General features: G+C 66.9%; 58 protein-coding genes (2 of these 58 only partly in view). 23 read left to right on the top strand and 35 right to left on the bottom strand.

What is annotated here, in order from left to right; genetic code table 11:
- Together B9C43_RS33110 and ftsY are read right to left on the bottom strand one after the other, a co-directional pair.
- Positions 1-1,778 carry the 5' portion of an FG-GAP-like repeat-containing protein gene (locus B9C43_RS33110; RefSeq protein ID WP_143446761.1) on the bottom strand. 1,732 nt of this gene lie to the left of the window's left edge, so the window shows 1,778 of its 3,510 coding nt (coding positions 1-1,778); its start codon is at positions 1,776-1,778; the stop codon falls past the left edge of the window.
- A 153-nt stretch (positions 1,779-1,931) separates the two neighbouring features.
- Positions 1,932-3,209 carry a signal recognition particle-docking protein FtsY gene (gene ftsY / locus B9C43_RS33105; protein ID WP_084430716.1) on the bottom strand — a complete coding sequence of 426 codons (1,278 nt, stop codon included), beginning with the start codon at positions 3,207-3,209 and terminating at the stop codon, positions 1,932-1,934.
- Between the two features lie 121 nt (positions 3,210-3,330).
- Here ftsY and B9C43_RS58810 point away from each other — a divergent pair, with 121 nt between their 5' ends.
- The 3 genes from B9C43_RS58810 to B9C43_RS33090 all read left to right on the top strand — a co-directional run bounded on the left by B9C43_RS58810 (position 3,331) and on the right by B9C43_RS33090 (position 7,067).
- Positions 3,331-4,800: an anhydro-N-acetylmuramic acid kinase gene (locus tag B9C43_RS58810; RefSeq protein WP_235038988.1), complete on the top strand. Its 1,470-nt coding sequence runs from the start codon at positions 3,331-3,333 to the stop codon at positions 4,798-4,800.
- Positions 4,787-6,364, top strand: coding sequence for a sodium:solute symporter (locus B9C43_RS33095; protein ID WP_084430715.1), 1,578 nt, complete (start codon positions 4,787-4,789; stop codon positions 6,362-6,364). The genes B9C43_RS58810 and B9C43_RS33095 overlap by 14 nt, the downstream gene beginning before the upstream one ends.
- A gap of 61 nt (positions 6,365-6,425) precedes the next feature.
- Positions 6,426-7,067, top strand: a complete 642-nt coding sequence (locus B9C43_RS33090) for a TetR/AcrR family transcriptional regulator (protein WP_084430714.1) — start codon at positions 6,426-6,428, stop codon at positions 7,065-7,067.
- Here the strand turns inward: B9C43_RS33090 and B9C43_RS33085 are convergent.
- Positions 7,051-7,743, bottom strand: a complete 693-nt coding sequence (locus B9C43_RS33085) for a YceI family protein (RefSeq protein WP_033392579.1) — start codon at positions 7,741-7,743, stop codon at positions 7,051-7,053. The genes B9C43_RS33090 and B9C43_RS33085 overlap by 17 nt on opposite strands.
- Before the next feature lie 149 nt (positions 7,744-7,892).
- Here B9C43_RS33085 and B9C43_RS33080 point away from each other — a divergent pair, with 149 nt between their 5' ends.
- Together B9C43_RS33080 and B9C43_RS33075 are read left to right on the top strand one after the other, a co-directional pair.
- Positions 7,893-9,068, top strand: coding sequence for a YncE family protein (locus tag B9C43_RS33080; protein WP_051897579.1), 1,176 nt, complete (start codon positions 7,893-7,895; stop codon positions 9,066-9,068).
- A 52-nt stretch (positions 9,069-9,120) separates the two neighbouring features.
- Positions 9,121-10,254, top strand: a complete 1,134-nt coding sequence (locus tag B9C43_RS33075; RefSeq protein WP_084430712.1) for an RsbRD N-terminal domain-containing protein — start codon at positions 9,121-9,123, stop codon at positions 10,252-10,254.
- Here B9C43_RS33075 and B9C43_RS33070 read toward each other — a convergent pair.
- The 4 genes from B9C43_RS33070 to B9C43_RS33055 form a co-directional block, all read right to left on the bottom strand.
- Complete coding sequence (locus tag B9C43_RS33070) at positions 10,222-11,130, bottom strand: GNAT family N-acetyltransferase (protein WP_160096846.1); 909 nt, start codon at positions 11,128-11,130, stop codon at positions 10,222-10,224. The genes B9C43_RS33075 and B9C43_RS33070 overlap by 33 nt on opposite strands.
- Before the next feature lie 148 nt (positions 11,131-11,278).
- A complete protein-coding gene (locus B9C43_RS33065) occupies positions 11,279-12,406 on the bottom strand; it encodes an alpha/beta hydrolase family protein (RefSeq protein WP_143446760.1) in 1,128 nt (375 codons plus the stop codon).
- A 213-nt stretch (positions 12,407-12,619) separates the two neighbouring features.
- Positions 12,620-14,080, bottom strand: coding sequence for a hypothetical protein (locus B9C43_RS33060; protein WP_084430709.1), 1,461 nt, complete (start codon positions 14,078-14,080; stop codon positions 12,620-12,622).
- Positions 14,081-14,162: 82 nt separating this feature from the next.
- Positions 14,163-15,158: a patatin-like phospholipase family protein gene (locus B9C43_RS33055; protein WP_143446759.1), complete on the bottom strand. Its 996-nt coding sequence runs from the start codon at positions 15,156-15,158 to the stop codon at positions 14,163-14,165.
- Positions 15,159-15,182: 24 nt separating this feature from the next.
- On the opposite strand from B9C43_RS33055, the gene B9C43_RS33050 reads away from it, so the two are divergent.
- A complete protein-coding gene (locus tag B9C43_RS33050; protein WP_084430810.1) occupies positions 15,183-15,620 on the top strand; it encodes a GNAT family N-acetyltransferase in 438 nt (145 codons plus the stop codon).
- Between the two features lie 69 nt (positions 15,621-15,689).
- The gene (locus tag B9C43_RS33045; protein ID WP_084430708.1) at positions 15,690-16,832 is read left to right on the top strand and encodes a serine hydrolase domain-containing protein; all 1,143 of its coding nucleotides are present in this window, start codon (positions 15,690-15,692) and stop codon (positions 16,830-16,832) included.
- On the opposite strand, the gene B9C43_RS33040 is transcribed toward B9C43_RS33045, so the two are convergent.
- Positions 16,829-19,561 carry an AfsR/SARP family transcriptional regulator gene (locus tag B9C43_RS33040; RefSeq protein WP_084430707.1) on the bottom strand — a complete coding sequence of 911 codons (2,733 nt, stop codon included), beginning with the start codon at positions 19,559-19,561 and terminating at the stop codon, positions 16,829-16,831. The two genes, B9C43_RS33045 and B9C43_RS33040, sit on opposite strands and share 4 nt — an antisense overlap.
- 392 nt (positions 19,562-19,953) lie before the next feature.
- Between B9C43_RS33040 and B9C43_RS33035 the strand changes: the two genes are divergently transcribed.
- The 3 genes from B9C43_RS33035 to B9C43_RS33025 are packed head-to-tail and all read left to right on the top strand — an operon-like array spanning position 19,954 to position 21,405.
- Entirely contained in the window at positions 19,954-20,385 is a 432-nt protein-coding gene (locus tag B9C43_RS33035; protein ID WP_084430706.1) for an SRPBCC domain-containing protein, read from the top strand.
- A complete protein-coding gene (locus B9C43_RS33030) occupies positions 20,375-20,704 on the top strand; it encodes an ArsR/SmtB family transcription factor (protein WP_084430705.1) in 330 nt (109 codons plus the stop codon). Before B9C43_RS33035 ends, B9C43_RS33030 begins: the two co-directional genes overlap by 11 nt.
- Positions 20,705-20,733: 29 nt before the next feature.
- Positions 20,734-21,405: a DUF899 domain-containing protein gene (locus B9C43_RS33025; RefSeq protein WP_033380280.1), complete on the top strand. Its 672-nt coding sequence runs from the start codon at positions 20,734-20,736 to the stop codon at positions 21,403-21,405.
- Positions 21,406-21,408: 3 nt separating this feature from the next.
- On the opposite strand, the gene smc is transcribed toward B9C43_RS33025, so the two are convergent.
- From smc to B9C43_RS33010, 3 genes are all read right to left on the bottom strand, one after another.
- Entirely contained in the window at positions 21,409-24,990 is a 3,582-nt protein-coding gene (gene smc / locus B9C43_RS33020; protein ID WP_084430704.1) for a chromosome segregation protein SMC, read from the bottom strand.
- A gap of 131 nt (positions 24,991-25,121) precedes the next feature.
- Positions 25,122-25,802, bottom strand: coding sequence for an anti-sigma factor family protein (locus tag B9C43_RS33015; protein WP_084430703.1), 681 nt, complete (start codon positions 25,800-25,802; stop codon positions 25,122-25,124).
- On the bottom strand, positions 25,799-26,317 hold the full coding sequence (locus tag B9C43_RS33010) for a sigma-70 family RNA polymerase sigma factor (RefSeq protein ID WP_051894790.1): 519 nt from the start codon (positions 26,315-26,317) through the stop codon (positions 25,799-25,801). The genes B9C43_RS33015 and B9C43_RS33010 overlap by 4 nt, the downstream gene beginning before the upstream one ends.
- 105 nt (positions 26,318-26,422) lie before the next feature.
- On the opposite strand from B9C43_RS33010, the gene B9C43_RS59690 reads away from it, so the two are divergent.
- The gene (locus B9C43_RS59690) at positions 26,423-26,557 is read left to right on the top strand and encodes a hypothetical protein (protein WP_260478798.1); all 135 of its coding nucleotides are present in this window, start codon (positions 26,423-26,425) and stop codon (positions 26,555-26,557) included.
- On the opposite strand, the gene B9C43_RS33005 is transcribed toward B9C43_RS59690, so the two are convergent.
- The 3 genes from B9C43_RS33005 to B9C43_RS58805 form a co-directional block, all read right to left on the bottom strand.
- Complete coding sequence (locus tag B9C43_RS33005; protein WP_033380283.1) at positions 26,558-26,851, bottom strand: acylphosphatase; 294 nt, start codon at positions 26,849-26,851, stop codon at positions 26,558-26,560.
- Between the two features lie 202 nt (positions 26,852-27,053).
- Positions 27,054-27,527, bottom strand: a complete 474-nt coding sequence (locus tag B9C43_RS33000) for a hypothetical protein (protein ID WP_084430702.1) — start codon at positions 27,525-27,527, stop codon at positions 27,054-27,056.
- Positions 27,528-27,752: 225 nt separating this feature from the next.
- Positions 27,753-28,133 (bottom strand): hypothetical protein, encoded by a 381-nt coding sequence (locus tag B9C43_RS58805; protein ID WP_235039010.1) that lies wholly within the window; start codon positions 28,131-28,133, stop codon positions 27,753-27,755.
- Here B9C43_RS58805 and B9C43_RS58800 point away from each other — a divergent pair.
- A complete protein-coding gene (locus B9C43_RS58800) occupies positions 28,063-28,383 on the top strand; it encodes a CAP domain-containing protein (protein WP_235039007.1) in 321 nt (106 codons plus the stop codon). The genes B9C43_RS58805 and B9C43_RS58800 overlap by 71 nt on opposite strands.
- A gap of 177 nt (positions 28,384-28,560) precedes the next feature.
- Here the strand turns inward: B9C43_RS58800 and B9C43_RS32990 are convergent, their stop codons facing one another.
- Complete coding sequence (locus tag B9C43_RS32990; protein ID WP_235038987.1) at positions 28,561-28,887, bottom strand: hypothetical protein; 327 nt, start codon at positions 28,885-28,887, stop codon at positions 28,561-28,563.
- 273 nt (positions 28,888-29,160) lie between these two features.
- Between B9C43_RS32990 and B9C43_RS32985 the strand changes: the two genes are divergently transcribed.
- Positions 29,161-29,925: an alpha/beta fold hydrolase gene (locus B9C43_RS32985; RefSeq protein WP_084430699.1), complete on the top strand. Its 765-nt coding sequence runs from the start codon at positions 29,161-29,163 to the stop codon at positions 29,923-29,925.
- 16 nt (positions 29,926-29,941) lie between these two features.
- Positions 29,942-30,688, top strand: coding sequence for a hypothetical protein (locus B9C43_RS32980; RefSeq protein ID WP_084430698.1), 747 nt, complete (start codon positions 29,942-29,944; stop codon positions 30,686-30,688).
- 2 nt (positions 30,689-30,690) lie between these two features.
- Here B9C43_RS32980 and B9C43_RS32975 read toward each other — a convergent pair whose 3' ends face one another.
- From B9C43_RS32975 to B9C43_RS32945, 8 genes are all read right to left on the bottom strand, one after another.
- Positions 30,691-31,377, bottom strand: coding sequence for a response regulator (locus tag B9C43_RS32975; protein WP_033380290.1), 687 nt, complete (start codon positions 31,375-31,377; stop codon positions 30,691-30,693).
- On the bottom strand, positions 31,374-33,920 hold the full coding sequence (locus B9C43_RS32970) for a sensor histidine kinase (RefSeq protein ID WP_084430809.1): 2,547 nt from the start codon (positions 33,918-33,920) through the stop codon (positions 31,374-31,376). Before B9C43_RS32970 ends, B9C43_RS32975 begins: the two co-directional genes overlap by 4 nt.
- A gap of 26 nt (positions 33,921-33,946) precedes the next feature.
- The gene (locus B9C43_RS32965; RefSeq protein ID WP_084430697.1) at positions 33,947-34,540 is read right to left on the bottom strand and encodes a potassium-transporting ATPase subunit C; all 594 of its coding nucleotides are present in this window, start codon (positions 34,538-34,540) and stop codon (positions 33,947-33,949) included.
- A gap of 3 nt (positions 34,541-34,543) precedes the next feature.
- Positions 34,544-36,625: a potassium-transporting ATPase subunit KdpB gene (gene kdpB / locus B9C43_RS32960; protein ID WP_084430696.1), complete on the bottom strand. Its 2,082-nt coding sequence runs from the start codon at positions 36,623-36,625 to the stop codon at positions 34,544-34,546.
- A complete protein-coding gene (kdpA, locus tag B9C43_RS32955; RefSeq protein ID WP_084430695.1) occupies positions 36,622-38,280 on the bottom strand; it encodes a potassium-transporting ATPase subunit KdpA in 1,659 nt (552 codons plus the stop codon). Before kdpA ends, kdpB begins: the two co-directional genes overlap by 4 nt.
- On the bottom strand, positions 38,280-38,381 hold the full coding sequence (gene kdpF / locus B9C43_RS32950; protein WP_033380295.1) for a K(+)-transporting ATPase subunit F: 102 nt from the start codon (positions 38,379-38,381) through the stop codon (positions 38,280-38,282). Before kdpF ends, kdpA begins: the two co-directional genes overlap by 1 nt.
- Positions 38,378-38,524 (bottom strand): hypothetical protein, encoded by a 147-nt coding sequence (locus tag B9C43_RS56945; protein WP_160096844.1) that lies wholly within the window; start codon positions 38,522-38,524, stop codon positions 38,378-38,380. Before B9C43_RS56945 ends, kdpF begins: the two co-directional genes overlap by 4 nt.
- A gap of 212 nt (positions 38,525-38,736) precedes the next feature.
- Positions 38,737-39,570 carry a helix-turn-helix transcriptional regulator gene (locus tag B9C43_RS32945; protein WP_084430694.1) on the bottom strand — a complete coding sequence of 278 codons (834 nt, stop codon included), beginning with the start codon at positions 39,568-39,570 and terminating at the stop codon, positions 38,737-38,739.
- Between the two features lie 128 nt (positions 39,571-39,698).
- Between B9C43_RS32945 and B9C43_RS32940 the strand changes: the two genes are divergently transcribed.
- The 6 genes from B9C43_RS32940 to B9C43_RS32915 all read left to right on the top strand — a co-directional run bounded on the left by B9C43_RS32940 (position 39,699) and on the right by B9C43_RS32915 (position 45,863).
- Complete coding sequence (locus B9C43_RS32940; RefSeq protein WP_143446758.1) at positions 39,699-41,027, top strand: lactonase family protein; 1,329 nt, start codon at positions 39,699-39,701, stop codon at positions 41,025-41,027.
- Positions 41,028-41,073: 46 nt separating this feature from the next.
- Positions 41,074-41,724 (top strand): alpha/beta fold hydrolase, encoded by a 651-nt coding sequence (locus B9C43_RS32935; RefSeq protein WP_084430692.1) that lies wholly within the window; start codon positions 41,074-41,076, stop codon positions 41,722-41,724.
- Between the two features lie 55 nt (positions 41,725-41,779).
- Entirely contained in the window at positions 41,780-43,558 is a 1,779-nt protein-coding gene (gene asnB / locus B9C43_RS32930) for an asparagine synthase (glutamine-hydrolyzing) (RefSeq protein ID WP_084430691.1), read from the top strand.
- Between the two features lie 5 nt (positions 43,559-43,563).
- On the top strand, positions 43,564-43,995 hold the full coding sequence (locus tag B9C43_RS32925) for a MarR family winged helix-turn-helix transcriptional regulator (protein ID WP_200825799.1): 432 nt from the start codon (positions 43,564-43,566) through the stop codon (positions 43,993-43,995).
- 76 nt (positions 43,996-44,071) lie between these two features.
- Positions 44,072-45,079: a multicopper oxidase domain-containing protein gene (locus B9C43_RS32920; protein ID WP_084430689.1), complete on the top strand. Its 1,008-nt coding sequence runs from the start codon at positions 44,072-44,074 to the stop codon at positions 45,077-45,079.
- A gap of 1 nt (position 45,080) precedes the next feature.
- Positions 45,081-45,863 carry a multicopper oxidase domain-containing protein gene (locus B9C43_RS32915; protein WP_084430688.1) on the top strand — a complete coding sequence of 261 codons (783 nt, stop codon included), beginning with the start codon at positions 45,081-45,083 and terminating at the stop codon, positions 45,861-45,863.
- Here the strand turns inward: B9C43_RS32915 and mutM are convergent, their stop codons facing one another.
- The 6 genes from mutM to B9C43_RS32885 form a co-directional block, all read right to left on the bottom strand.
- A complete protein-coding gene (gene mutM / locus B9C43_RS32910) occupies positions 45,864-46,721 on the bottom strand; it encodes a bifunctional DNA-formamidopyrimidine glycosylase/DNA-(apurinic or apyrimidinic site) lyase (RefSeq protein WP_033380298.1) in 858 nt (285 codons plus the stop codon).
- Positions 46,714-47,460, bottom strand: coding sequence for a ribonuclease III (rnc, locus tag B9C43_RS32905; protein ID WP_084430687.1), 747 nt, complete (start codon positions 47,458-47,460; stop codon positions 46,714-46,716). Before rnc ends, mutM begins: the two co-directional genes overlap by 8 nt.
- 26 nt (positions 47,461-47,486) lie before the next feature.
- Entirely contained in the window at positions 47,487-47,669 is a 183-nt protein-coding gene (gene rpmF, locus B9C43_RS32900) for a 50S ribosomal protein L32 (protein ID WP_054294974.1), read from the bottom strand.
- Positions 47,670-47,671: 2 nt separating this feature from the next.
- Positions 47,672-48,262, bottom strand: a complete 591-nt coding sequence (locus tag B9C43_RS32895) for a YceD family protein (protein WP_084430686.1) — start codon at positions 48,260-48,262, stop codon at positions 47,672-47,674.
- Between the two features lie 87 nt (positions 48,263-48,349).
- Entirely contained in the window at positions 48,350-49,114 is a 765-nt protein-coding gene (locus tag B9C43_RS32890) for a flotillin family protein (RefSeq protein ID WP_084430685.1), read from the bottom strand.
- An 86-nt stretch (positions 49,115-49,200) separates the two neighbouring features.
- The gene (locus B9C43_RS32885) at positions 49,201-49,608 is read right to left on the bottom strand and encodes a guanyl-specific ribonuclease (RefSeq protein WP_084430684.1); all 408 of its coding nucleotides are present in this window, start codon (positions 49,606-49,608) and stop codon (positions 49,201-49,203) included.
- A gap of 55 nt (positions 49,609-49,663) precedes the next feature.
- Between B9C43_RS32885 and B9C43_RS32880 the strand changes: the two genes are divergently transcribed.
- The gene (locus B9C43_RS32880; RefSeq protein WP_200825806.1) at positions 49,664-50,104 is read left to right on the top strand and encodes a GNAT family N-acetyltransferase; all 441 of its coding nucleotides are present in this window, start codon (positions 49,664-49,666) and stop codon (positions 50,102-50,104) included.
- On the opposite strand, the gene merB is transcribed toward B9C43_RS32880, so the two are convergent.
- From merB to B9C43_RS32860, 5 genes are all read right to left on the bottom strand, one after another.
- Entirely contained in the window at positions 50,094-50,741 is a 648-nt protein-coding gene (gene merB / locus B9C43_RS32875) for an organomercurial lyase (RefSeq protein ID WP_084430682.1), read from the bottom strand. The two genes, B9C43_RS32880 and merB, sit on opposite strands and share 11 nt — an antisense overlap.
- Before the next feature lie 2 nt (positions 50,742-50,743).
- Entirely contained in the window at positions 50,744-50,923 is a 180-nt protein-coding gene (locus B9C43_RS55885; protein WP_160096842.1) for a hypothetical protein, read from the bottom strand.
- An 80-nt stretch (positions 50,924-51,003) separates the two neighbouring features.
- Positions 51,004-51,486: a pantetheine-phosphate adenylyltransferase gene (gene coaD, locus B9C43_RS32870; protein WP_033380304.1), complete on the bottom strand. Its 483-nt coding sequence runs from the start codon at positions 51,484-51,486 to the stop codon at positions 51,004-51,006.
- Between the two features lie 52 nt (positions 51,487-51,538).
- Complete coding sequence (gene rsmD, locus B9C43_RS32865) at positions 51,539-52,081, bottom strand: 16S rRNA (guanine(966)-N(2))-methyltransferase RsmD (RefSeq protein WP_143446756.1); 543 nt, start codon at positions 52,079-52,081, stop codon at positions 51,539-51,541.
- 12 nt (positions 52,082-52,093) lie between these two features.
- Complete coding sequence (locus B9C43_RS32860; RefSeq protein ID WP_084430680.1) at positions 52,094-52,816, bottom strand: SDR family NAD(P)-dependent oxidoreductase; 723 nt, start codon at positions 52,814-52,816, stop codon at positions 52,094-52,096.
- Between the two features lie 153 nt (positions 52,817-52,969).
- Here B9C43_RS32860 and B9C43_RS32855 point away from each other — a divergent pair, with 153 nt between their 5' ends.
- Positions 52,970-55,060, top strand: coding sequence for a HelD family protein (locus B9C43_RS32855; RefSeq protein ID WP_084430679.1), 2,091 nt, complete (start codon positions 52,970-52,972; stop codon positions 55,058-55,060).
- 198 nt (positions 55,061-55,258) lie between these two features.
- Here the strand turns inward: B9C43_RS32855 and B9C43_RS32850 are convergent, their stop codons facing one another.
- On the bottom strand, positions 55,259-55,555 hold the full coding sequence (locus B9C43_RS32850) for a DUF2087 domain-containing protein (protein WP_235038986.1): 297 nt from the start codon (positions 55,553-55,555) through the stop codon (positions 55,259-55,261).
- 220 nt (positions 55,556-55,775) lie between these two features.
- Between B9C43_RS32850 and B9C43_RS32845 the strand changes: the two genes are divergently transcribed.
- On the top strand, positions 55,776-56,706 hold the 5' portion of the coding sequence (locus B9C43_RS32845) for a DUF4872 domain-containing protein (protein ID WP_084430677.1). Its footprint extends 92 nt past the window's final position; the window shows 931 of its 1,023 coding nt (coding positions 1-931); the start codon lies at positions 55,776-55,778; its stop codon lies beyond the right edge, outside the window.

The raw sequence follows: 56,706 nt of genomic DNA, 5'->3' as shown, positions 1-56,706 counted from the left end.
CCGACCGACCGGACCGGCGTGTTGTCCGGGAAGTCCGTGGACGAGATCGTCGGCGGCACTGGACGGGTCCGGTCCACCGTGAAGTAGCAGCGCGGCGAATCAGGTCCCGCGACAAGCGAGTCCAGGATGCGGGCGCGGTAGTTGTACACCTTGGTCGGCTGGTTGTCCGGCAGGACTCCGGCGGGCACGGACGACCACGAGAACGCACCACCGGACCGGAACAACGGTGTGTCCTGGCTGTGTACGAGCGTGTCGCCGTCGAGGATCTCCAGTCGTCCCTTGACGTTGTCACCGTCCGGATCGGACGCGATCGCCGAGAACGTCGGGGAGGCGGTGTTCAGTGCGATCGGTGCCGCGGCCGTGCCGCACGAAGTCGGTGGGACGGTCGTGAAGTTGGTCGGCACGCGCGGCTTGTTGTTGTACTCGACCACGAGCCGGGCGGTGTTCTGGTAGAACTTCTTCCACTGCAGCCTTGTGGTCTCGTTCGGCGCCCGCAAGCCGAAGGTCAGCGTGCCGGTCTTGGCGTTCGCCGTGTTCTGCACCAACGTCGTCAGCGCCGCCGAGCCGAACTCCATCGGGACGTCCGGTTGTGCCGTACCGCAACCGCCCGCCTCGTTGGCGTGGGCGGACCGGCTGTCCAGTTTGGCCAGCCACCACTTCTTGTCGGTGCTCGTCTCCGTGGTGGTGTTCCACGTGATCTTGGTGCCCGCCTCGATCCCCTTGGTCTGGTACAGGTCCACCGGCTGTGAGGCGCAGTCGCCGGAGTGGTCGAGGGTGATCGCGAACCAGCTGTTCAACACCTGCGCACCGGCGATCGGGGCCGTGTTGACCTGGAAGAACGACCGGTGCAGGCCGTTGGGCGACGAGAACGTCTGCAGGCCGACCCGTGCGGTGTCCCGGTCTGTGCTCCAGTACTCGGTGTTCGGGGAGTAGGAGTCCACCGAGACCCAACGGTTCTGCGTACCGCTGTAGGACGGGTCGATGTACAGCGGGAAGTTGGTGTCCGGTGACGTGAGCATCTCGGCGTCGGGCACGATGGTCAGCTCGCCGTCGTCGACGCGCAGGCCCATCGGGTGGTGCTCGACCTCCTGCTCCACCGCGGATCGGGCGGCGGCAGGCGTGTCCCACATCGTCGGTGTGCCCGACTCGAAGACCGCGTTCCCGCTCTCGTCGACGGCCAAGGTCTTGCCGTTCTCGCCCGCCTTGATCCGCAGGCCGGACGTGGCGAACTTGATCTCCCGCAGTGCCGGGTTCGCCGCGGCCTCGGCGTTGTGCACGACCAGGACCTGGGAGAACCCTTCGACATCGGCCGTCACACGCAGGTCGACGCCCGGCAGCACCTCCCGGTAGGTGGCCGTGGCACCGTCCAGCTCGGGCGAAGGCAACGCGCGGGGCCAGGACAACGCAAGCGTTTTCCCGTCCCGTTCCAACGCCGCCAGCGGGCTGTTCCCGCCGCCGGACAGCCGCACCTTCATCGGCGTGACCTTGGGCCGTACCGAGCCGTCGGCGTCACGCACCAAGGTCGTGTCCACCGGGGCCCAGCCTTCCGGTGTGCGCGCACGGAACGGCCGGACGAACTGCTCAAGAGTCCTGGTACCGGACGGGTTGGCGAACACCCGGGTCGTCTCGGAGCCCAGTTCGGGCAGCTCAATAGGAACTCCCTGCCCGGAAACACCGGGAGGGCTGGATTCCTGCTCGGCAGAGGCCTGTGGCGCGCCGGCCACCAGAACGCATGCCAAAGCGCACGCCAGAAAGCGTGCGGATCTTCGCGATGTCAAGCCATGTCCCCTTCAGCAACGAAGGCGGGGACTCGCAGCGGCACCCCCCACAGGAACCGTTGTAGCCCAGGCCTTACATCCCCGCGCGCGAATCCTCGCAAACGCAGGTCAAAGTGGACATAGTTCTTGCAACGACCGGCAGTGTCGCGTGAATTACCCCAGCAAAGCGTCGACAAACGCGCCCGGCTCGAACGGCGCCAGGTCGTCGGCGCCTTCACCGAGGCCGACCAGCTTGACCGGCACGCCGAGTTCCCGCTGGACCTGGAAGACGATGCCGCCCTTGGCGGTGCCGTCCAGTTTCGTGAGCACGATCCCGGTCACGTCGACGACCTCGGAGAACACCCGGGCCTGGGTGAGCCCGTTCTGACCAGTCGTCGCGTCCAGCACCAGCAGCACCTCGTCGATCTTGGCCTGCTTTTCCACCACGCGCTTGACCTTGCCCAGCTCGTCCATCAGGCCGGTCTTGGTGTGCAGCCGGCCCGCGGTGTCGACAAGGACCGCGTCCACGCCGGTGTCGGTTCCACGCTTGACCGCGTCGAAAGCGACCGCGGCCGGGTCGGCGCCTTCCTTGCCACGCACGACCTCGGCACCAACGCGGCTTGCCCACGTGGCGAGCTGCTCGGCGGCTGCCGCGCGGAACGTGTCAGCGGCGCCCAGCAAGACGGTACGACCGTCGGCCACGAGAACGCGCGCGAGCTTGCCGGTCGTCGTCGTCTTGCCGGTGCCGTTGACGCCTGCGACCAGGACGACCGCGGGCTTGGATTCGTGCGGGAGTGCGCGCACCGAGCGGTCCATCTCCGGGTGCAGGGCCTCGACGAGCACGGAACGCAGGACCGCGCGGGCCTCTTCGGCGTTGCGGACGCCACGAGACGTCATTTCTGCGCGGAGCTTCGAGATGATCTCCGCGGTGGTCGCCGCGCCCAGGTCGGCGAGTAGCAGCGTGTCCTCGACGTCGGTCCACGAGTCCTCGTCCAGGTCACCCGCGCCCAGCAGGCCGAGCAGGCTCTGCCCGAAGGTCGAGCGGGACCGCGCCAGCTTGCCGCGCAGCCGCTCGAGACGACCCGCGGTCGGCTCGATCTCGTCGAGCTGCGGCTTCTCCTCCACCGCCACGGAATCAGGCAGCGGAATGTCGACTATGTCGCGTTTCTCGGAATCCCGCGGCACCGAGGCGTCGTCGCCGACGCCCGGCTGGCCGTCGACCTCGGTCCGATCCTCCACCGGGTGCACCGGCGGCTCAACGGTAGTGCTGCCGCCGCCGGACGACAGGCTGATGCCGCTGCCCGCCTGGTACTTCGGCCTGTCCTCGACCGGCTTCTTCTCGGTGTCGGTCAGGCTCACCCGGCGGCGCTTGGCCAGTACCAGCCCGGTGACCACGGCCACGGCGATCAGGACCAGGACGACCGCGAGGATCACGATGAGTTCGGTGGACACCCCGCCATCCTCGCATCCATAGCTTCGACAAGCTTCAACGGCTTTTAACTCGTTTAGGTCAAGAATTCACCGAAAGTCTTGCCATATCCCGATGTGTGGAATACACCACACGTTCATGGAGGTGTGCAGGGTTCTCGGGCTGATCTCGGGTACGTCGGTGGACGCCATCGACGCGGCACTGGCCGAGTTGCGTCTCACCGGTGACGTCATCGAACTGGCTCCCGGCGGACACACCGAAGTCGGCTACCCGCCGGACCTGCGAGACGAACTACTGGCCGCCGGTTCCTGCAATCCCGAGCAGATGTGCAGACTCGACACGCGGATCGGACAATCCTTCGCCAATGCCGCTGCGACAGCCATCCGCGAGCTCGGCCAGGCCGACGTGATCGCATCCCTCGGGCAGACCGTCTACCACTGGGTGGAAGACGGTATTTGCCGCGGAACCCTCCAGCTGGGGCAACCCGCGTGGATCGCGGAAAAGACCGGGCTGCCGGTGATCTCGGACCTACGGGCCCGCGATGTCGCCGCAGGCGGGCACGGCGCGCCGCTCGCCGGACTGTTCGACCGGTTGTGGCTGCAGGACGACGTTGCACTGAACATCGGCGGGATCGCGAACATCACCCTGCCCAGCGACAACTTTGATCGGGTTGGAACCTTCCCCGGCACGCGGGCGTTGAGCGATGGAAGCGAGCGCGCGCGGGGGCACATGCGCAATGCAGACGAGCGCGCGCGGGCTGGGTACGACAGTGGCGCCCGGAACCAGGCCACGGACGACGACGGCTCCCGCAACCAGGCCACGGACAACAGCGGCGGCCGCAACCAGGCCACGGGCGACACCGACCCCCGCAACCGGGCGGCGTTCGACACCGGACCCCACAACCAGGCCACGGACAACAGCGACCTTCACAACCGGGCCATGGGCAACACCGGACCCCACAATCAGGCCACGGGCAACACCGGACCCCGCAACCGGGCGGCGTTCGACACTGGTCCTGGCAACGCACTGCTGGACGCGGCCGCGGAAATGCTGACAGGCCAACGTTTCGACAAGGGCGGGGCCCTCGCGCTGGCGGGCACGGTCCGCAAGGACCTGCTCGACCTGCTGCTGGAAGACCCCTACTACCGCCTCCCCGCGCCGAAGTCGACCGGCAAGGAACACTTCAACATCGGCTACCTGAAAGCCGCACTGGCCCAGGTTCCCGAGGTCACCGGTCCGGACCTGATGGCAACGCTCGTCGAACTGACCGCCGTCACGATCGCCGACGCCTGTGCCGGGCACCGCGTCGTCGCGTCGGGCGGCGGGGTACGCAACCCTGCGCTGATGGCCGCACTTGCTCGCCACTTGGACATCGTGACCAGTGATGCACTGGGAATTCCGAGTGACGCCAAGGAGGCCTACCTCACCGCCCTGCTCGGTTTTCTGACGTGGCACGGAATTGCGGCCGATCCGCGGACCGGCGCCGACGGACCGCGCTTGCTCGGCAGCATCACGCCGGGCCGCGACCCGCTGCGCATGCCCGCCCCTGCGACAACCACCGTGAGGCAATTGCGAGTCGTAGCAACACTGGGAGGGTCTCTTGCGCGTTCTTGACCTGCTCATCATCGCGATCTTCTTAGTCGGCATGCCGCTGCTGGGTGTCCTGATCGGCGGCAGGCAGAAGTCGTCGGACGACTACTTCGTCGGAGAGTCCAAGATCCGATGGTGGGTCGTGTGCCTGTCGGTGGTCTCGGCGGAGACGTCCACCCTGACAGTGCTGAGTGTGCCGACCGTGGCCTACCTCGCGGCGCCCGGCGCGGGCGGGATGACGTTCTTGTCACTCGCCTTGGGTTACGTGATCGGCCGCATCGTCGTGTCGTACGTACTGCTGCCCAAGTACATCGCCGGTGATCTGGTGACGGCGTACGCCTTCCTGGGCAAGCGGTTCGGCTCCGGGATCCAGAGCACGGCGTCGGTGACGTTCCTGTTCACCCGGTTGCTCGCGGACGGCCTGCGGCTGTTCGCCACCGCGATCCCGATCAAGGTGGTGCTGGCCAGCCTCGGCCTGCCGGACGTGAACTACTGGTGGATCGTGGCGGCGCTGGGTTTCGCGATGGTCGTCTACAGCTACTTCGGCGGTGTGCGCGCGGTCGTCTGGGTCGACGCGATCCAGATGCTCTGGTACATCCTCGGCGCAGCAGCGGTGATCATCGTGCTGGCGGACCGGTTGCCGGAGGGTTGGCTGGGCCGGGCGGCCGACGCGAACAAGTTCCAGCTGTTCGACTTCTCCTCGCCGATCCTGAGCAACCAGTACGCGTTGATCACCGCGGTGATCGGCGGCGCGGTGCTGTCGATGTCCTCGCACGGTGCCGACCAGTTGATCGTGCAGCGGCTGATGGCCACCCGGGACGTCAAAGCCAGCCAGAAGGCGCTGATCGGCAGCGGGATCGTGGTGTTCCTGCAGTTCGCGCTGTTCCTGTTCATCGGCGTGATGCTGTGGGCGTTCTACAACGGCGCGTCGCCGACACAGGCACTCGGGCTGAACAACAACGACGAACTGTTCGCCAGTTTCATCGTGAACGAACTGCCGACCGGTCTGTCCGGTTTCGTGCTCGCCGGGATCCTCGCAGCGGCACTGAGTTCGTCGCTGGGCGCACTGGCGTCATCGACCGTGACCGACATATATCAGAAAGTAGTGCGGCGCAAGCTGACCGACGCGGAGATCTTCCGGCAGGGTCGCATTTGGACAGTCATATGGGCGGTGATCCTCGTCGTGGTCGCCGGGCTGTTCGCGACGTTCTTCCGGCGCGGCGAGCCGATCGTCGAACAGGGCCTGTCCATCGCGGGCTTCACCTCCGGCGCACTGCTCGGCGCGTTCCTGCTCGGCCTGATCTTCCGCAGGGCCAGGCAATTGGACGCGATCGTGGCGTTCCTGACGACCGTCGTGGTGGTGGCGTTCGTGATCCTCGGGCTGAAGTTCACCAAGGCGACGGGCGAGTTCCTCGCGGTGGACTTCGGCAAGCCGACCGCGACGTCGGTGAGCCTCGCCTACCCGTGGTACCCGGTGCTCGGCGTGGTGATCACGCTCCTGGTCGGCGGGCTGCTTTCGTTGCGGCACCGCGCACCCACAACTCCGCCGGACACCGAACAACCCGAGACTGCGGTCAAGGCCGCATAACGTGCACCCCCTCCCAAGGGTGAAGGAGTCTATTGTGGGAGCACCTTTGGGAGGGGACGGCATGACCGGCACCACGCGTGCACCGCGCAGGCACTACGGCGGAAGGTCGGACGCGCAACGGCGAGCCGAACGCCACGAACGTCTGATGGAGGCCGGCCTCGAACTGTTCGGCTCGGAAGGCTACGCCGCCACGTCGATCGAGCGGCTGTGCGCGACGGCGAGTGTGTCCACCCGGAACTTCTACGAGGAGTTCCCCGGCCGGGAGGCGCTGCTGGTCGCGTTGCACGACCGCATCACCCAACGGGCAATGGAGAACGCCCTCGCGGCCCTCGCGGGCTGTGAGGAGGATCCGCTGCGCGCCCGGGTCGGCAAGATGGTGCGGGCGTACATCAACACCACCTCGAGCGATCCGAAGTGGACACGCCTGGCGTACGTCGAGGTCGTCGGCGTCTCACCGGCGGTCGAACAGCACAGGCTGCGCTGGCGGGAACGCATCATCGAGTTCCTCGTCGGCGAGGCCAACCGGGCCGTCGACCGTGGCGAAGCGACGCCGCGCGACTTCCACCTGACGGCGGTCGCGTTCATCGGCGCGGTCAACGAACTCGTGTACTACTGGTCGATGCACAACCGAAGCAGACCGCTGGACGACCTGTGCGACGAGGTCACCCGGTTGGCGGTCGCCGCGATCACGGCGCCTTCTTGAGGTTCAGCAGGATCTCGATCAGTCCGTTGTCCTCGATGTCGATGCCCGGGACGCCGGGATCCGGAATGCTGTAGTCGGCGAACACCACCGGGATGCTCGTCTGGACCTGGATCGTGTCGCCGGTGCGGACGACGCTCAGCTCCGGCTGAACCGGTTTGCTCACACCGCGCAAGGTGAGCTGGCCGGCGGCTTTGACAGTCACCTTCTGCCCGGCGGCTGGTACGGATCCGAAGTCGACCGGCCCCTGCAAAGCGAAGGTCGACGTCGGGAACTGGGACACCGACATGATGTTGTCGCGGAACTGCGCGTCCCGTCCGCTCTTGTCGGTCGCCACGGACCCCATGTCCACCGTGACCGTGCCGCTGGTGATCTGGGTACCGCTGAGCGCGACCGTGCCAGTCACCTTGCCCGTCCGGCCGACCGCTGTGGTGTTCTGGCCGAACAAGATCTCCTTCACCCGGTACCCCGCCTGCGACCCCTCCGACACCGTCCACGTCCCGTCGACCGGTACGGCGTCCCCACCGCCTTGCTGCTGGCCTTCCCTAAGGGCCAGCTCCTGGGCAGGGGGCTCGGAGAGCACGTTGATGTAGAACCACGGACCACCGACGAACGCCAGCAGTCCCAGCGCGATCGCGCCGATCAGCCACGCTTTCCAGTGCCTTTTGAATCTGCCCATGCCGGTACTACGCCGCTCAGTCCGACAAGGTTCATTGGCGGTTGCCGACAGTCTCACGGCCATCCGTTGGCTTGACCGGCCTTGGCTCCCGGTCACGCCGCAAAACAGACTTGTCACCCGGAGTGAACCCTCGATGGAGAGGAGACTCGATGCGCTCCAAGCGGCTGGCGGCTGCCGCCGTGGGTGTTCTCGTCGCGCTGGCCGGTGTCGTCCCGGCGACCGCGCAGGCCCAGCAGCTCAGGGACGTCGTGCTGGTCGGCAACGCGCAGGCGGGGACGGTCAGCTTCCTCGACGGCCACACGTTCCAGGTCATCGGCACCCTCAACGCCATCCCCGACCTCGAACAGCGGCTCGCCGCGATGAACCCGATCGAACGGATCGGGTACGAGACGGTGAACTCGATCCAGGGGTACAAGAAGTTCGTCGACGACCTCGCCTTGTCACCGGACGGGACGACGTTGTACGTCTCCCGCGGCAACCTGGCCGACGTGGTCGCGTACGACGTGGCGAGCAAGCGCCAGCTTTGGCGGACCAAGGTGGAGGGCTTCAAGGCCGACCACGCCGCGATCTCGGCGGACGGCAGCAAGTTCATCGTCTCCGCGCTGAGCGTGGAGAAGGCGCACGTGTTCGACACCAGGACCGGTGCGATCACCGCGACCTTCCCGACCGGCACCTACCCGCACGCCAACGACTACTCGCCGGACGGCAAGACGCTGTACAACTCCAGCATCGGCACCACGTCGTTGATCAAGGCCTTCAACTGGGCCAAGGGCAAGCGCCAGCTGACCGCCGTCGACCCGACGAACTGGACAGTCAAGCGCACCTACCAGTTCGAGTACGGCATCCGGCCCGCACTGTTCATGCCGGACAACAAGACGATGTACGCGCAGCTGTCCTACCTCAACGGCCTGGTCGAGTACGACCTGCAGGCCGGGCGGATCGTGCGGACCGTCCAACTGCCGTACAGCCAGAAGGCCGCGGCGATGGACCCGAACGACTACCCGCAGAACTCCGCGCACCACGGTATGGCGTACTCCGGTGACCGGATCTGCGCGGCGGGCACGATCGACGACTACACGGTCATCCTCGACCGGCCGGGTCTGAGCGCGAAGGGATACGTGCACTATCCGACCGACAGCCTGCCGTACTGGACGACGACAAGCGTCGACGGCAAGCACTGCCTGGTGTCGTTGAGCAACCGGAATGCCATCTCTGTTATCGATTACGCAACTGCCAAAGAGGTGGCATCGATCCCGGTTGGGCACTTCCCGCAGCGTGAGCGGCTCGGCGTGCTCAGTGCGGCGGCTGTCGCGTCATTTGGCTGATCTGTCCTTCTCGCAATACCTTCACCGATGAAGGTTTTGCGAGGAGGCAAGGATGCCTGCTGGTCGGACGAGACTTCGTCGGCTGCTGGAACAGATGCGTGCCGAACCGGACACCGTCGAAGGCGTGACGTCGGCGGCCAGGGCCAAGTCGGCTCTGGTCGCCGCGCTGCCGCAACAGGACGTCCAGCGGCACATCGCGGCGCTGATGGCGGCCGTGTCGTCGGCGTACATCGACGGCGTCGAGCTCGGCGACAGCATCCACGTGGCCGACCGGCTCGCTGAGGACCGTGCGCTGCAGGGCATCCCGTTGGCCTCGCTGCTGGAGGGCTTCCAGGCGGGCAGGCACTACGTGATGACCCAGATCTTCGAGCGGACCGCCAACACCGACGTCGAACCGGACGAGGTCTTCGCCTGCCTGATGGAGCTGGACGCACTGGCCAACGAGATGCAGAACCGGCTTGTCCAGGTGTACCGGGAGACCGAGCTGAGCTTGACCAGGACGACGCACGCGGTACGGCTGCAGGCGTTGCGCAGCTTGCTCCACAACGGACCGACGGGCAATGTCGCCGCGGTCGGGCTCGATCCCCGCAAGAAGTACCACTGCATCATCGCCGACGTCAGCGCGCCGCGGGAGGCCCGTGCCTTCGAAGCCGCGCTGACGACCGCCGATGGCTTGTGCGGCATGGTGGACGGCTATCTGTGCGCGGTCAGCGGGCGACTGCCGGAGCGGAAATTCGAGATCTTGCTCGTGGCCGCGCCCGCTGTCCCCGCGGCGGACCTCGCCGGCGCTTACCGCCTGTGCCAGACGGCTCTGGCCTCAGCGCGCCGACGGAACTTGCGAGGTCTGCAGCACCTGACGTCGCTTGCTTTGCCGCTCAGCGTGGACACTCACCCGGCATTGGGGCGGATGCTCGCCACGGAACACCTGGTCGGCCTGGACCCGGACGACGAGTTCCACCAGCTGCTGGCCAAGACGGCGTTGACTTATCTAGAACATGGCGGCCGTACCGATCTGGTGGCCGGTGCCCTGCACGTGCACCCGAACACGGTCAAGCACCGACTTCGCCGGATGGCCGAGCTGACTTCGTTCGACCCGACGCCGAACGGCAACGGTTCGCTCGCGCACTCGTTGCGGTGGTGGTGGGCATTGCAGTCATGGCTTTCGCCGGTAGGAGACAAGCACTAGCTCGACCTGGAACCCGAGGCCGGTGAACATCCCCGCCGAGGCGTGGTTTTCGACACTCACGACGGCGCCAGCCTGCGGCTTGGCGCCGTTCTCGGCGTCCAGCTCGCGCACCAGGCCCTTGACGACGCGTCTGCCGACACCGACACAGCGCATGTCGGGTTCGACGGCCACGAAGTCGACGTAGTGCTCGGCCTCCTGCGTATAGCCCGCGGCGAACCCGGCGAGCTTGCCGTCGGCTTGCCTGAGCGCGACAACCGTGTGCTTGCCGTACAACAGCTGGTCGGCAGTGCTGCTGGTGTCCGGGAAACAACGGTCGAACAGCGCTGTGAACTGGGCGTTCATGCTGCCGTCGGACGGTAGTCGTTCGACCGCCTCGGTGTCCTGGGTCAGCATGCACCGCAGGTCGGCGCCGGTCAAAGTGAATATCCGAGTCGGGGTCTCCCGTTGGAAGCCGTGCCGCTTGGCGAACTCGGCGAGCTCCCGGTGCTCGGTGTGGGCGTACAGATTCAGGTCCTGGATGGTTCGCATGTGAGGCAGCTGCAACGCGGCCTCGTAGAGCATGTCGGCGGTTTTGTGCCATGCCTGCGGGGTCGCTGGATGGCCGGTGGGCACGTCGATGTGCGGGCCGTACAGCCAGGCCCTGCCCACTTCGGTGTTCACGTCGGTGCTCAGCACGCCACAGATCGCTCCGCTGGACCTGATGGCCAGCAGGGCGCCTTCATGCCACTCGGGTTGGACGCCGGCCAGCTCGTCAGCGATTTCCGCTTCGGTGTACCCGAAGAAACCGATGTGGTGCGCGGGATCGGCCTGCAGCCGCGCGATGAGCGACACGACGGCCGGCAGATCGGCCCGCGTAGCCGGACGGATCTTTGTCATGACTGAAATCCTGAACGCTCGAACGGCTGTGCGCATCTGGTTTAACGCCCATCGGTGAACACGCGTTCAATTATTGCCGTCCGAGCCCAGGAAAACGCGGTTGAGCTGGCCCTTCAGTGCACGGTCACGGTGGCGACCGTGCCGCAGGTCACCTGATGAACGAGACGTCCGGGTGACGCGGCGACGATCCGGTCAGCAACGGCTGCGGCCGCCCCTTGAGGTGTTGATCAAAGAACGCGGTGATGTACGCCCGCTGGGCGTCGATCGCCCTGGCCGGGTCCACGGTGCCGAGGAAGCCGGTGTGATCGCCGCCCAGTTGAGGCAGCAGCCACTGCGCGTCCGTGAACGTGTAGTGCCTGCCCGCGGGCACGTTCAGGTCCAGCAACCAACCGGTGGACGCCTGCCAGAACCTCTGCCAGTCCGGTTCGGACAGATGGGTGCGCGGCTTTCCATACAGCGGCGGCATTTGCGGCGACGACGCAGCGCCCATGAACATGAACGGCCGGTCCACGCCCAGCTCAGGACGGTTGTAGCCGAAGGAGAACCAGCCGTCCATGTTGATCCCCGCGTCGACCCGGCGGTCCACCTGCATGACACGGGACGCGGTCACCCCGCCACCGGAATGACCGACCATGCCGACCCTGGACAGGTCGAGCATCTTCAGCCCGCCGAGGCTGTCCAGCACGAACCGGACGTCGTGCTCCCGCGCGTCCATCAGCCGCTGCTTGGCCTTCTCGATCTCGGCCGGGTCCTCGTAGGGCAGGTCGAAGGCCTTGTCGGTCTTGACTTGCCCGCCGGGGAACGCGATCGCGGTCTCGTAGGTGTGGTCGACCGTGACCACCGCGTACCCACGGCTGGCCAGTTCCTCAGCCAGGATCGTGCCCATCGTGCGGGAATTGCCGACGCCTGGCGAGTACAGCACCACCGGGAACCTTCCCGGCAGGGCCGGTGCGTTGACGTAGGAGTGGGTCCGGACGCTCCCCCAATCCGTCCGGACCCCGATCGGTGGCTCGGTCTCGTAGTGCTTGGCCAATGCGGGCGCGACATAGGGCGCACGGCGGCCAATGGGCAACGCCGGGTACCACACGCTGACCATCACTTGCCTGGTCTCAGTGGGGAACCACGGGTCGGCGCGGCCGTGTTGCACCAGGTGCAGCTCGGTCACGCCGACCGGGCTTCTTCCCGTGGGCTTGGGCAACTCCAGGGTCGCCGCGTGCGCGGAGACGTTGCCGCCGAGCAGGAACAGGACCGCAAGGACAATCACGATCTTTCGCATGTACGCAGCCTGCCGGGCCGGCAGGCCGCGCACATCAGGCTGTGGATTGTCAGCCCTGGGTATGACTCAGCTCAGCTGCGCCCCGCCGTGTCCACCACTCGAGCACCATGAAATTCCACTTCCGGCACCATGAAATGCCCGACAGGTGCCGCAATGGACATTTCAGTGTGCCGGAGTGTGTGTATCGGTGTGCTGCAATGGTGGACACGAGCTTCAGGCCGCCAACAGTTCCGTCAGGGCTGATTTGATCTCATTGTCCGGTTCGATCGCCGCGGCCGCACGGACAGCGGGTAGTGCGTCGGCGGGCAAACTGTCCCTCGGCCAGGCTTTCAGGGCCCGGACCGCGGCGATCCTGTTGCGTATCAACCGATTGGACAGTGCGGTCTTGACCAAAGGCCAGCTGCGCACGTCCTCGCGCTCGACCACGAGACCCAGGGCCCGGTCTGCCTGGAACTCCGGGCCGAAGCCGTGCTCCAACGCCGGTCCGGTCACCAGATCTTCCAACGGAAGCAAGCGCTCGGCGGTCTTGACTGCGTCTTCCGCGTCCCTGAACCAGATCCACAGGCCCCACTCGCACGGGTACCGCTCCAGCCACGCGGCGATCCGGTCGGCGGTCTTCAGCCCGATTTGCTTGGCAGGCCAGAGCGCGTCGGTGAACGTGTCCAGGTCCGCGGAGTCCAGCGCGCGCCGGACGACGCCGATCCACGCCAGGTCGGTCAGCAGCTGTTCGCACCTGCCGTCCTCGAGGTACTGGTCAAGCTGCAGAACTGCACGGATCCGGGACACCGAAGGCCGGTGGCGGACCACCGCGAGGTACCGGTCGATCATCGCGTGACCTTCCGGGTAACTCCTGATGTCCTTGGCCGGGCCGCCGACATCGGACAACGCGGCCAGGATGTCCCCGGCAGCGTCAAGCACTTCGTCGTCTACTTCGGACTCCGTCAGCGCGTCGGCCAGACCGCCTGTGGTGGCGGCGATGTACGCCAGGTACTCGTTCATCACCCCGTTGCGGAAGCCCTCCCGCAGCAACCAGGCCTTGATCTCGGGATCCGTTGTGCCTTCGAGCCGTTCGACGGCCTGGATGCGGCCCCACGCCCGCACACGCCGTGCCAGTTCGAAGATCGCCATGTCGCGGTCGGACTGCGTCCGGCCAAGTGCGACAACGGCGTACAACGCGAGATCTTCCATGGATCCCAGTAACAGCAGCAGTTCCCGGTCGCGCTCGTCGCCGGTCAGACCGATCAGCACGATCCCGGTCGCGACCGCGTCGCGCCGAGTGCCGTACTCGGCCAGCCATCGGCCGACCTCCCGGACTCGATCACGGTCCGCGCCGAGCAGCCGATCGGTGAGCGGGTCGGCGATCGTCAACGTGTCATGCTCGGCTATCAAGTCATGAAGCCGTTGAACCGCAACAAGATCCGGCGGTGACTCGACGATCGCGCTGATCGCTTCGGCGATCTTGACCGCGGCTTGGGTGCCGTCGTTGACCGCGAAGTGATGTGTCCGGATGCCGTCGTGGACGGATCCCGACATCACGGGTGGGGATTCCTCGTCCGGTAGCGGGTATCCGCCGTCCGGCCACGGGCCGGGACCGTGCGCGGCCGCCAAAGCCAGCGCGTGCGCGAAGAAAGTATGCCTGTCGTCGACTGCCCCTGGCAGTCGCCACTGGCTCATCGGATGGGGCGGAAGCCGCCCTTCAGCTCGATCACGCCGACAAGAATGCCGTAAACGAACCGAACCGCGCAAGCCCTGCCGATCACCGGTATACAGTCAGCCTCGGTACGACGTAGACATCCTTGCCCTCCAAGGCGACGTGCAACGCGCGGTAGGCCGACCGAGCACCTTGCAGCAGGACACCGAAGTTGGATTCATGCCGTCTGACCTCCGGCGTGCCCGGCATGGGCGCCACGTCGAGCACGGCCGGGTCCGCTTCGGGCTGCAGCCTGCTCCTCGTGAGGTAGGGCCGGTCCTCCTCGATGTACACGCCCAACGCCTCGATGTACCCCGAACCCAGGCCGGGCGCGAGCCGGTCGAGGTACTTCGCGATCATCCTGTTGGACAAGGAGTTCTTGCGTTGAACCGACGTCATCGGCCTGGTGCTCAACGACAGGATGTGCGTGCACCCGTCAGATCGGGCTGTCCGGAACGGGTGCCTTTGCAGCACAGAGCCGTCCACTGCACATCTGCCCCGAAACGGCGTGGTTCCCTTGGTAGCCAACGGTAACCATGCGCTCGCCCGTAACGTCTCCTTGAGGTCGTCGGGTGAATGGAAGTCGGAGACATCGACCATCTTCATCGCGTCGACGTCGGTGACCATCACGTGCAGGCGCTGCGGTGACGTGATCACCTTCTGGTAGGCCAAGGGTTTCCTGGCCACGAAAACCTCGTCGAAGAGGTAGTCGAGGTTCATCGGCGCGCGACCGCGCAGGACCCGCCCGAAATCGACGAATTCCCGCGTCGTCAGGTCGTCGTAGTAAATGGAAAGCGGGAACCAGGTGTCCCGCAGGATGAAGTACGTGCCGTTCATGGCACCGGAAGAACTCGTGTACACCTCGTCGAACGCATCGGAGTACCCGAGTTCCTCAAGTGCGACAAGCATGCCCGCCGACACGATGCCGCGCAGCCCTCCGCCCTCAATGGCGAGACCGACTTTGTACGGATCCTCCCGCCTGCCGGGCAACGAGCGATTTGCCCGCCTCGCGTGGAGGATCTCCCGAACCGGATGTCCTTCACTCCAGATCCGATCAGCCACACAACCAGCGTAAACTTCCAGACCATGACTGTGCGACCAGCAAATGGCGCAGACGCGCCGCGAATTTCCGCACTGCTGGCCGAACTCGGCTATCCGGGCAACAACCCGGACAGTGTCCACAAGCGACTGGAAATCTGGACGAATCACCCACGTAGCACAGTCCTTGTCGCACAACGCGATGGTCTTGTGGCTGGAGTGATAGCCGTGACCGCGATGCCGGTGCTGGAACGCGACGGCTGGCAGGGCAGGATTGTCGCGCTGGTGACAGCGCAATCCGCCCGGGGCAACGGCATCGGCCGCGAACTGACGGAAGCCGCCGAGCACTTCGCCCGGGAAAACGGCTGCGGCCGAATGGAAGTGACCAGCTCCAACCACCGGGATGCCGCACACGCCTTTTACCGCACACTCGGCTACGACAATTGGGCGGATCGCTCCGGCCGTTTCATCAAGAACCTGATCTAGTCGGCCACCGGTCTGCATGAGCTGCGGGATAGGCTACGCGGACCGTGCTGCCGTCAGGAGGGACCTCGGGTGATCAACGGGCAGACTGCGCCGGGATTCGAGGGGGTCCGCGACGCGTTCGCGGCGAACTTCACAGCCGGCGCTGAAGTTGGCGCGGCCGTCAGCGTGTATCTCCACGGCCAGCCGGTCGTCGATCTGTGGGGCGGGATCGCCGACCCGGACACCGAACGGCCATGGGAGCGGGACACGCTCCAGGTCGTTTTCTCCACCACCAAGGCCGCGACAGCCGCGTGCTTGCTGCTGCTCGTCGAGCGCGGAGAGGTGGATCTGGACGCGCCGGTGGCCGACTACTGGCCGGAATTCGCTGCCGCGGGCAAGGATCGGCTACCGGTCCGGTGGCTGCTGACCCACCAAGCCGGACTCGCGGCTTTGGACAAGCCGGTGGCGCGCGACGAAGCGTTGTCCTGGCACCCGATGGCCGAAGCACTTGCCGCACAACAACCTCTCTGGGAGCCGGGCACTGACCACGGCTATCACGCGCTGACGTTCGGCTGGCTCGTCGGCGAGGTGGTCCGCCGGGTTTCCGGGCGCAGCCTCGGCGGCTTCTTCCGTGCCGAGATCGCCGAACCGCTGGACCTTGACTTCCACATCGGTGTGCCTGCGGCTGAACAGCACCGCGTCAGCAAACTCGTCATGCCACCGCCGAACTTCGACCCGCTCCCGGACGATCTTCCCGAACCGATCCGGCAACTCGCGGAGGCATTCGCCGATCCGACCTCGTTGACCCGACGGGCATACGCCTGCGTCGAGCCCGCGTTCGACCACAACGATCCCGACGAGCAGACCGCTGAAATCCCGGCCACCAACGGCATTTGCACGGCACGCGCACTCGCCCGGTTCTATGCGGGGCTGATCGGTGACGGCCACCGGATTCTCTCGCCCGAGACCATCCGGCAGGCCACCACTCAGCACGTCGGCGGCCCTGACCTCGTCACTCGCTTGCCGTTCCACGTCGGTCTCGGTTTCGGCCTGCCCACGCCCGACGCCGCCTGGTACTCGCCCAGCGCGTTCGGCTTCTCCGGCCTCGGTGGCTCGCTCGGATACGCCGACCCGGAAACCGGGATCGCCTTCGGCTACGTCATGAACAACGTCAGAAGCAGCCCAGCCGCGGAAGAACCGGCGACCAACCTCATCAAGGCCCTGCCAGGCTAGCCGAGACGTGCACGAATGGTGTCCGCCTGCGCGTCACCCAGCTCGTCGAAGATGGTCATGGCTTCCTGCCACCGGATCCGCGCCGAAGCGCTTTCCCCGTCGGCGTCGAGCGTCTGCGCCAGATTGGCCAACATCCGAGCAGCCGTGCGTTGATCGCCCAGTGCCTGGCTCACCGCGAGAGCCTCTTCGTAGCTCCGCACGGCTTGCTTGTGATTTCCGGCGTCGTGGTGGATGTCGCCGAGCGTGCCGAGGGTGAACTGCAGGCCCCGTTGGTCGCCGGTGTCCTGCTGGATGCTCAACGCCTGTTCCAGATGACCGATCGCGTTGGACGGCCGGTCGAGCCTGCGGTAGGTGTCGCCGAGGTTGTTCAGGCAGATGCCTTCGCCTTGGCGGTCTCCGGTTTCGCGGAACAGCAGCAGTCCCCGGTGGAAGCAGTCCGCGGCCGCGGTGAGGCGTTCGAGGTAGACGTAGACGACACCTAGGTTGTTGAGGTTCCAGGCTTGTCCGCGCCGGTCGTCGACTTCCTCCAAGATCGCTTGCGCTTTCTGGTGGCAGTCGATGGCGGTGGTGAACTGGCGCAGATCGCTGTACGCCACGCCGAGTCCGAGCCAGATGATGCCTTCGCCGCGCCGTTCGCCCAGCGATCGGGTCGCGTCCAGCGCGATCTGGAAGGTGGCGATCCAGTCGTCCCAGTGGCTGCGCCGGTAGTAGAAGCTGAGCAGCACCCACGCCAGCTGCCACGCGACTTCGGGAAGCCCGTCCTCGGCGGCGGCCTTGACCACAGCCCGCAACGTGCCGCGTTCGGACTCGTACCAGGCCAGGGCTTCGTCGTGGCCCGCGAACTGCGGGACCACGCTGTGTTCCGGCAGCGGATGCAGGTCGAACGTCCGGCCTCGATGCGGGTCGAACACATTACGGGCCGACTCGGCCGCGTACAGATACCAGGTGTACAGCCGGTGCACCGGCTGCCCAGTCTCGTTGGCCTGCGCGAGATCGCGGGCATAAGGGCGGACTAGGTCGTGGAACCGGTAGCGACGCGGGGTGATCTGCTGCACGAGGTGTTCGTCCAGCATGGCTTCCAGGTGGAATTCGGCTTCCTCCGGCGTGCACTGGGCGAGCGCGGCCACCGACTCGGCGGTGAAGTCGTCACCGGGATGCAGCCCGAGCAACCGGAACATCCGCTGTTGCGGCTGCGGCAAACCCTGGTAGGACATGGTGAACAGGGCGTGCATCTCGCGCGTGCCCGGCGCGAGTTGGTCCAGTCTGCGTTCCGCGGTTTCCAGCCGTGTGGCCAGGTCCTTGACGGTCCACATCGGACGCTTCCGGAGCCGCCGTGCGGCGAGGGACAGCGCGATCGGCAGCCGTCCGCACAGGGCAGTCGTCCGTGCCGCGGCCTGCGGCTCGGCCTCGACGCGATCGTCGCCTGCGATCAAGGACAACAGAGTGATCGCGTCGGTCTCCGGCAGGACATCCAACGGAACCCCGCGCGCGCCAACCAGTCCGGCCAGGTTACGACGGCTGGTGACCAGCACCAGGCTGCCCTTGGTACCGGGCAACAGCGGCCTGATCTGCTCCTCGGACGCGGCGTTGTCCAACAGCACCAGCGCGCGTTTGTCGGCCAGCCGGGACCGGTAGAGCGCGGCGCGGGACTCGAGTTCCTGCGGGATCTGCTGACCGGGAACGCCGAGCAGGCGCAGGAAGTGCTCAAGCACGGCGGCAGGAGAGATCGGCGGCCGATCCGCGTCGAACCCGCGCAGGTCGGTCCACAGCTGGATCTCGTCGAAACGCCCGGCGTCGACCAGTTGGTGGGCGAAGTGCACGGCGAGGCGCGTCTTGCCGACGCCCGGCATTCCGTGAATCACCGCCACTGTCAAAGCCGTGCGCGAAGCGGGCTCGGCCAGTGCGTGCAAGGTTCGCAGTTCGGCCTGGCGTCCGGTGAACTCCGCGATGTCCATCGGCAGCTGTCGCCACGCACTGATCTCCGTGTCCTGTGGCTGTTCGCCCGCGAGGATCTCCTGCTGCACGCGCTGGAGTCGCGCACCCGGCTCAAGGCCCAGCTCCGTCACCAGGTGGCGCCGGGCGTCGGCGAACGCGTCCAACGCCTCCGCCTGCCTGCCCGCCCGGTGCAGCGCCACCATCAGTTGCGCCCACAGTTCTTCCCGCAGCGGATGCTCAGCGAGCAACGTGCGGAGGTCGCTGACGGCCGCCTCCGGACGGCCCAGTTCGACCAGCGCGTGGGCGTACCGCTCGGCGATGGTCAGCCGCAGGTCCTCCAACCGCGCGATCTCCGCCCGCAGCACCGGCCCGGGCGTCAACCCGGCCAACGGCTGCCCGCGCCACAAGCTCAACGCCCGCTCGAAGTGCTCGGCCGCTGAGCCGAAGTCGCTGTCCCGCCAAGCCTGATCTCCGGTGCGCGCCAGCTGCCGGAAGGTCTCCAGGTCCAGCTCGCCCGGTTCGACCGTGATCAAATAACCGCCCGGGCGGGTAACGAGTCGATTCTCGCCCGCGGCGGTGAAAACACGCCTCAGCCCAGCGACGTACGTACGAAGGTTGGACTCCGGCGCCACTGGCGGCTTCTCCCACACCGCCTCGGCCAGGTAGCCGACATTCGCCGACGAGTTCGCCCGCATCAGCAATGCGGCAAGCACTGTCCGCTGTCGCTGTCCGCCCAACACGACGGCCTCGCCAGCGTGCCATGCCTCAAGCGGCCCCAGGAGTCGAAACTCCACGCCGTTGTCCCCTCATCGGTCACTCTCTTTGGTCCATCGTCCCGTAGCGGACTCGATCACCCAACCTCCGCCCGGCGGATTCCATGCGCGTTCTGTGCGGGATCTGTGCGTGACGTCTGGCACAGTCCGGCGCCCCGCTGGGACGAGGTGTGCGGGCACTGTGCGGATTCTGTGCGCGTGACACACCAAAGTGGTCTCGACGCCACAGACACTGGGGGTTGTCCCGGTGCGGTCCCCGCACCGGGACAGCGTGTCTGTAAACGCCATACGGAGGGAGCACGGAGCTTGCTCAGCGTCGACCGTGATTGGTAATTCGACCCGACCCAGTTGACGCAACCAACCGGTTGCCATAATGTGGCAACCGTTCGGTTGCTACTAACTGGGAGGTTGCCATGGGGTTCCCTGATCGCATCGAGCGGACCCTGGAAGTCGCACATCCGCCGGAAAAGGTGTGGGCCGCGCTCACCACAGCCGAAGGGCTCGGCACCTGGTTCGGCAACGACGCGACGATCGACCTGCGCCCTGGCGGAGCGGCGCGGATGACATGGACGGGCGGGCACACCGCCGACATGCGCGTCGAGCGGGTGGAGAAACCCACGGTGTTCGGGTTCACCTGGAAGATCGAAGGGCTGCCGGAGAACGACCCGCGCCGCACCTACGTCGAGTTCACACTTGAACCGATCAGTACGGGCACGCGCCTCACCGTGGTCGAGACCGGCTTCGCTCAGCTGCCGGACGACCACTACGGCAAGGTTTACGACGGCCACACCGAGGGCTGGGCCAGCGAACTGGGTGAACTGGTCGACTACCTCGATGCCGCCTGACCACGAGGCGATCGCCGAACAGGTCTTCGTCGCCCTCGCCGACCCGAGTCGCCGGGCCATCCTCGCGGCACTGGCCTCGCGCGGCCCGGCCACCGCGACCGATCTGGCCGGCTGGCTGCCCATCACGCGGCAGGCGATCGCCAAACACCTGACTCTGCTGACCGAAGCCGGCTTGGTGACCGCCGAGCCGGGCGAGCGGCGCCGAGTCCGCTACCGGGTGCACTCCGCGCCGATGCAAGTGGCACAACAGTTCCTGGCCGCGTTGGCCCGGGACTGGGACGGGCCGCTGAACGCGTTGAAGGACCACCTCGACCGCTGAGAAATTGACGCTGAAAGGCTGATACAGCAATGCGAACACCCTCGATCGTGACACCAGACGAGTGGGAAGCCGCCCGCGAACGGCTGCTGGTGAAAGAGAAGGAGCTGACCCGCGCCCGCGACGCACTGGCTGCCCAGCGCAGGCGGATGCCGTGGCAGGCGGTGGAAAAGAAGTACGAGTTCGACGGGCCGAACGGGAAGGCAAGCCTGCTCGACCTGTTCGAGGGATACCGGCAGCTGGTCGTCTACCGCGCTTTCTTCGAGCCAGGCGTGCACGGCTGGCCCGACCACGGATGCGTCGGCTGTTCCCTGATGGCCGACCAGGTCGCCGACGTCACGCACCTGAAGGCTCGTGACACGGCGTTCGCCTACGCCTCCCGCGCGCCCCAGCCGGACATCGAACGCCTGAAGGCGCGGATGGGTTGGAAGATGCCGTGGTACACGATCACTGACGAGTTCGACGCCGACTTCGGTGTGGACGAGTACCACGGCACCAACGCGTTCATCCGCGAAGGCGACCAGGTGTACCGCACCTACTTCATCAACAACCGCGGCGACGAAGCGTTGGGCAGCACCTGGAGCTACCTCGACATGACCGCACTCGGGCGGCAGGAGCAATGGGAGGACTCACCGGAGGGATACCCGCAAACCCCGCCGTACCAGTGGTGGAACTGGCACGACGCGTACGAGCACGCCAAGTAGACGTCAGTCTTTGTTGGTCAGGCGCTGCGAGATCACCTGAGTGACACCGTCGCCGCGCATGCTCACGCCGTACAGTGCGTCGGCGATCTCCATCGTCGGCTTCTGGTGGGTGATGATGATCAGCTGTGAGTTCGCCTTGAGCTCCTGCATCAGCCCGATCAACCGGCGCATGTTCGTGTCGTCCAGCGCCGCCTCGACCTCGTCCATCACGTAGAAGGGCGACGGGCGGGCGCGGAAGATCGCCACCAGCATCGCCACCGCCACCAGTGACTTCTCGCCACCGGACAGCAGGGACAGCCGCTTGATCTTCTTGCCGGGTGGGCGGGCTTCGACGTCCACACCGGTGGTCAGCATGTCGTCCGGGTCGGTCAGCAGCATGCGCCCTTCCCCACCGGGGAACAGCGTGTTGAACACGATCTCGAACTCGCGGGCGACGTCCTCGTAAGCCGACGTGAAGACCTCGAGGATCTTGTCGTCGACCTCCTTGACCACCGTGAGCAGGTCGCGGCGGGTCGCCTTGAGGTCTTCCAGCTGGGTGGACAGGAACTTGTAGCGCTCCTCCAGCGCCGCGAACTCCTCCAGCGCCAGCGGGTTCACCTTGCCCAGCAGTGCCAGGTCGCGCTCGGCCTTCTTGGCCCGGCGCTGTTGGGCGTCACGGTCGTAGGGCGTCGACGGCGGGCGGGTGACGTCCTCGCCGCGTTCCTTCGCCGCTTCGTACTCGGCGAGCTCGTTGGCCGGTGGCGGGATCATGCGGTCCGGGCCGTACTCAAGGACCAGGTCGTCCAGGCCCATGCCGAAGTCGTCCGCGATCTTGGTTTCCAGCTGCTCGATGCGCAGCCGCTGCTCCGCGCGCAGGACCTCGTCACGGTGGACGGCGTCGGTCAGCTTTTCCAGCTCCGTCGACAGTTCACGCACCCGGCCGCGGATGTCCAGCAGCGCGGCTTCGCGTTGGGTCCGGCGGGACGCGACCTCGTCGCGCTGGGCGGCCGCACGCTGCAACGACAGCTCGATCCGCTCGATCGCGAGCTCACCGCCCTCGACCACGGCGTCGGCAACGCGCTTGCCGCGTGCCCGAGCCTGACGGACGCGCTCGTGACGCTCGCGGGCTTCGCGCTCTTGACGGGCTGCGCGGCGGAGCCCTTCGGCCTTGCCCGCGACTGCCCGCGCCCGTTCTTCCGCGGTACGCAGGGCCAGGCGGGAGTCCATTTCGGTTTGCCGCGCGGTGTTCAACTGGGCGACCGCTTCGTCGCGCACCCGCGAGTCCGGTTCGTCGTCCATCGGCTGCTCTTGCGCGCCGACCAGGCGTTCCTCCAGTTCGGCCAGCTTCGAGAGCTGCTCTTCCCTGGTCTGCTCGACCTTGGCGCGCTGGTTGCGGATCCGCTCGACCTCGGCCATGGCGGTATTCGCTGCCTGGCGCATCCGGGCGATTCGCTCGCCGGATCGCGCCTTGCGGACCTTGACCTCGCTCAACGCTTCCTTGGTCGCGTTCACCTCGTTGCGCCGGGCCTCTTGCTCGGCACGCGCACCAGCAAGCGCCCCAACGGTTTCCGCCAGCGTGTGCTCATACGAGGTCAGCTTGTCGTTCGCCTCGTCAACCGCCGCTTGTACCTCGATCACGCTCTCGCTGCGGCCCGAGCCACCGACGGCCCAGTCCGCGCCGAGCAGGTCACCATCCGTCGTGACCGCACGCAAAGACGGTTGCGCCGCAATGATTTGCCGGGCGACCACAAGGTCCGAAACGACAACGACTCGGTCGAGGGCGCGCTCCAAGGCCGGGCGCAACGCTTCCGGGCACCGCACCAAGTCGACAGCCCACCGAGCACCGCCGGGGAGATACGGCCAGGTCGAGCGGTCCACAGTGGACTGGCCACCGCCGATCACGATCCCCGCCCGCCCGGCATCGTTGTCCCGCAACAGCGACAACGCCGTCAGCGCGTCATCCCCGCCCGCGACGGCCACCGCGTCGGCGATCGGGCCGAGAGCCGCGGCCAAGGCGACTTCGGCACCGGGCTCGACGGTCAGCAACGCCGCGACCGAGCCGAGCAGACCGGGCAGCCGATGCCCGGCGGCCAGCAGCGCACCGGCGCCGTCCTTACGGCTCAGGCCAAGGGAAAGAGCGTCCACGCGGGCACGCCACGAGGCGATCTCCCGCTCGGCCGCGCGCTCGGCGGCGACCAGTTCGTTGACCCTCGCCTTGGCCTGCTCGGACGCGGCGACTGCCTGCTCGTGGCGGCTGTGCAGCGACTCGTCGTCGGATTCCTCGACGCCTGTCTCCAGCTCGGTCTCGGCCAGTTCGACGGCCGCGGCCTCGGCGCGCTCCTCGGCTTCCGCCAAAGTCGTGGACAACCGCTCGATTTCCTCGGCGGTCGCACCGTTCTTACTGCGCAGCGCTTCGACCTGACCGGCGAGCCGCGCCAAGCCTTCCCTGCGGTCGGCGATCGCCCGGACCGCGGCGATGTGCGCTTTTTCCGCCGCGGCGACGGCGTTCTCCAGCTCGGATCGCCGGGCCAATGCCTCCGACAGCGCTTCCCTGGCGACCTCGACGCCTTCGGCGAGCTCGACCTCCAGCTCGGCGGCCTCCTCGGCCTCGGCCTCGAGCACCTCGGGGTCCTTGCCCTGGTTCTCCCGTGCACCCTCGTCGGAAAGGTGCCGCGCGCGTTCGGCAGCCAACCGGACCGTTCCACGCAGCCGCTCGGCCAACGCCGACAGCCGGTACCAGGCGTCCTGTGCGGCGTTCAGCGCCGGAGCGTCCTCGGCGAGGCTGGCCTCGATCTCGTTCTGCTCGGCCTGGGCGAACTGCAGCGCCCGCTCGGTCTCGCCGCGCTTGGCGCGTGCGGTGGCCTCGTCGGCTTCTTCCTTGGCGAGTTCGTGCCGCGCGCTGACCAGGTCGTCGGCTATCAACCGCAGCCGCGCGTCGCGCAGGTCCATCTGCACGATCTGGGCCCGCCGGGCGATCTCGGCCTGCTTGCCCAGAGGTTTGAGCTGACGCCGCAGCTCGGCGGTCAAGTCCGTCAGCCGGGTCAGGTTGGCCTGCATCGCGTCGAGCTTGCGCAGCGCCTTTTCCTTGCGCCTGCGGTGCTTGAGCACACCGGCGGCCTCTTCGATGAAGGCCCGGCGGCCTTCCGGCTTGGACTCGAGGATCGCGCCGAGCTGGCCCTGGCCGACGATGACGTGCATCTCCCGGCCGATACCGGAGTCCGACAGCAGTTCCTGGATGTCCATCAGGCGGCAGCTGTTGCCGTTGATCTCGTACTCGCTGGCGCCGTCACGGAAGATCCGGCGGGTGATCGAGACCTCGGAGTACTCGATCGGCAGTGCCCCGTCGTTGTTGTCGATGGTCAGCGTGACCTCGGCGCGGCCGAGCGGCTGACGGCCGCCCGCACCGGCGAAGATGACGTCCTCCATCTTGCCGCCACGCAGCGACTTCGCGCCCTGCTCACCCATCACCCAGCTCAGCGCGTCGAGCACGTTCGACTTGCCGGACCCGTTGGGCCCGACGACACAGGTGATCCCTGGTTCGAAGCGCAGCGTCGTCGCTGAGGCGAAGGACTTGAAGCCCTTCAGCGTCAGGCTCTTGAGGTGCACGTAACGGTCGACCTCTCGCTGGGTACTGGCACGTCTATCCGCCCGAGGGTACCCGGGCACGCTGCGCGAACCGCGCAGGCGGGCTCCCCGCGTCGGGGGATACCCCGTCAGAGCTGGCCGGACACCCGCGATTACGGCGACTGCATACCGACGAGCACCCCGCCGCCCGCGACGACCTCGACCCGGTCGATGTCCTTGAGCTTGATCGAGCTGCTCCCGGGGATCGCGTCGACCTCGCGGTAGTAGCCCGCGGTCCACTTGCCCGCGACTTCCTGGCTGCCGTCGCGGCCGTAAACGACCAGGTGGCAGATCTTGCGGCCGGACGGGACGTCCTGCATCGACACCTTTACCTCTGTGCCCCACGCGCGGTTGGTCAGATCGACCCGCCCGTGCACGCCCGTCGTCGGGTCCACGGCGGTCCACGTCACCTGCGTGGCCGTGGTGTCGGTGCCGCCCGTCGGCCGGAACACGAAGATGCCGCCGATCGCGAGCAGGACCACGGCTGCCGCCGCGGCCAGCGTCACGCCGCGCCTGCGCCACCAGCTCACCTTGGGTTCGGGCGCGGGCTCGGGCAGCGGTTCGACCACCGGCGCGACCAGCTCGACCGGCCACGGCTCGGTGTCCAGCAGCTGGATCGCTTCGAAGTCCTCAGGGGTGACGCGCTGGAGCAGTCCGGGGATCGGGGCGAGCCGGAGCATCTCGGCCGTGCAGGTCGGGCACGTCTCGAGATGCCGTTCGAACGCGGGCCGGTCGGCCGGGTCGAGCGCGCCAAGCAAGTAGGCGCCGAGCGAGACGGTATGGCGGCAGGTCATGGCCCGGTCACCCCCCGTTCCTCCAGTGCGTCGCGTAACGCGCGCAGCGCGTAGAACGACCGCGATTTGACCGTACCCGGCGGGATGCCGAGCACTGATGCCGCTTCGGCCACCGTGCGCCTGCGGAAGAACAGCTCGCCGATCACCGCGCGGTGTTCCTTGCTCAACGCGCGCATGGCCTCGGCGATCTGCCAGCTCTGCAGCACCCGGTCGAAGTCGTCATCGGTGTGCGGGAGGTCCTGCGCCGGCATCGGCACCTCGGTGACCCGCGCACCTGCTCGACGGTAGCCGGACACGATCAGGTTGCGGGTCACCGTGTACAACCACGGCCCGGCCTGATCGACACTCAACGTGTCGGAATTGCGCCACGCGCGCAACAACGTCTCCTGGACCACGTCCTCCGCCCGCTGTACATCGCCGCCGACCGATCGCAGCGCATATGCCAGCAACGGACGGCGGTACTTCTCGTAGAGCTCGCGAATCAGGGCGTCTCGCTGCTCAGGGGTGCTCCCCACGGCGTCTATTACGCCGTGTCTGACCGGCTGGTTCAAGCCAAGAGGGTGAACCTTCGTCAAGTGTCGTACGTACAAGGAGCGAACCCGGAAAAAGGAGCGAGAAGCATGAGCTACGGCATCGCCGCTCGCGCCGTCGGCGCGCTCATCGGCGTGCTGGCGACGATCGTTTTCGCCGCGTGCACCCCCAACGACGGCCCAGCCTCCAACGACCAGGGCTCCGAGCAGTCCGGCGGTTACTGACTAACGCTCCACGAAGCCGGTGAGACCACCACGCGCTTCGGACCACCGCTCCACCACCGTGTCAACACGACCGGGTGAATCTCCGCCGCGCAGCAAAGCGAGCAGGCGCTCGCACTCTGCCCTGGCTCCCTCGGCGACCACTTCCACCCGGCCGTCCTGAAGGTTGCGAGCACCTCCGACAAGGCCGAGTTCAAGCGCGCGAGCACGCGTCCACCAGCGAAAACCGACTCCTTGCACGTACCCGTGCACCCAAGCGGTCAGCCGCACCGTAGGCTGATCGGCGGTTGATGGCATGCCCCGAATGATCGCAGTCGCATCAAACGGGTGTCGTTCGGTAGTGGTACGTTACCGGGCCGTGACTGCCTGTCCGTCCAGTCGGGGCCGGACAGGAAATTTCACAGTGCTTGCGAGGAGGAGCCCCCCGCATGGCCGAAACACCCGACCGGACCGAGGTCCAGCCCCCGGCTGACGAGACCAGGCCCGGCAGCAAACGTTCCTACGCGCTGCTCGCGGCGGCCGGCGTCGGTGTCGCCACCGCGTGCGCGGCGCTGGCCAGCTTCGCGGTGGCGGGCGGCGGCGAGGCACAGCCGGGGCACGACTCGAACACCAACATCTCGCAGGTGAACGCGCCCCGCAGCACCCCACGCCCTGGGCCGTCCTCGTCCGACACGTCGTCGACGGACACATCGGCCACGGAAACGCCCTCCGACGCGCCTTCGGACGGCAACTCGCCGTCGAACCGGCCCGACAGGCCGAACAACCCGCAGCAGCCGAACCAGCCGGCGGGACAGCCCAACCAGCCGGCCCCACCGCCGCCCAACCCGGGCAACCCCGGCGCGCCCACGCCGACCCCGACGCCCACGGAGCCGACGAAGACGCCGCCTGGGTCGACCATCGTCTCGCCGCCGCCTTCGTCGACTACACCGACGACCGAGCCGCCACCACCTACGACCGGCTGAAATTCCGCCATACGCCGGAAAACGCGTTGAGCTGCCGTTCCTAGCAAAATGCGTCCGGAAGGCTGTGGAGATCACCCGTTAGTGGTACGTTGCGCGACCGTGAGTGAAACGCGACCCCGACGCGCCACGATCATGGTAAGCCTCACCGCGCTCGCCGCAGGAGCGGCAATCGCCGGTGGGGCGACCTTTTTGGCCCTGCCCAGTGGAAAATCCCCCCAAGTTCCACTGGCTATCGGCTACGAAGGCGCTGACAACGCCAGACAGACGGACGAACCCCCGCCCTCCGATTCGGCGAAGGCACTGTCCGCCGAATCAAGTTCCCCCGGAGCCACCGGCTCGACATCCCCGACAACGTCGAGCCCGGCGAGCAGTTCCTCGGCCCCGCCCTCGTCTGGCAGCCCGTCCCAGCCGCCAAGCAGCTCGGCCAAGCCGTCGCCGTCCCCGACGCAGCCCCAGCAGCCCGCACCGCCGCCCCAGCCGGATGCCCCGAGTCCAGGCCTGGCAGGCGAAGTCGTCCAGTTGGTCAACCAGGCCCGCAGCCAGTTCGTGCCGCAGTGCGGCGCGCTGACCGTCGACGACCGGTTGACCAGGGCGGCCCAGAAGCACAGCAGTGACATGGCCGAGCAGGACTACTTCTCGCACACGTCGAAGGACAACAGGTCTTTCGCCGACCGCATCAGGGCAGAGGGTTATCCCCGGCCGGGTGGCGAGAACATCGCGCAGGGCCAGCGAACCGCCAAGGCCGTGATGGACGCGTGGATGAAGTCCGACGGACACCGCGAGAACATCCTCAGGTGCGGGTTCAAGACGATCGGTGTCGGTGTGGACACCAACGGCTTCTACTGGACCCAGAACTTCGGCTTCTGACAGCACGCATTTCTGAAACAGGTTTTCACTATCGAGAGCGCACGCCCGTGCGCGGCTTGAAGGCAGCGGCAGGCTCGCTGAATACTGATCAGTTCTCGATCGCGAATCCGTAAGAATGCGGTTTCTTGGACGACAAAGCCGCCGAGCCCGCGGACTCGGCGGCCTGTCGGAAAATGATCATTCTTTCCCGGTGAAACCCCAAGCTTCCAATGCGGTGGCGACGAACTCGCCGCCGAGGGTGTTGGCCTGATCGACGCGGCCGATGCGGCGGCTCGGCCGATCGTCCTCGGCTTGCTCCAGTTCGCCACCGTGGTCCGCGACAACCTCGATGACCTGGTTGTTCTCCGCATTGGGATGGCGCCAGCCGTCACCACAACCATTGGGGCACGGGTGCTCTAGTTCGCGCAGCACCCCGTCGGGGCAAGGCTGTTGCCACCGCAACACGCCCGCGCCCTGGCACATCGGGCACTCACTTGGGTACCTGGCCGACACCGCCACAGGCACGACAATAGTCCCTGCGATTGGGTGCCATTCCCGACCCGAGACAGACTGGGCACTCATTCACACTGCTCACCTTCTTCGTCGTCGCTGGCGAACAGGCCCTCCACATATGAAAGAATCTCGGAATGGTCTGGTCCAAAGCAACAAAAACCGCCCGATCGTGTGATCACCCGTAACCGGGACGTTATACCGGCACCACTTTCGGCCTAACCGATGAGTTTGCGCCGCGCGGACCGTCTACCTCTCAGCAGAACACCGCAAAGAGAGGACACCGTTATGGGCACGGCAGTATCCGCGGACGGCACCAAGATCGCTTACGAACGCGAAGGCACGGGGCCCGCCGTGATCTTGGTGGACGCCGCGGGCGGTTACCGTGATTTCAATTCGCTGCGCCCCTTGGCCGACTTGATCGCCAAGGAAGGCTTCACGACCTACACCTACGACCGTCGCGGGCGGGGCCTGAGCACGGACAACCAGCCCTACGCGGTCGAGCGTGAGATCGAGGACCTCGCCGCCGTGATCGACGCGGCGGGCGGGCAGGCCAGCGTCTACGGCTGGTCGTCGGGCGCCTTGCTCGTCATGCGGGCAGCCGCGAGCGGCCTGCCGATCACCCGGCTCGCGGTGTTCGAACCACCGTACGGCGGCTCGGACGAACACGACGACGAAGTCCGGGAACAGCTGGAAGCCCTTGTCGCGGAGGGGAAACGAGGCGCAGCGGTGGACCTCTTCCACCAGGTCATCGGCGTGCCGGAAGAGATCATGGCCCAGATGGACCCGATCAAGCCGATGCTCGAGAAGATCGCGCACACCTACCCGTACGACTGGACGATCGCGGGAACCACGAGCCCGGAGCACATCACGGCGGTCCCGACGCCCACGTTGGTGCTCGACAGCACGGCCACCGGCAAGGACATGCACGACGGCGTCGAGCAGGTCGCCAAGCTGATCCCCAATGCCGTGCACAAACGCCTTGAAGGCGAATGGCATGGTGTTCCCAACGAGGTGCTCGCGCCGGAGCTGGCCTCGTTCTACAAGGGCTGATCAGCTGGGAGAACCGGTGGGGCTGGACGCATTCGTGATGTGCCGCTGCTGGCAGGACGGGCTGGCCACCCCACCGCCGATCCCGGCCGAATGGCTGCGGGTCGAGAACAGCATGTTCGAGATCGTCGACGAGCACGACACCCTCGAGAACTCGATGGCCGTCGACCGGTGGCAGTACGACGCATGTCCCCACCCGAACATGGAAGCGGCCGAGGAACGCGTGGCGAACTGGAGCGCGTACCGGCTCTTCCAAACGGCGTTGAAGCACGTCGGCTGGCAGCATTTCCCAGCGCTGAAGGCAAACTTGCCCGAAGCCAACGGCGGGCAGATGCCCGCGGCGGCGGCAGCCGTCGTGCTGGACGAACTCGCCTATTTCAACGCTCAACCCCAGGTAGGCGAGGAGACCCGGCTGGTGAACGAGGACACCGCCGCCACCGTGATGGTCTACGTCCCGTCCTACGACGGAGTCGTCTGCCAGGGACCTGGTTACCGGTCAGGCGTGACTCCCAGCGGGTTCTTCCTGCAGGTGGACGGGCAGCCGAAGTTCCGGACAGCCCGATTCGAGCAGATCGTCGAGAACGGCCGAGCCACCCTGACCGATGGTGAGCGTTCGGTGGTGTGGCCCGACAAGCCGTTCACCGGTCAACGCTTTGCCGTCGCCTCCCGGACGCTGACGCCCGCGTACTTCGAGCCCATCGTCGAGTCACTGCGGATTCTGTGCGAAGTGTCCGTGGCGACCGGCAATCCCGTGGCGTGGACCTAGGATCAATTCACCTCAAAGCGGTAACCCATGCCTGGTTCGGTGAGCAGGTGCTTCGGCTGGGACGGCTGCGGCTCGAGTTTGCGCCGCAACTGCGCCAGGTAGACCCGCAGGTAGTGGGTTTCGGCCGCGTACGCAGGCCCCCAGACCTCCTGCAACAGCTGTTTCTGCGCGACCAACCGGCCCTTGTTGCGGACGAGGACCTCCAGCACGCCCCACTCGGTCGGGGTCAGGTGGACCTCGGTGCCTTCCTTGAGCACCTTCTTCGCCGCGAGGTCCACGATGAACGAGCCCGTGTCGACCACGGCCTCTTCCTCGCCTGGACCGGCCACTGTGGAGCGCCGGACGGCCGCCCGCAATCGCGCCAGGAGTTCGTCCATGCCGAAGGGCTTGGTCACGTAGTCGTCCGCGCCCGCGTCCAGTGCCTCGACCTTGTCGCCGGAGTCGGTGCGCGCGGACAGCACGATGATCGGCACGGTCGTCCAGCCGCGCAGGCCGGCGATCACTTCGGTGCCGTCGATGTCCGGCAGGCCAAGGTCAAGCACGACCACGTCCGGTTTGCCCTCGGCGGCCGCGCGCAGCGCCGCCGCGCCGTCGTGCGCGGTGATCACTTGGTACCCGCGGGCCGACAGGTTGATCCGCAGTGCGCGGACGATCTGTGGCTCGTCGTCGACCACCAGCACCTTCGTCATGACTTCGCCTCCGGAAGTGAGATCACGACGGTCAGCCCGCCGCCGGGGGTGTCCTCGGCTCTGATCGTGCCACCCATCGCCTCGGTGAAGCCCTTCGCCACGGACAACCCCAGCCCGACGCCGGTGCCGCGGTCGCCAAGTCGTTGGAACGGCTGGAAAACAGTCGGTGCCGAGCCCTTCGGCAGACCGGGCCCGTGATCCACCACCCAGAGCTCGACGTGATCGCCGTATGCGCTGGCGCGCAATGCGACCGACGGTTCGTCCACGCTCACCCGGCCGTCGCCGTCCACGTCGACGTTGCGGCGCGGCACCAAAGTCCCGTGCCGTACCGCGTTGTCCACGACGTTGGCGATCACTCGTTCCAGCAGGCCGACGTCGGCGCGGACCAACGGCAGCCGCTCGTCCACGTCGACCGCGACCGTGTTGCGTCCATCCAAACCGGACAGTGCACGAGCCACGACCTCGTAGTACCCGACGGCCTTCATCCGGGGTTCGACCGCTCCGGTGGCCAGCCTTGACGAGTCGAGCAGGTTGTCCACCAGTCCCGCGAGCCGGTCGGCGGACTCCTCGACGGTCTCCAGCAGCTCCGCGGTGTCCTGCTCGGACAGCGCCAGATCGGGCGCGCGCAGACTGCCCACCGCGGCTTTGATCGAGGTCAACGGCGTGCGCAAGTCGTGCCCCACGGCCGAAAGCAAAGCGGTCCGCAGCTCGGTGGTCTCCGCGCGGCGTTGCGCCTGATCTGCCTGCGCGGCCATCCGCTGCTGGCGCAGCGCAAGCAGAGCCTGGCCTGCCGCCGCTTCGAGGACTCGACGATCGTGCGCGGGCAATGCCTTGCCACGCAACGCCAAATGCACGTCGTTGGTGACGGGGATGTCCACATCGGCCTCATCGGGCTCGTCACACGGGCTTTCGCCGACGCACGCCACCCGGTTCCACTCGCCGTCGGTTTTCTCCAGCAGTGCCACCGAATTCAGGCCGAAGTTCTCCCTGACCTTGTCCAGCAACCTGTTCAGCGGCTGGTCATGCGTCAGCACAGTCCGCGAGTAGGACGCCAGCAAAGCGGCCTCGGTCCGTGCCCTGGCCGCCAATTCGGCCCGGCGCGCCGCACCGTCGACCACGACCGCGACCATGATCGCGACGACGACCATCGCGATGAGCGTGACGACGTTCTGCTGTGCGTCGACGGTCAGCGTGAAGAGCGGCTCAGTGAAGAAGAAGTTCAGCAAGGCGGCGCTCAGCAATGACGCGAACAGCGCGGGCCCCAGGCCACCGACCAGCGCGACGATGATCGTGGCCAGGAAGTAGTCGATGACGTTCGTCGACAGGATCAGGTCGTCCCGCAGCCAAACACCGATCGCCGTGGCCAACGCGGGCAGCACCACCGACAGCGACCACCCGACGATCCGGCGGCGACGTGAAATCGGGCTACGGGCCAGCTTCGCGCGCAGCCGGCCACCGGATTCCTCGTGGGTGACCATGTGCACGTCGATCGGCCCGGACCGCTGGACCACGGCCGCACCGATGCCCTCGTCGAACACCCTGGCCAGCCGGGACCGCCGGGAAGTGCCGACCACGAGCTGCGTCGCGTTGACGCCCCGCGCGAAGTCGAGCATCGCCGTGGGCACGTCGTCGCCGACGACCGTGTGGAAGGTCGCGCCGAGATCCTCGGTCAGCTTGCGGAGTTTGCCGAACGCGCCAGGGCTCACCCCGGCGAGGCCGTCGCCACGCAGGATGTGCAGGACCATCAGCTCGGCACCCGCTCTGGCCGCGATCCGGCTGCCGCGCCGGATCAGCGTCTCGCTCTCCTTGCCGCCGGTGATCGCCACGACCACGCGTTCCCTGGCCTCCCAGGTGTCGGTGATCGCCTTCTCCGCCCGGTACCGCCGCAGCGCCACATCCACTTGGTCCGCCACCCACAGCAAAGCCAGCTCGCGCAACGCGGTCAGGTTGCCGGGCCGGAAGTAGTTGGCCAGCGCGGCGTCGATCTTGTGCGCCGGGTAGACGTTGCCGTGCGCGAGCCTTCTGCGCAGCGCCTCCGGCGTGATGTCGACCAGTTCGATCTGCTCGGCCCGGCGTACCACGCCGTCGGGCACGGTCTCGTGCTGGCGGGCGCCGGTGATCCGCTCGACGACGTCGTTGAGGCTTTCCAGGTGCTGCACGTTCACCGTGGACAACACGTCGATCCCGGCTTCCAGCAGCTCCTCGACGTCCTGCCAGCGCTTGGCGTTGCGGCAGCCGGGGATGTTGGTGTGCGCGAGCTCGTCGACCACCGCGACCTCCGGCTTGCGGGCCAGCACGGCGTCGACGTCCAGCTCGTCGAACTGTTTCCCACGGTGCTCGATGTGCTTGCGCGGCATCACTTCGAGACCGTTGAGCAGGTCCGCGGTCTTGGCCCGGCCGTGCGTCTCGACCAGGCCGACGACCACGTCGGTGCCGCGCTCCCGGCGCCGGTGGGCCTCGCCGAGCATGGCGAAGGTCTTCCCGACACCGGGTGCGGCACCCAGGTAGATCCGCAGCTCTCCGCGACGACGCTTGTAGTCCACGTCGTCAGTGTGCGCTCTCGGGCCGTTCACCCGCGCTTCATGGCCGCGACGGCGAGGTTGAGCTTGAGCACATTCACCCCGGGATCACCGATGCCCTGCGTGGTGTTCTCGCTGATCAGGGCGTTCACCTCGGCCTCGGTCATGCCGTTCTGGACGGCCACCCGGGGCGCCTGCAGCCGGGCGTACGCCGGGCTGATCTGCGGGTCCAAGCCCGATCCGGACGCGGTCACGGCGTCCGCCGGCACCCGCGAGGGGTCCACGTTTTCGCGTTTGGCGATGGCGTCCTTGCGTTCCTGCACGACCTTGACGTAGTCCTCATTGGCCGCGCCCTTGTTCGACGCCAGTGAACTGCTCGGATCGGCCGGGCCCAGTGGGTCCTTGGCCAGCGCCGAGGGCCTGGTGTGGAACCACGGGTCGTGGTTCGGATCTTGCGCGACCGGGTCGATGCCGATCAGCTCAGAGCCGACGTTCTGGCCGTTCTGGCTGATGATCGAGCCCTCGGCGTTGGATTCCAGGCCAGGGATCCGGGAGACGGCCCAGACGCCGAGTGGATAGAGGATGCCGGTGATCACTGTCAGGACGATCAGGATCCGGAGCCCGGCCCATGCTTGCTTGACCATGTCTCACATTCCAGGGATGAGTCGGACCAGCAGGTCGATCAGCCAGATGCCGATGAACGGCGTGACGATCCCGCCGAGGCCGTACACCAGCAGGTTCCGCCGCAACAGCGACCGCGCGCTGGACGGCCGGTACCGCACGCCGCGCAGTGCGAGCGGGATCAGCGCCACGATGATCAACGCGTTGAAGATCACCGCGGACAGGATCGCGCTCGACGGCGAGTGCAGCTGCATGATGTTGAGCTTGTCCAGCTGCGGATAGATGCCCGCGAACATCGCGGGCAGGATCGCGAAGTACTTCGCCAGGTCGTTGGCGATCGAGAACGTGGTCAGCGCGCCACGGGTGATCAGCAGCTGTTTGCCGATCTCGACGATCTCGATCAGCTTGGTCGGGTTGGAGTCCAGGTCGACCATGTTGCCGGCCTCTTTGGCGGCCATCGTGCCGGTGTTCATCGCCACGCCCACGTCAGCCTGCGCCAAGGCGGGGGCGTCGTTGGTGCCGTCACCGGTCATCGCGACCAGCCGCCCGCCCTCTTGCTCCTTGCGGATGAGGGCCATCTTGTCTTCCGGCTTGGCTTCGGCCAGGAAGTCGTCCACGCCGGCTTCCTCGGCGATCGCCTTGGCGGTCAACGGGTTGTCGCCGGTGATCATGACGGTCTTGATGCCCATCGCCCGCAGCTCGTCGAACCGCTCACGCATGCCGGGCTTGACCACGTCCGACAGCCGGATCACGCCACGGATCACCGTGCCCTCCGCGACGACCAGCGGAGTTCCGCCCTGCGAGCTGATCCGATCGACGATCTCGTCCACATCGGGCGAGACGTCCTGGCCGGTCCAGGCCTTGACCGCGCTGGCAGCGCCCTTGCGGACCGCCGTGCCGTCCAGGTCGACGCCGGACATCCGGGTCTGGGCGGAGAACTCGACGAACTCGCCGCCACGCTCATGATCGGTCGGGACTGCGGGCAGGCCGTACTCCTTGGTGCACAGCTCGACGATGCTGCGGCCCTCGGGTGTGCCGTCCGCCAAGCTGGACAACCGGGCAGCGCGGGCCAAGTCTTCCACTGTGGACTGTCCGACCGGGATCAGCTCGGTCGCCCTGCGGTTGCCGAAGGTGATCGTGCCGGTCTTGTCCAGCAACAGCGTGCTCACGTCCCCGGCGGCCTCGACGGCACGTCCTGACGTCGCCAGGACATTGCGCTGCACGAGCCGGTCCATGCCAGCGATGCCGATCGCGGACAGCAACGCTCCGATCGTGGTCGGGATCAGGCACACCAGCAACGCGGTGAGAACGATGACGGACTGCAAGCTGCCTGCGAACCCGGCCATCGGCTGCAGCGCCACGACCGCGAGCAGGAAGATGATCGTCAAAGTCGACAGCAGGATCGTCAAGGCGATCTCGTTCGGCGTCTTCTGCCGCTGCGCACCCTCGACAAGAGCGATCATTCTGTCCACAAAGGACTCGCCTGGCTTCGTCGATATCCGCACCACGATCCGGTCCGACAGAACCGTGGTGCCACCCGTGACGGCGGAACGGTCACCACCCGATTCCCTGATCACCGGCGCGGACTCGCCCGTGATCGCCGATTCGTCCACGGTCGCTATGCCCTCGATGACGTCACCGTCACCGGGGATCACTTCTCCGGCCTCGACCACGACCAGATCGCCGATCCTCAGCTCAGCACCGGGAACGCGTTCCTCGATGCCGTCCTCGACCAGCCGGCGAGCGACCGTCTCTTTCTTGGTCCGCCTGAGGGTCTCGGCCTGTGCCTTGCCCCGGCCTTCGGCCACAGCCTCGGCCAGGTTGGCGAACAGGACCGTGAACCACAGCCACAGCGCGGTCCCGATGGTGAACACGTCCGGGTCACCGATCGCGAACACCGTGGACAGCAAGGAGCCGACCCACACGACGAACATGACCGGGTTACGTGCCTGGTGACGCGGGTCGAGCTTGCGCAACGCGTCCGGGAAGCTCTCGACGAGCTGTTTGGGGTTGAAGACCCCGGCACCCACCCGGCCCGCGTTCTGCACGTGGTGCCGGGTCTCCTCCTCCGGGGTGCGCGTGATGGTCCCCGTCTTGGTCACCGTCATGCCAATGCCTCTGCGATCGGGCCCAACGCCAGGGCCGGGATGAAGGTGAGCGCCGCGACGAGCACGACCGTGCCGACGAGCATGGTCGCGAACAGCGGGCTGGTGGTGGGCAAAGTGCCCGCGGTCTGCGGCACCTTGCGTTGCGCGGCAAGCGAACCGGCAAGGCACAGCACAGCGATGATCGGAATGAACCGGCCGAATGCCATGCACACGCCGAGAGTGGACTGGAACCAGTCGCTGGTCACCGTGATGCCCGCGAAGGCACTGCCGTTGTTGTTGCTCGCCGATGTGTACGCGTACAGCACTTCGGAAAATCCATGCGCCCCAGGGTTGTTCAACGCCCCCGCGGTACCCGGCAACAGCAGCGCCGCGCCCATGCCGAGCAGAACGCAGGTCGGCATCGCGAGGATCGCGATGGCAGCGCACGTGACCTCACGTTTGCCCAGCTTCTTGCCCAGGTACTCCGGTGTGCGGCCGACCATCAGGCCGGCGAGGAACATCGCGATGATCGCCACCACGAGGATGCTGTAGAGGCCCGTGCCGACGCCGCCGGGACTCAGCTCGCCGAACATCATGTTGAGCAACGTCCCGCCGCCGCCAAGGCCGCTGAAGCTGTCGTGCATCGAGTTGACCGCGCCGGTCGACGTCGCCGTGGTGGTGTTGGCGAACAGCGCGGAGCCGGCGATGCCGAACCGGACTTCCTTTCCTTCCATGCCACCGCCCGCGAGCAGTGCCAACGGACCGTTCGGGTGCGCTTCAGCCCACCAGATGACAGCCAGCATGCCGCCCCACAGCACACCCATCACGGACAGCAGGACCGTGCCTTGCCGCTTGTTGCCGACCATGACGCCGAACGTCCTGGTCAGACTGACCGGGATGACCAGGATGAGGAAGATCTCGATCAGATTGGTCCACGAGTTGGGGTTCTCGAACGGATGCGCGGAGTTCGTGTTGAAGATGCCGCCGCCGTTCGTGCCCAGTTCCTTGATGGCCTCCTGGGAAGCCGCAGGCGCCAAGGCGATCCGGCTCGTGCTGCCGTCCGGATTGGTGACGTCCACACCGGACTTCAAGCTCTGCACCACACCCAGTGCGATCAGCACGATCGCGAACACGAAGGCCATCGGCAGCAGGATCCGGACCGTGCCACGGGTCAGGTCAACCCAGAAGTTGCCGAGCCGGTCGGTCTTGGCACGGATGATCCCGCGCACCAACGCGATCGCCACCGCGAGACCCACGGCAGCGGAAAGGAAGTTCTGCACGGTCAGGCCGAGCATCTGAACCGCGTGGCCCATCGTGGTCTCGGGCACGTAAGACTGCCAGTTCGTGTTGGTGACAAAGCTGATCGCGGTGTTGAACGCGACACCGGGGTCGGCCGTGCGCCCGAAGTCGAACGGCAGCAAGTGTTGCAGCCGCTGGATCAGGTACAGCAGCACAACGGAAACGAACGAGAACGCCAGCACGCTGGACGCGTAGGTCTTCCAGTGCTGTTCGGACCCGGGATCGACGCGCCCGGCCTTGTACACGGCTTTCTCGAGCTTCAGGTGCCTCGCCGAGGTGAACACCCTGGCCATGTAGCCGCCCAACGGCTTGTACACCAAGGCCAAGGCCAGCAGAAGGAGGCCGACCTGCACCAGGCCGGCCCATGTGGCGGACATCAGAACTTCTCCGGTCGAATCAGCGCGACGAACAGGTAGACAAGGAGGGCGAGGGCCAGCACACCGGCGATGATGTTGGCGAGATCCCCAGTCCCGCTCACATCCGCTCCAGCCCACGCAAGGCCAGTGCCAGCACGGCGAAGATGCCGATCAGCAGCACCGCATAGGCCAAGTCGGCCATGTGCGCTCCCATCTCAAGCGACTGGGTCACCCCGATGGTGACCCGGCTGAGATGAGCGTGCATCCGCGCACCGCCCGGCCGGGGATCGCCTGATGGGCTCTTTATGCGCGTAACCACCGCGTTTACGCGATCCTGAGGTCACCGGTCACGCACAGTCCCGCAACTACCCCATTCGGGGGACACATCGGCCAGTGAGCCATCACACAAAGCAATCCCCGGTCAAGCGCTCTCAAGGCCGCAACAACGAAGGCCGCTGGGCCGAAAAACCGGACATGCTATCCAGCAGGTTGCGCGGCCACGGCCATCCGCGCGAACGCCGCGTGCGTCGCTGTGCCCGGCTCGGCACAGTAGAGGATGAGACGTTGGTCGGTGGCCTGCACATGCAGGATCTCGCAGGCGAACTCCAGCGTGCCGAACTCCGGGTGGTCGATCCGTTTGGTGATCACCCCGCGCACCTCGACATCGTGCGCTGCCCACATCTCGGCGAACGCGGGCGAGGTACCGAGCAATTCGGTGACCAAGGACGCGATGCCGGGTTCGCCGGGGTAGCGGGCATAGGCCGCGCGCAGGTCGGCGACTGTGGTCCGGGCGAACCGCAGCATCTGCTCGTCGGACCACACGTTCTCCGGCCCGGTTTGCGCGAAGATCCACCTGATCACGTTGCGCCCCTCGGCGGGCACCGTGTCCGGGTCGCCGATGAAGTAGGTCATCAGCCGGTTCCACGCGAGGATGTCGTACTTCGCGTCCACGACGTAGGCGGGGATCGTCGGCAACCCGTCCAGGAGGTGGCGGAAGCTCGGCGGCAGCGTCAACGTGGGGCTCGCCACGGCCGGAGGCCGCCGGTCAGCGATCCGGAACAGGTATTCGCGCTCGTCGATGGTCAGCATCAGCGCGCGGCCCAGCGCGTACAGCACCTGATTCGACGGCCGCGCGCCACGGCCTTGCTCAAGCCGGATGTAGTAGTCCACGGAGATCCCGGCGAGCTGTGCGACCTCTTGGCGACGAAGACCGGGCGTGCGCCGGACGCCGGTCTCGGGCAGCCCGGCATCACCCGGTTGCAGCCGTGCCCTGCGGCTGCGCAGAAAGGCAGCGAGCTCCTCGCGAGACATGCGGCAAGTATGGCGCTGCCCGGACGGCAACCGGGTGGTACAGCCTGTACCAGCCTCGACAGGTCTCTTCACCTTCCGCTCCGCCGCTTCCAAGGTGGCTGGGTAAACCGGACGGAAAGGACATGGTGATGAGATCGAAGACCAGGCGCACCGCGGCCGCCTTCGCGGTGTTCGCCGGGCTGGCCACCGCCGTGACTGGCGAAGCCACCGCAGAGCATGGCGGAATCCCTTTCAACGCAACAGCTTTACTCGCTCTGTCTGATGTGGATACCCGGGCTCAGGCGTACGTCGACGACAACATCGGGCCGGCGATCCGCGCGACCGACACGCTCACTGCGATCTGGCGCGGCGGACGCACGGACGTCGCGGTGTCCAACTCGGTTTGGGGACCACCGACCACCTTCGCGGTCACGCCGGACGCAAGCCACGCGGTCGTGCTGGAAGTGAAGCGGCAGCGCGAACCAGGCGACCAGAGCTTCGAAGACGACCTGGAATTCAGCACCACGATCGCGGTCGTCGACCTGCGCGGCGGGAAACCCCGGGTGGTGCAGCGAACCGACACAGGCGGGTTCGCCGCGCACAGCTTGGCGATCAGCCCCCGAGGTGACTACGTCGTGGTGGCCAACTGGGCAGCACCCGGCGAAGACACCGGAATTCCCGAAGGACAAGGCCGGCAGCTCAGCCTGATCCCGTTGCGCGACGGGCGGCTCGGCGCCCCGCAATTGTTCGGGCTCAACGACATTCCGGGCCCGTTCGTCTACCCGAACACGGTCGCGTGGCATCCGTCGGGGGAATTCCTCGCGGTCACCATCGGGCCACGCAACCTCGTCGCGTTCTACCGATTGACTGGCGGCAAGCTGCAGCCGTGGGGACAGCCGGTCGCTGCGGGCCAGTTCCCGTTCCCCGGCAGGTGGACACCGGATGGACGATTGTTCGTGACCGCGTCGATGGAGTGGGACGAGCCGGCCGTCTCCGACCGCAACAGCCCGCCCGGTTCGCTGTACAGCGTGCGGTTTGACACTGACGCGACCAAGGAGGTGCGGCACGAGGTCATACGAGGCGCGAGGACCGGGATCAACCCGGAGGGCCTGGCCATCAGCCCGGACGGCAAGCACGTGGTGACCGTGAACATGCGCTACAGCCACCTGCCGGAAGGGTTCGACGCGCTGCGCCCGCCGACGACCAGCTCGATCACGCTGGCCGAACTGGACCGGGACACCGGCGCGACCAAGGTGGCCGGCGAGTACCCGTTCGACGGGATCCTGCCGGAAGGCGTGGTCTTCGACCGCACCGGCGAGCACCTCGCGGTCGCGGTGTTCGACTTCAACGGGGCCAAGGCCGGCCGCGGCGCGGTGCAGTTCTGGCGGCTGCACCGCGGTCAGCACCCGCGGCTGGAGCAACTTCCCACCGAGATCACAACACCTCGCGGCACCCACTCATTGGCCGTGATCCCGTGATACCGGGCGGGCCTCGCACCCGGCGAGGCCCGCCACAATCGGCTTCATGACCGGACCACGGACGCTCCTGCTCATCCACAGTCCCCTGATCGGGCCCACAACGTGGCAACCGACCGCAGAAGTACTGCGCCGCAAGGGGTACCGAGTCCACGTTCCGACAATGACGGTCACCGGGCCGCCATACCGCGAAAAACTCATCAGTGCCGCGACCTGCGACGAACCCGTGATCGCCGTGGGCCACAGCGGGGCCGGAGCCCTGCTTCCCGCGATCGCCGACACCGCGATCTTCGTCGACGCTCTCCTGCCGCACCCGGGTCAAAGCTGGTTCGACATCGCGCCACCACCAGCCCAGGCGCAACTGCGCGGTCTCGCCACAGAAGGCGAACTCCCACCGTGGCACGAATGGTTCGCCCCCGAAGACCTCCCGCTCCCGGACGGACCACTTCGGACACAGTTCCTCGCCGAGATCCCCCGGCTCCCGCTGGCTTACTTCGCGGAGCCCGCGCCAGTCACGCCAGCCATCCGGCAAGCCGCGTACATCCGGTTGAGTGAGCCGTACGACACAGCGGCCGACCACGCCGAGCGCCTTGGCTGGTTCGTACACCGGGAAAACGCTCACCACCTGGCGATACTCACCGATCCGGAGCAGATGGCAGACCTGATCATGATCGGTCTAGCCGAGATCACCCTTGCGTAACTTAGTTGCATTAGCTCACTATTGAGTTGTACGGACAGTACTCAGGAGGTGACATATGTGTGGAATTACCGGTTGGGTCTCCTATCGGCGGAATCTCACCCACGAGCAGGCAACCATCGACGCGATGACGCAGACCATGGCCTGTCGCGGTCCGGACGCGGCAGGTACGTGGTCCGAGCCGCACGTCGCCCTGGGTCACCGCCGCCTTGCCGTCATTGATCTCCCCGGAGGCGCGCAGCCGATGCGCGTCTCCACTCCCGACGGCGACGTGGTGATGGTCTACAGCGGAGAGGCGTACAACTTCACCGAACTCCGCGACGAGCTCAGCGATCAGGAGTTCTTCTCAGACAGCGACACCGAGGTCGTCCTGCGGGGGTACCTGAGGTGGGGACCCGCCGTCGCTGACCGGCTGAACGGCATGTACGCGTTCGCCATCTGGGACGGACGCACCCAGGAACTCGTGATGATCCGCGACCGGATGGGGATCAAGCCGTTCTACTTCTACCCCACCGCCGACGGCGTGCTGTTCGGCTCCGAGCCCAAGGCGATCTTCGCCAACCCGCTGCCCAAGCGCGTTGTCGACGTCAACGGGCTGCGTGAGCTGTTCGGCCTGGTCAAGACGCCACGCAACGCGATCTGGCGGGGCATGCAGGAAGTCGAGCCGGGCACGATCGTGACCGTGTCGGAGAACGGCATCAAGACGCGCACCTACTGGCGGCTGGAAGCCAAGCCGCACAAGGACTCCGTCGAGGACACCGTGCTGAACGTGCGGGATCTGCTCGACGACATCGTGCGCAGGCAGCTGATCGCCGACGTGCCCCGCTGCGTCCTGCTGTCCGGTGGACTCGACTCCAGTGCGATCACTGCGATCGCGGCCGACCAGCTCAACGAACCGGTGCGGTCCTTCGCAGTCGATTTCGTCGGCCAGGAGGAGAACTTCCAGCCGGACGAGCTGCGCGGCACGCCCGACTCACCTTATGTGCACGACGTGGCCGACTACGTGAAGACCGACCACACCGACATCGTGCTGGACCACAATGCGCTGTCCGACCCCGAACTGCGGCGTAAGGTGATCACGGCGCGCGACATGCCGTTGGGCTTCGGTGACACGGACGCGTCGCTGTACCTGCTCTTCAAAGCGATCCGTGGACAATCGACCGTCGCACTGTCCGGTGAGTCGGCCGACGAGGTCTTCGGTGGGTACAAGCAGTTCCACGACCCCGTCATCCAGCAGGCCGACTTCTTCCCGTGGCTGCTGCTCGCCCGCGACATGCGCCGCGAGTCTTCACTCACCCCTGAGCTGGAAAAAGCGCTGGACCTGCGGACCTACCTGAACGACAACTACCGTTCGGCCGTGGCCGAAGTGGACAGAGTCGACGGCGAGGACGAGTTCACCCACCGGATGCGGGTGATGTCCTACCTGCACCTCACCAGGTTCGTCCGGACCCTGTTGGACCGCAAGGACCGGATGTCCATGGCTGTCGGCCTCGAAGTGCGCGTGCCGTTCTGCGACCACAGGTTGGTGGAGTACGTCTACAACACGCCGTGGTCGATGAAGACCTACGACGGCAGGGAGAAGAGCCTGCTGCGCGGCGCGGTCAAGGACGCGCTGCCGCAGTCCGTCGTCCAACGGGTGAAGAGCCCGTATCCGTCCACACAGGACCCGTTGTATGCCGCGGACATCGAACGCCAGGCCAACGAGTTGCCCGCGGACCACCCAGTGTTCTCGTTGATAGACCGCAAGGTTCTGTCCGGCGCGCACCGCTACACGGTGGAGCGGATCCTCTCCTTCGCGACATGGCTGGACATCTATCAACCCGAAGTGGTGTTCTAACGTGCGTGAACAACGTCGCGACGACCGAGCAGCAGGCCTTCGAAATGGTGGTCGCGCTGCATCGGTTGGTCAGGTCGCTGCGGCACGCGGTACGTGAGGACTCACTGCAGCCCACGCAGACACTCGTGCTGACGCAACTGGTCAGCACGGGACCGATGCGCGTCGGCGAACTCGCCGCCGGGGTGCCGTGCTCGCAGCCGACCGCGACGGTCGCCGTCGCCAGCCTCGAAGCGGCCGGTTACGTCCGCCGGCAACCCGACCCGGCGGACGGCCGCGCCATCCGTGTCGTGATCACCGAAGCAGGCCGCGACCTGCTGTTGTCCCTCGCTCATGGCGAGGCCCGTGAACTCGCCGACCGGCTCAACCGGCTGCATCTGGCAGACCCAGAGCTGTTGCAACAGACCGTAACGCTCCTGGACAAGCTCTCCGGTCGTTGAGCCGTCGTCGAGAGCATCTTGAGCGGCGACGCCGAAGCTCCGTACGCCCACGACGCCGGACAGCGGGAGTACGGACATGGAACGTGATGATGCGGGCTCTTTAGTCCCGCGCAGGTCGGTGCTGCTCGGCGCCGGTGTGGCCACCGGTGCGCTGCTCTTGGCCGGGTCCGAGGTGTCGCCCTCCGTTGCCGCGGCCAGCGGCGGGACCAAGCGGATCACGCTCTACGCCGAGCGTCTTCCCGGAGATCTCATCGGGTACGGGCTCGCACCGGGCAAAGCCAGCGTCCCCGGCCCGACCATCGAGCTGACCGAAGGCCAGAAGGCAGAGGTCACGCTGGTGAACACAACCGACCAGACCATCTCGCTGTACGCCCACGGCGTGGACTTCGACATGGCCAGCGACGGCACCCCGCTCAACAACGGGACCGTCGCACCAGGACAGCAGCGCACGTACACCTGGCGCACGCACGCCCCCTACCGACGCAGAGACGGCAGCTGGGACGGCGGCAGCGCAGGCTACTGGCACTACCACGACCACGCGATGGGCACCCAGTTCGGCACGGACGGCATCGCGAAAGGTCTGTACGGTGCGTTGGTCGTACGCCGACGCGGCGATCTGCGGCCGGACAAGCAGTTCGTGGTCGTGATGAACAACGGCTCGCTGAACAACACGTACTGGCCGAACAGCCCGACCTATGAAGCCCGTCTCGGCGAACGAGTCGAGTGGATCGCCATCGGGCACGGCTTCCAGGTCCATACCTTCCACCTGCACGGACATCGCTGGAGCGACACCCGTACCGGTTACGCGACCAACCCGTCCACGCCGGTCATCGACACCAAGACGTTGCTGCCGGGCGTCTCGTACGGCTTCCAAGTACGGGCGGGCGAGCATGTCGGGCCAGGCGCCTGGATGTACCACTGCCACGTCCAACTGCACGCGGACGCGGGAATGGTCGGGCTGTTCCTGGTCAAGAACGCGGACGGCAGCATGCCGCCAGGGATGGAGAAACACGTCGAGCACATGAAGACCATGTCCGTGACACCGATGCCGGGCATGCCGTCCTCAATGGGCCACGGGCACTGAGATGACACATCGGAGCATGCGGCTCTACGCGGAAGCCTTGCCTGGCGACAAGTTCGGCTACGGCCTGATCCCCGGCAAGGCCACGATCCCCGGCCCAACCATCGAAATGGTCGAAGGCGAAACGCTGTCGATCGAGCTCGTCAACAACGCCGGCCGGCCGCTGTCATTGCACACCCACGGCGTGGACTACGACATAGCAAGCGACGGAACACCAATGAACGGCGGCGTGGTACAGCCCGGCGAACGCCGGATCTACGTCTGGAAGAGCCACCGCCCGTTCCGCCGCGCAGACGGCACCTTGGACGGCGGAAGCGCGGGCTACTGGCCGTATCACGACCATGCCCTAGGCGGCGAGCACGGCTCGGAGGGGATGGCGAAGGGCTTGTACGGCGCGCTGGTCGTACGCAGGCGCGACGACCTGTTGCCGGACAAGCAGTTCGTGGTCGTGATGAACAACGAATCGATCAACAATCTCGTCGCGCCGAACACACCTACTTTCCGCGCCCGCCAGGGTGAGCGCGTCGAGTGGATCGTCATAGGCATGGACAGCTATCCGCACGCGTTCCACTTGCACGGCCACCGCTGGAGCGACACGCGGACCGGCTACGCGTCCGGACCGGATGACAGCGCGCCCTTGATCGACACCAAGGACATGGTGGCCGCGGTCTCGTTCGGCTTCCAGCTCATCGCCGGCGAGCACTCCGGTCCGGGGAAGTTCTTCTACCGGGACGCCCGCAGTTGGGGCGCCGACGTAGGCATCAACGGCGTGTACATCGTGGAGTAGTCAGGCGGCCGGGCGTGGCTGGCAGCGCGGGCACGAGAACGACGACCGGTTCATGAACGACTCACGCCTGATCGGCCTGCCGCATCGGGTGCACGGCTTGCCTTCCTGGCCGTAGACGTTCAACGACCGGTCGAAGTACCCGGACTGGCCGTTGATGTTGACGTACAACGCGTCGAACGACGTCCCGCCGACGGCCAGGGCCTCGTTCATCACTTCGGCGGCCGCGTCCAGCAGTGCTCCGGCCTTGGGCGCGGTGAGCCGGTCGGTGGGTTTTGCCCAGTGCAGCTTGACCCGCCACAGGGCTTCGTCGGCGTAGATGTTGCCGATGCCGGAGACCAGCGTCTGGTCGAGCAGGGCTCGTTTGACGTCAGTGTGCTTGCGGCGCAGGGCTTTCACGACCGCGGACTGGTCGAACTGCGGATCCATCGGGTCACGGGCGATGTGCGCGACCGGGGACGGCAGCCGGTCACCGTCCACCTCGACCACATCGGACAGTGCCAGGCCGCCGAACGTGCGCTGGTCGACGAAACGCAGCTCGGGGCCGTCGTCGTCGAAGCGCAGCCGGACCCGTAAGTGCTTCTCGTCAGGGGCTCCGACCGGCCGGACGAGCATCTGACCGCTCATGCCCAGGTGCGCGATCATCGCGTCGCCACCGGACAGCTCGACCCACAAGTACTTGCCGCGCCGCCGGGCCGCGTCAATACGCTGCCCGGCCAGCCGCGCCTCGAAATCGCGTGCGCCAGGCAGGTGCCTGCGCACGGCTCGCGGGTGCATCACCTCAGCCTGGGTGATCACCCTGCCTGCGGCGTGGTCCGCGAGACCGCGGCGGACGACTTCTACTTCGGGGAGCTCAGGCACCAGAGCCGTTCTCGGGCGGCAAGTGAACCTCCGAGAGCTCGCGGTACGCCGCCTCGGCCGCCTTCTGCTCCGCTTCCTTCTTCGTCCGGCCGTCACCGCTGCCGTAGCTCTGCCCGGCGACGACCACCGTCGCCTTGAACTCCTTGCGGTGGTCCGGCCCTTCCTCCTCGACCCGGTACTCCGGTACGCCGAGACCAGCCGACGCACACAGCTCCTGCAGGCTGGTCTTCCAGTCGAGGCCCGCGCCGCGGCGGGGTGCCTCGTCGAGCAGCTGGTCGAACAGCTTGTGCACGACCTTGCGTGCGACGTCGATACCTTCCTGCAGGTAGACCGCGCCGATCACGGCTTCAAGCGTGTCGGCGAGGATGCTGGCCTTGTCCCGGCCGCCGGTGAGTTCCTCACCGCGGCCGAGCAACAGGTGCGCACCAAGTCCTCCCGCACCGAGACCACGAGCGACCCGCGCGAGCGCGTGCATGTTCACCACGCTCGCCCGCAACCGGGCCAGCTGGCCCTCAGGCAACTCGCTGTGCGTGCGGTACAGGTGATCGGTGATCACCATTCCCAGCACGGAGTCGCCGAGGAACTCCAGCCGCTCGTTCGGTGGCAGGCCGCCGTTCTCGTACGCGTACGAGCGATGGGTCAGGGCGAGCTGCAACAAATCGGAGTCCAACTGGACGCCAAGCGCGTCCATCAGCGAACTGGGATCTCCTGTGCCGTTCCGGCCGCCCCTACCTCCCATTGCCCTCTGTGCCTCCGCCTTTTCGATCAAGCAGGCTGCGTGACCTGACGGCCGTTGTACTGGCCGCAGTTCGGGCAGGCGACATGCTGGGGCTTGGGCTGACGGCAGGCACGGTTGCTGCACGGCTCAAGTGGAATCGCGGTGGTCTTCCACTGGGCGCGGCGCGAGCGCGTGTTCGAGCGCGACATCTTCCGCTTGGGAACGGCCACGGCTACTTCTCCTCAGGTCGGTCACTGGAATCCCCGAGCCGCTCTTGCAGTGCGGCCCAGCGGGGATCAATTTTCTCATGCCCGTGGTCGGGGCCGAGATCGGCCCACTTCCCCCCGCAGCCGGGGCACAGCCCAGCGCAGTCGGGCGTACACAAGGGGACCTGCGGCAGCGCGAGCACAACGGCGTCGCGCACCACCGGCTCCAGGTCGATCCGGTCGTCGACGAGGCGCGGGACCTCGTCCTCGTCCGTGGTTTCCTCCGTGGCGCTGTGCGGGTACGCGAACAGCTCCGTCAGATCTATTTCGACCCGGCTGGACAGCGGGTCGAGACACCGTGCGCACGAGCCCTCCACGGGCGCCGACGCGGTGCCGGAGACCAGCACGCCCTCGACCACCGATTCGAGCAGCACGTCCACGTCGACAACGGCGCCGCGCGGGGCGGCGATGACGTCTTCGATGCCGAGCGGTGACTCGAGAGTCACTTCCCGGTGCACGGCACGACTGCTTCCCGGGCGGCGGCCTAGCTCACGGGTGTCGAGCACCCACGGGCTGGCGGCGGCGTTCCGGGTGGTGGCCTGCCGGTTTTCGGACATGTCAGAACTCGAGAAGGTAGTTGGTCGGGAAAGGTCAACCCGACAAGCGTACGTGACTGGGCGGCTGGGTGCGAAATCGGGGCATTGTCAACTGTCGTAGTCAAAGGGTGCGGCGCCGTTGTTCTGCGGCAGCACCGGCTGGACGTGCGGATTCGGTGTGTGGATACCGGTGGCCTGGGTGGCGCGCAGGTGCGTGCGGCCCTTGCCGACGCTGCGCAGCGTGTGCGCGAGCAGATCCTCGAACTCGGCCAGCTTTCCGTCCACATAGGCGTCACACTCGGCGCGCTGCCGGTCCGCTTCGGCCGCGGTGGCCTCGAGAATCCGGTTGGACTCGACGTGCGCGGCCTGCACGACCTCGGTCTGCGAGACCAGACGGGCCTGCTCGTGCCTGCCGTCCTCGACAGCGTGCTCATAGGACTCGCGGCCGGCCTGCAGCATCCGCTCCGCTTCGGCGTGTGCGCGGCCGACGAGCTCCTCGTACTGGGCGTGGCCCTTCTCGATCTCCTGGTCGGCCTGCTGCTCGGCCTCGCTGATCATGCGGTCGGCCATGGCTCTTGCCTCGGCCAGGATCCGCTCGGCCTCGGCCTGCGCCGCGGCCAGCGTGTTCTCCGACTCCGACGTGGCCTTGCTGACCTTGGTCGCGGCCTCGTGCTCGGCCTTGCCGACGATCTCGTCGCGCTTGTCGAGCACGTCCTGCGCGTCGTCGAGTTCGCCGGGGATGGCATCGCGGATCTCATCGAGCAGTTCGAGGGAGTCGCCTCGCGGCACGATGCAGTTGGAGGTCATCGGGACGCCCCTGGCCTCCTCGATGATCGTGACGAGCTCGTCGAGAGCCTCGAACACCCGGTACACCCTGTTGTCTCCCTCGCCAGACGCACTTTTCTCCCACCCCAGTCTGCCGGTTTCCCGACAGACAGGGGTGGACCTCGCGGGGTGTGTCAGGCGCGAATGTTGACGAGCCGGAAACTGCGGTAGTGGTCGGACGTGTAGAAGTACTCGCCACCGTTGCCGGTGACGATCCGCCGCGCGCCACGGGTGGAGCTGCCCGGGGTCTTGACGGTGTACTCGTGGTAGTAGCCGGTCGAGCAGAGCGGCAGGAGTCGCTCGCGGTTCTGGAAAACGGTGCCGTCCTGCGGATACGGGAACGGCCCGCCGCGCTGGATGAGCCGGACGGTGTCAGTGGCTTGGCTGGGCAGGGCGGAGAGGTTGACCCGGGTGAACCCGGAGGTGTCGCCGCACGCGGCCTGGATGGCCGCCTGACCGGCGCTCGCGGGCGCGGCGACGCCGACGAGGCCGATCACGAGCGCGACCAGGACCTTCACTACACGTAATGTGATGTTGGTCATTAACCGAAACTAACCCGGTCGTGTGACACCCGGATGAATCATGAACGGCGTGCCTATGGAGATCAGGCGAGCTGAGGCCGCTGACGTGCCCACGATCGTGGCGATGATCGCGAACGACCAGCTCGGGGCGTCAAGGGAAAGCCCAGGCGATCCGCGGTACCTGGCGGCGTTCGAGGAGATCTCGGCCGACCCGAACCAGTTCCTGGCGGTACTCGAAGTGGACGGTGTCGTCGCCGGGACTCTGCAGCTGACGTTCACGCCAGGGCTGTCACGGCTGGGGATGAAGCGGGCGACCATCGAGGCCGTCCGGATCCACCCGGATCACCGCGGTTCGGGGCTCGGGCAGCGGTTCATCGAGTGGGCCGTCGACGAGGCCCGGTCCCGGGGATGTGGCCTGGTGCAGCTGACCACCGATGCCAGCCGGGCCGACGCGCACCGGTTCTACGAGCGGCTCGGTTTCCAGGCCAGCCACATCGGCATGAAGCTCAGGCTGTGAGACCCCAGAACGGCCCGCGCAGGCCCACTTCCGCGAAATAGGCCGCGGCCGAGACCGGATCACGCCGCTTGTACCCGGATTCCAGACGGCCGGCGTACCAACCGCGAGCAAGTCGCCACAGCGTCGCAAGGTCCATGACGTAACCCGGTTCCTTGTGCACAGCCTCGACACATCTGGTCGAGCAGAACAGGCGCTGATTCGCGCACGTGTGCACGACGTCGTCCCAGATGCGGTCGACTGGGGTGAGGAAGTGCGCGACCTGATCGCCCGCCGGCGGCGCTGTCCTGCCGACGACCCACGCGTGCGGGGTGTCGCACGCCGGGCAGCGAGTGGCGACCAGGACGCCCGGCTCTTCGTGCAGCAAGTGCGGGATGGCGAAGGAATCCCAGGCGCATCCGCCCCACCACAGCGTGCTCGCGCCCATCACCGAGAACCCGAGCGGGATCGACGCGAAGGGATGGGCCATCACGATCCGGCCGTCTCGCGAAACCAGATCCCGGCTCGCGTGCAGGGCACCGAGCGCCCCACGGACATCCGCGGCGGCAAAGCCCGTCGTGGCAGCCAAATCCTGCACCGTGGGCGCAGTGCCAGTGCGGGCGAAGTGGGCGTAGACCGCCACCCGGACCTGCTCGTTCACATCTAGAGCATGAGCCTGACGTCTTGAACGCTCGTGCGCCCGGCGGGCGGGCGCCACGGTTCGCCGCAGAACTCGAGGTTGACCGCGTTCACCATGGCCAGAAGCGTGCGGCCCCAGACAAACCGATGGTCCGGCAGTTCGGTCGCGTACATCCCAGCGGGCGTGAACACCCGGCGTCGCAACTGGTCCGTCAGATCGTCGCCGGTGACCCGTTCGACGATCTCACCCGGCGAACGTACTGACGCGACGCTGAGACCAGTTCTCAGCCGCGTTCGGCCAGGCGCTTGATCAGGCGGTCGTTGATCTGGGCGGGCAGCAGGTGCGAGACGTCGCCGCCGTACTTCGCGACTTCCTTGACCAGTGAGCTGGACAGGAAGCTGTACGCCGGGCTGGTCGGCATGAACAGCGTGTCGATTCCGGACAGCTGCTGGTTCATCTGGGCCATCTGCAGCTCGTAGTCGAAGTCGCTGACCGCGCGCAGGCCCTTCACGATCGCCTTGATGCCGTGCTTCTCGCAGTACTGGACCAGCAGTCCGTGCCAGGAGTCCACCCGCACGTTCGGCAGGTGGCTGGTCACGTCCCTGAGCATCTCGGTGCGTTCCTCGACCGTGAACAGGGTCTGCTTCGCCTTGTTGATCATCACGGCGATCACGACCTCGTCGAAGACCTCGGCCGCCCGTTCGATGATGTCGAGGTGCCCGTTGGTGACCGGGTCATAGGAGCCTGGGTAGACCGCCCTCCGCATAGGCCGAAAGGTAGCAGCCGATCGGGCTCGGCCACTGCTCCCGTGGCGCCGGTCACTCCTCCGGGTGTTCGGCCCAGTGCAGCACTGTGTCGCCGTACTTCTTCACCCGCAACGACTCCAGCGGCGCGGACCACGATGGTGCGGTGGCGCGTACGGACTGTTCGAGTACGACCAAGGCGCCCGGTGAGGTCCACCTGGACAGCACCGACACCTCGGCGGAAACGTCCATGTCGTAAGGCGGATCGGCGAGTATGAGGTCGAAAGCCGACGGTTCGCCGGACAGGAACGTCAGCACCTTCGCCTGGACGACCGAAGTACCAGGCAGGCCGACCGAAGTGATGTTCGCCTTGAGCACACCCACGGCGTTGCGGTCGGATTCGACGAAGGTGACCGAGGAAGCGCCGCGCGACAACGCTTCAAGCCCCAGCGCGCCGGATCCCGCGTACAGATCCAGGACGCGGGCGGTCGAAAGATCCATCAACGACTCGACGGCGCTGAACAACGCCTCGCGCACGCGGTCGGACGTGGGACGGGTGCCCCGGGGTGGTACGGCCAACCGGCGGCCGCCGGCCGTACCTGCCACTATCCGAGTCACCGGGTGATGATCTCACCGGCCGTTGTAGCCGCCTCCGTTGACGTGCAGCACCTGCCCGGTGACGTGGGCCGCGCCAGGTGAGGCGAGGTAGGACACGGCCTTGGCGACGTCCTCGGGCAGCCCGGGACGGCCGGACGGGATCTCCTTGATCAGGAAGTCCCTGCGTTCGTCGGTCAGCGTGTTGTTGAAGAACTCGGTCTCGACGGTCATGCCCGGCGCCACCACGTTGGCGGTCGCCCGGCCGGCGAGCTTCTTGGCCAGCTCGACGTTCCACGGCACGATCGCGGCCTTGGCGGGCCCGTACGAGCCGCTGCCGCGCACGCCCGCGATCGAGCTGATGCTGATGACCCGGCCGTTCTCGGCCAGCCTCGGCAGCACGGCCTCGGTGACCAGGACCGTGGAGATGACGTTGGACTCGTAGTCAGCGAGCCAGAGCTTCTTCAACGCGGCGAGATCGCCCGCTGGGGCCGCGAGCCCTTGGCGGGCCATGTTGGCGCCCGCGTTGTTGACAAGGATGTCGATGGTCTGGGGCAGTTGGTCGAGTGCCGCTTGGACCGCTTGGGGGTCAGTTGCGTCGAACACCACATGCTTGGCGCCGATCTCGGCGGCCGTCGCGGCGAGCACATCGGGTCTGCGCCCGGTGATCACCACCGCCACGCCGTCGCTGACCAGCTGTGATGCGATGGCACGGCCGATTCCGGTCCCGCCACCTGTGACGAGTGCAGTCAGAGTCATAGGGGCATAATCTTGGGCCGGCGGGACAGTTGGTCAAGCTTTCACATACGTGGATAGTGATCTGGACCAACATCCACTGGACAACTGGTTTGTCAACCGCTGAGAGAGCGTAATGTGGCTCTTCCGTCCCAAAGAAAGAACCGGGGGTCGTGGGTGTCGCAGGCCGCAGTCCGACAGGCTGAGATCGCCATCGAGCAGAAGCACGTAGACGTTGTCTACGCACGCCTTGCCGATATGCGGGTCGAAGCTGAAGAGATGCGTGATCGCGGTGACCGGCTCGCACACGGTGCGGGCACCGAAGCCGTGTTCGAGCAGGCGTCCATGCTCTACGAGCGCGACGTGATGGTCCGGCACGCCAACCGGATCCTCCAAGCGCTCGACTCGGAGCACGAGGGCCTGGTGTTCGGTCGTCTGGACGACAACACCGGCGAGACGCTGTACGTCGGCAGACTGGGCATCCGGGACGCGGAGTTCGAGAACCTCGTGACCGACTGGCGCGCGCCCGCGGCCGCGGCGTTCTACCAGGCCACGGCCGAGCAGCCGATGGGCGTGGTGCGCCGCAGGGTGATCCGCTCGACCGGCCAGCAGGTCATCGAGATCGACGACGACCTGCTGATGCCCGACGCGCAGCCGGACACCATGCAGGTGGTCGGCGAAGGCGCGCTGATGGCGTCGCTCAACCGCGCGCGCAGCGACCAGATGCGCGACATCGTGGCGACGATCCAGAAGGAGCAGGACGAGGCCATCCGTGCGCCATGGCGGGGCGTCACGGAGATCACCGGCGGCCCCGGCACGGGCAAGACGGCGGTGGCGCTGCACCGCGTGGCGTACCTGCTTTACCGCGACCGTAAGCGCATGGGCAGTGCTGGCGTTCTCGTGCTCGGACCGTCGACCGCATTCACGTCGTACATCTCGCGCGTGCTGCCTTCGATGGGTGAGGACAGCGTCGAACTGCGCTCGCTGGGCAACCTGCTGGACGGTATCGAGGCGACCCGTATCGACCCCGCACCGATCGCGGCGATCAAGGGTTCGCTGCGAATGCGGCGTGTGCTGAAGAAAGCCCTGCGCGACACCCCGCCGGACGCGCCGACGGAAATGCGCATCACGTACCGCGGCGAGGTTCTCAAGCTCGACGAGCAGGAGCTGGCGAAGGTCCGCCGTCAGGTGCACTCGCTGGGCCGGCTGCCCAACCGCTCCCGTGTGGACGCCGCCGAAGCACTGCTGGAAGCGTTGTGGCACAAGGCAGAGAGCTACGACGGCTACGACGTCAGCAAGAAGGACCTGCTGATCGACCTCGGCGAGCGGATCGACTTCCACAGGTTCGTCGTGGTCTTCTGGCCGATCCTCACCCCAATCGACGTGCTCCGCTCGCTCGGTGACCGTGCCCGGTTGGCCCGTGCAGCCGGGTCAACGTTGTCAGCACGCGAAGTCGACCAACTGGCGGCCTCGTGGCGGCACGACGATTGGTCCGTCGCCGACATCGCGTTGCTCGACGAGTTGCGCACGTTGATCGGCCCGCCGCCCAAGCGCCGTCATCGCCGTGTCGTGGTCGAGGAACAGCCGGACCCGAGCGGCCGTCGCCGTCCCGAGAACTACGAGGACTACTCGCACATCGTCGTCGACGAGTCGCAGGACCTCTCGCCCATGCAATGGCGGATGATCGCGCGGCGCGGCCAATACGCCAGCTGGACCCTGGTTGGCGACCCCGTGCAGAGCACGTGGCCGGACGTGGCAGAGGCACAGCAGGCGCGGGACACCGCGCTGGGCAAACGAACCACGCGCCGCCGCTTCACCCTGCGCACGAACTACCGGAACTCGGCGGAGATCTTCAACCTCGCCGCCCGCGTGGTCCGTGACGTCGCCTCGGACGACGAACTGCCACGCGCGGTCCGCGACACCGGCATCGAACCGTTGGTCGAGGCCGTCGTGCCCGGCTCGTTGACCGGCGCAGTCCGTGACGCGGCACGGGAACTGCTGGATCAGGTCGACGGAACGGTCGGCGTGATCGCGTCGATGACCAGCATCGACAAGGTGCGGTCGTGGATGTCCGAAGTGGACGACGACCGGCTGAAGATCGTGGACGCGATCGAGGCGAAGGGCCTTGAGTACGACGCGGTGGTGCTCGTCGAGCCGACCGAGATGGTGACCGAGTCGATGACCGGCCCCCGAGCGCTCTACGTCGCCCTCACCCGCGCCACCCAGCGCCTGACGGTGTTGACCACCGACGAGAACTGGCCCGGCTGAGTCCCCGCGTGTCCACCACTGCGGCACAGTGAGATGCACTTTGCGGCACCGTGAGATGCACTGTGCCGCACATCGAAATCCCGGTCTGACCGCCGATGGGGAATTTCGGGGTGCGCGAAAGGCGGACACGGGGTGCGCGAAAGGCGGACACGGGGTGCCGGAACGGTGGACACGGGGTGCCGGAACGGTGGACACGCGCTAGGCGACCCAGCCGCCGGTGCGCCAGTAGTGGCCGTTCTCTCGGCTGAGGAGGTCTTCGTCGACCAGGTATCGGCGGAGGGTGACGTAGTCGGTCGCGCCTCCGTCGCACCAGGCGCGCAGCACCACGTCGACTTCTTTCTCGGGGAAGCGTCGGCCGGGTTCGAAGCTGGCCGCGATGTGTTCGAGCAGGATGCGCCTGCGGCCGCGTTTCGCGGGGAAGCGGACCAGGTGGCCGTTCCTGATGAACGTCCGGAGCACTTTCTCGGCCTGCGGGTCGGCGTAACCGAAGTCCATACCGCATTGATAACGCGCTGGCAGCGAGCCCGCCAACCGATATAGTCCTTGCCTGGCCCGCTCGCGGGCCTGACCTCCTGACCGGGTGCCCACGCCGCCCGGCTGAGCGGAGGCGAAGGTGGCCCTTGTCATCGCGAGTGGTCGAGCATGTCGCGACGACTGCGGACGGCACCCGGTGCGGGCGTGGGGTACAGCATTGGACGGCTGTCCTGGGAGAGCGATGACCGACCACAAGAAACTCAAGCGCCTCGTCCGTGACCGGATGGCCGCCACCGGCGAGAGCTACACGACCGCCCGTTGGCACATCACCGGCAAGACCAAGCCCCGCCACCGGGTCTCCCGCTTGGTAGCGACCGCGTTGCAGGACGAGTACAGCGAGGCGATGATCACCGGGCTGGCCGGTGGGATCGGGTTCATGTACGCCGTCTTCGAGTACAAGGGCATGCACCCGCTGATGACCATCGTGGCCCAGCACCACCCGGATCCGTGGGTTCCCGCGGTCCTCAACCGGCTCAACGTGTCCTTTGTGGAGCAGCACAGCGGCAAGGCCGAGGCCGGGATCACCAAGCTACGCAAGGCGACCGGACCGGTCTTCGCCGAAGTGGACCGCAGCGCGCTGCCATGGCACGAGCCGTCGCCATGGGCGGGCTACGACCCGTACACCGTCCTGGTCACCGGCATATCGGAAACAGTGTCACTGATCGACGTCGAGCGGCACGAGTTGTCCATTGCGGACTTCGCCAAGGCGTGGTCGGCCTATCGCAAAGGAAAGCACCACGCGACCGTCATCGGCAAAGCCGGCGAAGCCGACCTCGGCAAAGCCGTCGACGACGCCATCAAGACCACTGTGGACCACATGACCGGCCCGGTTCTCGGCAACAACTTCGACGCGAACTTCGGGTTCTCCGGGATGGCCAAACTGGCCGGCCAGCTCAGGGACACCCGCACGAAGACCGGGTGGACCAAGCGGTTCGGCGACACCGACCACGGCACCAAGCGCCTGTACGAATGCCTGGAGGAGCAGTACACCGCGCCCGGCGCGACCCGTCCGCTGTACGCCGACTTCCTCGACGAGGTGGGCAGGCCGCAACCGGCGAAGCTCTTCCGGCAGTCCGGCGCGGCGTGGTCGAGGCTCGCCCAGAAGGCCAGGA

This window comes from Kibdelosporangium aridum (genome assembly GCF_900176515.1).
Classification (GTDB): domain Bacteria; phylum Actinomycetota; class Actinomycetes; order Mycobacteriales; family Pseudonocardiaceae; genus Kibdelosporangium; species Kibdelosporangium aridum.
This window is presented reverse-complemented; position numbering and strand designations above follow the sequence as displayed.

Coding starts and splice junctions, on each gene's coding strand:
- B9C43_RS33090 (WP_084430714.1), top strand. CDS start 6,426: ATGACCGGCACCACGCGTGCACCGCGCAGGCACTACGGCGGAAGGTCG.
- B9C43_RS33085 (WP_033392579.1), bottom strand. CDS start 7,743: ATGGGCAGATTCAAAAGGCACTGGAAAGCGTGGCTGATCGGCGCGATC.
- B9C43_RS33080 (WP_051897579.1), top strand. CDS start 7,893: ATGCGCTCCAAGCGGCTGGCGGCTGCCGCCGTGGGTGTTCTCGTCGCG.
- B9C43_RS33075 (WP_084430712.1), top strand. CDS start 9,121: ATGCCTGCTGGTCGGACGAGACTTCGTCGGCTGCTGGAACAGATGCGT.
- B9C43_RS33070 (WP_160096846.1), bottom strand. CDS start 11,130: ATGACAAAGATCCGTCCGGCTACGCGGGCCGATCTGCCGGCCGTCGTG.
- B9C43_RS33065 (WP_143446760.1), bottom strand. CDS start 12,406: ATGCGAAAGATCGTGATTGTCCTTGCGGTCCTGTTCCTGCTCGGCGGC.
- B9C43_RS33060 (WP_084430709.1), bottom strand. CDS start 14,080: ATGAGCCAGTGGCGACTGCCAGGGGCAGTCGACGACAGGCATACTTTC.
- B9C43_RS33050 (WP_084430810.1), top strand. CDS start 15,183: ATGACTGTGCGACCAGCAAATGGCGCAGACGCGCCGCGAATTTCCGCA.
- B9C43_RS33035 (WP_084430706.1), top strand. CDS start 19,954: ATGGGGTTCCCTGATCGCATCGAGCGGACCCTGGAAGTCGCACATCCG.
- B9C43_RS33030 (WP_084430705.1), top strand. CDS start 20,375: ATGCCGCCTGACCACGAGGCGATCGCCGAACAGGTCTTCGTCGCCCTC.
- B9C43_RS33025 (WP_033380280.1), top strand. CDS start 20,734: ATGCGAACACCCTCGATCGTGACACCAGACGAGTGGGAAGCCGCCCGC.
- B9C43_RS33015 (WP_084430703.1), bottom strand. CDS start 25,802: ATGACCTGCCGCCATACCGTCTCGCTCGGCGCCTACTTGCTTGGCGCG.
- B9C43_RS59690 (WP_260478798.1), top strand. CDS start 26,423: ATGAGCTACGGCATCGCCGCTCGCGCCGTCGGCGCGCTCATCGGCGTG.
- B9C43_RS33005 (WP_033380283.1), bottom strand. CDS start 26,851: ATGCCATCAACCGCCGATCAGCCTACGGTGCGGCTGACCGCTTGGGTG.
- B9C43_RS33000 (WP_084430702.1), bottom strand. CDS start 27,527: ATGGCGGAATTTCAGCCGGTCGTAGGTGGTGGCGGCTCGGTCGTCGGT.
- B9C43_RS58805 (WP_235039010.1), bottom strand. CDS start 28,133: ATGTCACTGCTGTGCTTCTGGGCCGCCCTGGTCAACCGGTCGTCGACG.
- B9C43_RS32985 (WP_084430699.1), top strand. CDS start 29,161: ATGGGCACGGCAGTATCCGCGGACGGCACCAAGATCGCTTACGAACGC.
- B9C43_RS32975 (WP_033380290.1), bottom strand. CDS start 31,377: ATGACGAAGGTGCTGGTGGTCGACGACGAGCCACAGATCGTCCGCGCA.
- B9C43_RS32965 (WP_084430697.1), bottom strand. CDS start 34,540: ATGGTCAAGCAAGCATGGGCCGGGCTCCGGATCCTGATCGTCCTGACA.
- kdpB (WP_084430696.1), bottom strand. CDS start 36,625: ATGACGGTGACCAAGACGGGGACCATCACGCGCACCCCGGAGGAGGAG.
- kdpA (WP_084430695.1), bottom strand. CDS start 38,280: ATGTCCGCCACATGGGCCGGCCTGGTGCAGGTCGGCCTCCTTCTGCTG.
- B9C43_RS56945 (WP_160096844.1), bottom strand. CDS start 38,524: ATGCACGCTCATCTCAGCCGGGTCACCATCGGGGTGACCCAGTCGCTT.
- B9C43_RS32945 (WP_084430694.1), bottom strand. CDS start 39,570: ATGTCTCGCGAGGAGCTCGCTGCCTTTCTGCGCAGCCGCAGGGCACGG.
- B9C43_RS32940 (WP_143446758.1), top strand. CDS start 39,699: ATGAGATCGAAGACCAGGCGCACCGCGGCCGCCTTCGCGGTGTTCGCC.
- B9C43_RS32935 (WP_084430692.1), top strand. CDS start 41,074: ATGACCGGACCACGGACGCTCCTGCTCATCCACAGTCCCCTGATCGGG.
- asnB (WP_084430691.1), top strand. CDS start 41,780: ATGTGTGGAATTACCGGTTGGGTCTCCTATCGGCGGAATCTCACCCAC.
- B9C43_RS32920 (WP_084430689.1), top strand. CDS start 44,072: ATGGAACGTGATGATGCGGGCTCTTTAGTCCCGCGCAGGTCGGTGCTG.
- B9C43_RS32915 (WP_084430688.1), top strand. CDS start 45,081: ATGACACATCGGAGCATGCGGCTCTACGCGGAAGCCTTGCCTGGCGAC.
- rnc (WP_084430687.1), bottom strand. CDS start 47,460: ATGGGAGGTAGGGGCGGCCGGAACGGCACAGGAGATCCCAGTTCGCTG.
- B9C43_RS32895 (WP_084430686.1), bottom strand. CDS start 48,262: ATGTCCGAAAACCGGCAGGCCACCACCCGGAACGCCGCCGCCAGCCCG.
- B9C43_RS32885 (WP_084430684.1), bottom strand. CDS start 49,608: ATGACCAACATCACATTACGTGTAGTGAAGGTCCTGGTCGCGCTCGTG.
- B9C43_RS32880 (WP_200825806.1), top strand. CDS start 49,664: ATGGAGATCAGGCGAGCTGAGGCCGCTGACGTGCCCACGATCGTGGCG.
- coaD (WP_033380304.1), bottom strand. CDS start 51,486: ATGCGGAGGGCGGTCTACCCAGGCTCCTATGACCCGGTCACCAACGGG.
- B9C43_RS32860 (WP_084430680.1), bottom strand. CDS start 52,816: ATGACTCTGACTGCACTCGTCACAGGTGGCGGGACCGGAATCGGCCGT.
- B9C43_RS32850 (WP_235038986.1), bottom strand. CDS start 55,555: ATGGACTTCGGTTACGCCGACCCGCAGGCCGAGAAAGTGCTCCGGACG.